This window comes from Thermomicrobiales bacterium (assembly GCA_023954495.1).
Lineage (GTDB): Bacteria > Chloroflexota > Chloroflexia > Thermomicrobiales > CFX8 > JAMLIA01.
This window is the reverse complement of the sequence record JAMLIA010000012.1, coordinates 1-57671: the sequence shown is the minus strand read 5'-3', so window position 1 is coordinate 57671 and position 57671 is coordinate 1. Positions and strand designations below refer to the sequence as shown.

The following is a 57671-nucleotide window of genomic DNA, read 5'->3' as shown; positions in this document are numbered from 1 at the left end:
GCCATTTCTCCACGCTGCCGGAATGTCTTGATCGCGCTGAAGATGTAGTCCCAGCGCCCCGCATTCAGCCCGGCCGCGTGATCGCGCAACTCATACAGGATCTCGTCCATCTCGTACGCAGCCAGCAGATGCTCAATCAGGACCGTCGCGCGGATCGTCCCCTGCGGGATGCCGAGCGCATCCTGCGCGGCGACAAACACGTCATTCCACAGCCGCGCTTCCTTGTGGCCCTGCAGCTTCGGCAGATAGAAGTACGGTCCCAGCCCGCGCTCGACCTGCACGGCAGCGTTGTGGAAGAACGCCAGTCCGAAATCGAACAGGCTGGCGGAGATAGGATCACCATCGAGCGTGACGTGTCGCTCAACCAGATGCCAGCCGCGCGGACGAACGACCAGGGTCGCGATCTCGTCATTGAGTCGATACTGCCGACCGTCCGGGTTGGCGAACTCGATTGTCCCGCGCGCCGCGTCCTGTAGATTCAACTGCCCCGAAACAACGTTCTCCCAGGTTGGCGACAGCGAATCCTCCAGATCGGCCATAAACACCTTTGCGCCGGAGTTCAGCGCATTGATCATCATCTTCCGATCGGTCGGGCCAGTGATCTCGACGCGTCGGTCGTTCAACCCCGGCGCTGCCGGCCCTACCTGCCAGTCTCCTGCCCGCACGTCGGCCGTCTCGGCCAGGAAGTCGGGCATCTCACCGGCGTCGAGGCGCTCTTGCCGCGCAGCTCGTTCGGCCAGCAGCGCAGCCCGCCGCGGCTCGAACGCGCGACACAACTGCTCTACGAACGCCAACGCCTCAGCCGTCAGCACGACCTCCGCGCCACCAACTGACGGACCGTGTACGACGAGTCGACTCTCCACTAGTTGCCTCCAGTATTCGTCAGTATCAGGTCGGATCAGAAAATTGGGCGCACGGTTATATCAACCGCCAATGCCTGCCAATTTCGCAGATTCCATCATCGCACGACACGCTCACCCGCAAGCGAGGAAATGTGTCGGCATGTGCGAGGCGGAGGCTATGGCAGCTCGTCAGCGGGAAAGCCGCGCTCCTGCCAGCGCTGATAGCGCCAGATGCTGATCGCCCGCCGAATCTCGCGAATTGCCCGCGCATCCATATTCGAGAGCAGCAGGAGTGACACATCGCTCGTCGCTTCAACGCTCGCAATCGATTCAAAGCCGTGACGACGCAGCAGGTTCGCGGCCCGCGGACTGAGGTCGAGCAGCGTTACCGGCGGATCTACGCGCCGCCGCACGGACTTCCAGACCTCTTCCGCAATGCTCCAGATCAGGATCGGCGTGACCATGACGATGCCGGTCACCGCCAGCCAGCCAAAGGCGATCAGCAGCAGCGCCCTCGTGTCGCCATCCAGCAGCCAGGCGGGACCCAGAATCAATGCCCAGGACACGCCCACCACCCAGGCAGAACGGCGCAGCGGATTCTCGGCGAACAGGTCGTTCACCCCACCGCCGCTATAGCGCATCGTCGCTTCGGCTCGAGTTCGTGGTTGGGACGACAATCGGAAACCCTCACAGATGAAGGCGAACATCGAACAGCCCCAAAATGGGGCGGCACCGTACTCTAGCAAACAGCGAGCCGCAGCGGCGATGCGGTATACTTCGCGGTCGCAACCAGGCGATGCCGGAGTGGCGGAATGGCAGACGCGGCGGTCTCAAAAACCGCTGACCGCAAGGTCGTGTGGGTTCGACTCCCACCTTCGGCACCGAACTTTTTCCCATTTATATCGGGGAAACCCCTGAGCCTGTCCAGGTGTTGACAGCAAAACTGACAGCAACCATGTGGCGACACAGTCGTCAAAGAGCCCATCGATGATCTTCATTGGGATCTTGCGTGGCACCAGTGCGCACCAGGCGCAGGCCGTGAGGGCGATGGTGATCGGCGTATGGCCAGGCGTTGCTGATACCGGCGACTTGATGCCACCTGACGCTAAGGGGAGTGTCAGGTCACACACGGAGCACGAGGTGTCAGCCCTTCGGCTGACACCGATCACGACAAGGTTCAGGCTGCAAAGCAGCACCGAGATTAGACTCTAATCAGGACGTCAGATAATCGAATGCGCTCAAGATATGAACATGTACCGTTCCCAGCAAGTCATCCAGCGTGACAAACTCGTCTGGCGCGCCCATGTTGTAGGGCGTTGGGCCGTAAACAAACGCCGGAATCCCTTTCTCACGCCACAGCCGACAATCAGTCGCGCCAATACTTATCCCGGGATTCGGACGAATACCGCGGATTGCCTCGGCATTATTGAGCAGAATTCCGACCATCTCGTGATCCGGATCACTCCATGAAGGCTCTGTTTGCTGGACTATCTCGTATTGCACGCCTTCATAATTACGGATGACATCTTCGAACGCCGCAAGCAACTCTGATGATGAAAGGCCAACTGGGCAGCGCAGGTCAACCTCAACCCGGCAGTCAGCCGCGATGACGTTCATCTTGACGCCACCGCTAATCATCCCAATGTTGAGTGTCACCTGTTTGACTGTGTCTGTCGCACCCTCACCGAGGTGCGCATCGAAGCCTGCGCGGGCAGCCTCGATCTTCGCATCTACGGCGGGCGGAATTGAGATGGGCAGTCCGGTGAGATGCTTCAGATCAGCAATGATGTCAGCAGCCTTAATGATCGCGTTGGAGCTCTGGTGGGTATAGGCACCGTGTCCCCCGTGGGAACTCACACTCATCGCCAACCAGAGCGGGCCCTTCTCGCCAAAACGCACCATTCCTGGCGTGCTTGGTTCGCCATTCAACAGGCAGTCCCCGAGCACATCCGGGCGATTGTCAACGAGGTATTGCGATCCCCACTTACCACCAGTTTCTTCATCCGATACGGCGGTGAGGGTGAGCGTGCCCTTGAGATGGTCGCGTACTTCTGCAAGGTAGATATAGGTCAGAATCGACGCAGCAGTGCCGACCTTCATATCGGACACACCGCGCCCGAACATCTTCCCGTCGCGGACGAGACCGGAGAACGGATCGTCCGACCAAGAAGCATGGTCGCCTGCCGGAAAAACATCAAGATGGCCATTGAGCACCAGATGCTTTCCGGGATTTGCACCGGTGTATGACGCTACGAGGTTCGGTAGGTGCGCCTGCGGCGCCACGGTTTCCACGCTCAGGCCGCGTTCTTCGAGATAGCCCGCTACGTATGCATAGAGTTCGGTTGTGTCTCCGGGCGGATTTTCGCTGGGGATCTGCACCATGTGCTGCACAAGCTCAATGATCTCATCACGACTGCTGCGCAATCTGTCCTGCAGATACGATCGTGGGTCTCGCACGTCACTCTTCCTGTTCTGACTAGTCCAGCGTCTGTTGTCAGGATTGTCCGATCTGCCCTGTGTGTGCCATCCAGCCGATCATGCTGAGCATCATGCGAGCAGCGAGCAAGCTGGTGCGGTTGCTGACATCCAGGTGTGGGCGCACGACGGGAAGGTCAAACCCGACTACCTTGCCCTTCTGAGCCACACTTCGGAGCACATGAAATGCCTCGTAGTAGCCCAGTCCACCAAACGCAGCCGTGCCAACTGCGGGAGCAATGGTCGGATCCATCCCGTCAATATCGAACGTCACGTAATAGCGATCGTGGTCAGGAAGCCGGTCAATGACATTGTCAATGCTGGCAGAATGGACTTCCTCAGCACCGATAATGAGACTCTTCCCATAGGCCAGCGCGGCGTCAGCTTCTTCCTGGCGCGCACTTCCCACACCCCGCAAGCCGATTTGAGCCATGCCGAGAACATGCGGCATCTCGGACGCGCGCCGCATAACACTCGACAACCCCTCGCGGACGCCGTTCACGTCGTCACGCCAATCGTAATGCGCGTCAATCTGCACAAGGTAGAACGGCTCCTGGTCAGCGAAAGCCTGAAAAATTGGAATCGAAATCTCATGGCTGCCGCCGATTGCAAACGGCACCGCACCACGTGCCAGGATCGATTCGGTAACATGCCTGGTGACCTCAGTATTGTTCTGAAAGTCACCCGGCTCCATTGCTACGTCGCCACAATCGACGATGCGCACATCCCGGTCAGCGAACATCGACCCGCCGAAGTCGAAGTCATAATGCGTCGTCAAGTTCGCATACATCTGTGATTGTGCGCGAACCGATTGCGTTGCACCACCGGCCGGGTACTTCGCGCCTTCCATATCGTATGGCGGACCACCGACAACACCGAACACCGCGATGTCGGCATCAAGCGATCCGAGGTCATCCAGTCGAGGCGCATTCAGGAACGATGGGTCTCCAACGGGAACTGGTTCTATCAAGCTCATCTCTCATTCACTCACATTCTGTAACAGCTCTTCCGCGAAGGTCACGCGTTCAAACACCAAGTCTGAACACGATCGCCATTGAGCAGCGCTGAACGGCGATGGCTGGTGTGGACCAGCCATCGCCGCAGGACTTAGCCATCCATCTTCCAGTTGGCGATGTCCCAGGTGAACTCAGTCCACGGGCTGGGGTTGTTGCCAACCAGCTTGATGGTTTGCCCAGCGGGAGTGGCACGGTGGACGAGTGGGATCGTTGCGACATCGTCCACAATCAGATCGTTCATCCCGATGAAGAGTTCGGCTTGCTTCGCCGGATCCAGCTCAGTTCGGACTTGATCGTAGAGTTCGTTGAATTCCTGGTTCTGCCACCGCGTCAAGTTCCGGCCGCTCCAGCCATTGCTCTTCTGTGGAAGATCGACGTCAGGATCGGCTGAGAGCCAGTACCGCATCAGCGGCTGAGGGAACGGGTTGGTAGTGATTGCCGCCATCTCCACGTCCGCGTAAAAGTGCGACCATGTGTCCGGATTGCCCGCGTCAGCCGAGAAGTAGACGGCTGCATCGATCGACTTCAGCTGTACGGTCAGTCCCATCCCTTCCCACGACTGCTTGATGATCTCCTGCGTCTTCTGGCGCAATTGATTGATCGACGTCTGGTACAGGATGTTGATTTCAACGCCGTCCTTCGCGCGAGGAGTACCTGTCCAGCCTGCCTCCTCCAGCAGTGCAGCGCCTGCATCCGGATCGAACGTGATCGATGTGTTTGGCGACACGAAGTTTGCCGGTGCAGCAATGACGTTGGCTGTGGCCTCGCCGGTTGCGCCGTAGAGTTGGGTTGTGACAGTCTCCCGATCACAACCAAGAACCAGAGCCTGCCGAACGGCGATGTCAGACAGGAACGGGTGCTGAGTTGATGGCTCAGACCGCGCGCCGTCTATCTCGGTGTTTGGATCGGCGAAGTTGATGAGAATCTGCTCGACGGTCCCAGCGAACGTGGAAACCAGCTTCCCGATGCCTTCGCCTTCCATCTGCTCCAGGAGCTGCGTTTCTACCTGCAGATTTGGGGCGTAATCGACCTCGCCCGTCGAGAGCACAGCTCGCGCGGCAGCCGGGGCATCGCCACCGCCCTTGAACTCAACCTGCTTGAAGAAGGGCTTGTCCGGCTCGCGGTAAAGATCGTTGATCTCGTAGAGAACGACGTCGCCCGGACGAAACTCCGTGATCTTGTATGGACCGGTACCGATCGGGTTGAGGTTAAAGGGATCGTTGACAGACTCCTCACCCATTGATTCGCTCAGGAGGTGCTTTGGCAGGATCTGGCCACCAAGACCTGGGCCACGCGAGAATGCGTTGTACCAGGCCGGATCGGGCTCCTCGTAATGCACGATGAAGGTCCGCTCATCAACGACTTCGACATCGGAGATGGTTTCGAATGTCTCAGTCGATGTTGCCTGCGACCCGGGTGCCAACACCCATTCCCAGGTGAAGCGGGCGTCGTCGGACGTAAATGGCGTGTTGTCCGACCAGACAAGCCCCTCAATCAGGGTAAACGTGATGGTCTTGCCATCGGCAGCGATGCCACCATTTTCGAGCGTAGGCACCTCCTCGATCAGAATCGGCACCATGTCGCCCGCCGCGTCGACAATCAGAAGAGGCTCGAGGACCATCTGCGCCGGTGCAGAGTTGTGATAGCCCTGCGAGAAGTGCGGATTGAGATTCGTCGGGGCTTGCCAGTTCAGAATGCGGAGCGTGTCGCCTTCACCCCGACCTGCTGTGCCTGTCGAGCCTTCTGTTGGGGACTCGCCGGCTTCCGTCGGCGATTCGCTTGCTTCAGTTGGAGACGGCTCGTCGCCAGACTCTGCGGTTGGGCTGGTGCTGTCTGATGATGCAGTAGTCGAAGTTGCGTCGCTGTCATCACCGCCGCAGGCGGCGAGCAAGCCAGCAATGACAGGGGCACCCAACCCCAGGGCCATCGCCCGCTTCAGGAGCGATCGTCGTCCGATCAGGCCATGCGCCGCGTCGCGTCGCAGTTGTTCCAAGATTGTCTGCTCGTTCATGTGACACCTCTCATTTTCAGGCCGTTCGTGCGTAGCAATCCGTCGTCAGTTCGATCAACGTGCAGCGGATCAATCAACGGATCATTTGCCAGTTGCCGACAGGTTCAAGTAGTCGACGGCAGTCGCGGAGTGAACTCGAAGGGTGTTCAGGAAGTCGTCAATGAAGATGTATTCGTCTGGTTCGGCCATGTGATAGCTGGTCGGCCCGTATATGACTGTCGACACTCCTCTCGCTCGCCAAAACCGTCCATCGGTAGCACCAGGGCACAGACCAGGTGCCGGCTCCGACCCAATCAATTCTTTGGCGTTGGACTTCAAGATCTTCAAGAGCAGGTCGTTTGGCGAGATCACTGTCGCGGGGCACGTCTGGTGCTCGACAGGCTCGACGCGAATGTCGGCCAGTCCCGCTGCCCGGAGCCTTTGAGTGACCTCGTCGCGGGCATCGCTCGGAAGGACACCAAGCGGGACGCGAATATCCACTTCGGCTTCGGCCCGACGTGGGACAACGTTCGTCTTAATCCCGCCCTGGATCATGCCGACGTTCACCGAGCAGCGGGTTAGCAGGTCTCCGTGCAGTTGTCCCCCACCAAAGATCGGCCGTTTCGCCTGTTCTTCCAGAACCGGGACGAGATCATGTGGTGCCTCGCCCTCCAGATCTGAGATTGTCCGTGCAACGAGAACCGCTTCTGACAGACGGGTGATCGCGTTTTCGCCACGTCCGGTCGAACCGTGACCAGCTTCACCTTCAGCGACGAGCTTCAGCCAGCTGATGCCCTTCTCGCCGATCCAAACGGTATCGAGCCCGGTAGGTTCGGCGTTGAGCAGTGCATCACCGACATATTCCGGATGGTTGTCCAGAAGCCATGCCGCGCCCCAGGCACCGCCACTCTCTTCGTCCGAGACGAGAGTCAGACTCACGCGATCGTTGAGCTGGTCTGCATGCTGATGGAGCAAGAGGAACGCAATCAACGAGGCGGTCGTTCCACCCTTCATATCAGCCGCACCACGTCCCATGATCTTGCCGTCCTCAACCAGCCCGGAGAACGGGGGTGTCGACCACAACGCAGGATCATCGGCCGGGAATACGTCGAGATGCCCGTTCAGGACAAGATGTCGACCAGCATCGCTGCCGGCTGATGCAAGGATCATTGGATTGCCTGGGCGTGGCTCCAGTACCGTATGTTCGATCCCCCATTGTGAGAGGATCCCGGAGATGAAGCTCGTTAGCTCGGTCGTGTCCCCAGGCGGGTTCTCGCTCGGGATTTGAACGATCTTGCTACACAGGTCAATGAACTCGGCTTGTCGTTGCTCGATGCTGTTCAGGATGAGCGACTTGTCGAGGGCCATCTCATCACTCTCCTATCAACGCAGCGCACTCCTCAGGTTCGACCAATCTGACCCGACCAGGCCATTTGCCCAATCAGGTTGAGGATCAATCGCGCAGCCACAAGGCTTGTCGTGTTGTTGACATCCAGATGAGGCACGATTTCGACGAAGTCCAAACCGACGATTGTGCCCCGCCGGGCCAGACCACGGAGGAGGTTCGACGCTTCGTAATAGTCGATGCCGCCGAACCCCGGCGTGAGCACTCCCGGAGCGATTGTGGGATCGAGCCCGTCAGCGTCGAAGGTGATGTAGTAGCGTTGCCCCGCAGGAATCCGCTCCAGCACTGCCTCGACGCCAACCCTGTGCAGCTCCTCAGCACCTACCAGAATGCTGCCGTAGGCAATTGCGTCGTCCACTTCTCCCTGGCGAGCACTACCAACAGCGCGCAGCCCAATCTGTGCCATTCCACTGACCCAGCTCATCTCGGAAGCGCGTCGCATCGGACTCGATAGCCCTTCACGGACGCCGTTCACTTCTTCCCGCCAATCGAGATGTTCGTCGAGCTGAACAACGAAGATCGGGCCATGGTCCTCATACGCACGCATGACGGGAATGGGGATTGCATGGTCGCCGCCGAGCACGATTGGCACCGCGCCGCGGTCCAGAATCGCCCGAATGACATCCGTCGTCGCCCGGCTATTCTCCTCGTACGCGCCAGGTGTCATCTCAACATCGCCGCAGTCAACGATCTTGACATCTCGACCATTGAAGATGTCGCCGCCGAAGTCGTAGTCGTAATGCGTCAGAAAGCGTGGAAAGCGCATCGACTGCTCACGCACGGTGCCTGGAGACGTGCTCGATACCTGAGTAGCTCCTGACATGTGATACGGCACACCGTACGGAACGCCAATGATGGCGATGTCAGCCTCGAGTGTGCTGAGATCTACACATCGTGGCACATCCATGAACGTCGGATGCCCTGACGGCACTGGAATAATTGACGACAAGTTCGTGTCTCCCCTCATAACGAACAAACTTTCAACAGGACACGCCTATTGTTGTGTATCCATCTTCCTTTCTTCTTGTGGAGTGATTGCTCTATGCTTCGCTCCAGAACTCACCAACACACAGGCGAATTGCGTTCAATAAATACTGTTTGGCATAAGAAGATGCAAACCTCGGGCCGATTGGATTGCTAGAGATGGATGGTTGGATGCCTCGGATACTGGACACAATGTTTCTGAGGTTCATTGACCAGCATGTTTGTGCTCAACCGAGAGGCATCATGGAAGTATTAGCTGGCAATATCTATTGGTGACACGTGTCAGGTCACACCGTAGCAGGAAAAACAGAATCGTGCAATCGATTTCGGATTCACTCTTCGGTAATGTACCCGCTTGCATTTCGGCGTGGCGCGCAGCGGCGACATCGGGCGGCACAGATTTTGGCTCTTTAACTTGGTATTTATGTATGTCTATCAATGAGATGCACAGAAATCCGCTCATCAGCCATGAGTCGAGCTGGCTTTCAAGAGCGCTGTTTCGAGGACTTCAGGTGTGATCAGAGCATTCGTCTGCCAACCGATGCTCGGGAGACGCGCAGTCCGTGGCTTCCGTCACTCAAGGTAGCCGAACGAGCTGCGAGCGCTGCGGATGCTCACCTGGACCAGTAACCTGGTTCGCTCGTCACACACGGTCCACGAAGCCCGCTGGGCAGCTACGTTGCTACATGGGCCCCCGGTCAAGCGCAGTCACATGTGCAGCGTGACATTGTCAAGGACAGGCTGAAACACCCCCTACAGCTCCGTCTATGAACTCATAAGTGAGGGGCGGTCCGCTCGGCACTCCGCTGCTGCAAGTCTGTACCGCACGGCATCGTGAATCATCGTGAACCGGTCTATGCCAGGTGTGTGCTACTCCCCATCCCCCATCACCGCCGGTGCCGGGTAGTGCGGAGCCCACGGTTGTCCAGTAGTCGCGGCGGCGAGTTGGTCGCAGCGGGCGAACCAGACGTCGTCGTGCTGCTGGATGTGAGTGATGAGGCGTTCCAGCTCACCGATGCGGGCCGGGCGACCGATGTAGCGCGGGTGGCACACGAGCATGAAACAGCCTGTGTGCAGATAGGCTGCATCGAACTCGGCGATCCACTGGTCAACGACACTGCGCGGGTCGCGGATTGCGCCGGGGTGCGCGAAGTAGACGGCATCGTCCAGAGTCCACGTCCACGGCAGCTCGACGATCTCGTCTTTGGATGAAGCATCGGCCTGCAAGAGGTACGGGATGTCGTCGTCCGCCATCGAGCTGTCGTACTGGAATCCGGCTTCGGCGATGAAGCGCAGCGTCGAGGCGGTCGCCAGTCCGGAGGGCGAGCGCCAGCCGAGCGGTTGGATGCCGGTGGCGTCGGTAATCGCGTCCACTGCGCGATGAATCAGATCGCGCTCGTTGTCGGGCTGGAGCTGACTCCAGGTCTCGTGCATCCAGCCGTGCGCCGCAATCTCCTGCCCGGCGTCAACCACGTCGCGCGCCAGGGCTGCGTATTTGCGTGCGTTCCAGCCTTCGACGAAGAATGTGCCGGGTACGCCGCGACGCGCAAGCAGGTCGAGCACGCGCTCGACACCACGACGGGCTGCGTAGATGCCATCGGCATTCGCACCGCCAGCGTGCCCGTAGCGCAGCAAGTCGAACGACTCGCCGAAGTTGTCGAACGTCAACGTCACTGCGCAGTTCGCGCCACCGGGCCACGTCGGTCTGGTCAACGGCATCAGGTCATGTTCCCTTCGATTCTGTGCAGCACGGTCACGCTCTGATCGTGCTCCTCGGGCATGATACGGGGTCTTGCCGCGCTTTCGTGCTTGATGGATGGGAGTCATTTGGGTGTAGCGCGCTTTGACACGAACTGCCTAGCGGTGCGCGCGGCCAGCATTTCTGACGACTCATCGACCGGCAGCCGCAGCGTGATCGACGAGCAGAATGCCTCGCCGTCCGCGTCAGAAATCCAGAAGTCAGGCGGTGCCGGCACCGTCTCGATGAACACCGTGTGAGCGGTGGTTCGAGCAACCTGTTCGATGGTGCGGATCGCGCAAACGCTCTCCAGATCGAATGGCACCGGCTTGCTGAGACCGTTCGAGATAACGACCCAGCGCGGGAGTCCGACCCGATCACGCAGGCGTTCGAGCGCGCAGAGCTTGACGAGCAGCGAGGCATTTGTCTGCCAGAGAGTCGCGGAGTCGATGCGACACTGCTCTGCGGCCAGGCTGAGTCCGCCGGTAGTAATCCGTGGCAGATGATCGTGATCAGAGAACGCATCGAGCGATCGGTGATGGCGACATACAGTTCGCGTGCTGTTCAGGCTGCTCGGCGATAATGCCCGGAATGCTGCCTGTGGAGAGGCGCAATCGAACATGTGGCGGGGAGGGGTAGTCATGGTTCTGCGGCAGGTACTGGATGCGTTCGATGTTCTGGATAGTGCGGCAGTCGATGGCCAGCGGGTCGCGGTGCTGCTGTCCGACAGCGGCGTCAACGACGTGCAGGTCGAGCGCGTGACAGGTCCGAACGGCTCCACCGATTTCATAAAGGTAATAATCCCGGGGAGCGACGGGCGCGCCTCGGGCGGAAGTGCGCCGACGCTCGGCATCATTGGCCGTCTCGGTGGACTTGGCGCGCGGCCGGAACGGATTGGCTTCGTGTCGGACGGCGACGGCGCGCTGGCCACAATCGCAGCAGCGATGAAGCTGGGCCATATGCAGCGAAACGGCGACACGCTCCCCGGCGATGTGATCGTCGCCACCCACATCTGTCCTGACGCGCCGGTGCGTCCCCACGACCCGGTGCCGTTCATGGCTTCCCCGGTCGCCACGTCACAGATGAACCAGTTTGAGGTCGATGAACGGATGGATGCGATCCTCTCGGTCGACACGACCAAGGGCAACCGCATCATCAACACACGTGGCTTTGCCATCTCCCCGACCGTGAAGCAGGGCTACATTCTGCGGGTCAGCGAGGATCTGCTCGACATCATGCAGTGGACGACGGGCCGCTTGCCGGCTGTGTTCGCGCTGACGACACAGGACATCACGCCGTATGGCAACGACATCTTCCATCTGAACAGCATCCTCCAACCGGCGACTGCTACTGCTGCGCCAGTTGTCGGCGTGGCGATCACGACTGAGGTTCCGGTACCCGGGTCGGGCACTGGGGCAACACACCTGACCGATGTAGAACAGGTGGCACGCTTCTGCATCGAGGTCGCCAAGTCATTCGGCGCAGGGCAATGCAGTTTCCATGATGCAGACGAGTTCCAGCTCATTGTCGATTTGTACGGCGAGATGACCCACCTTCAAAGGTAGTGCGAACAAACGACTCATAGACGAGAAGGCATGTGATGACGAGTTCCGTGAATACGACAACGATGACCGTCGACGATTTCCTGGATTTGCTGCAGGTGAGCGACGCCAACCTCCGGCCGCAAGGCGACGTCGTGGCCTACGTCGTTGCCGACAGTGTGACTCCGGCGCGCGTACGCAAGGCAGCCTCGCGCATCTGGCTCGTTGATTGCGATGGCGATTCAGCTCGCCCGATCACTGCCGAGGGCATGCGGGCGCACTCACCACGCTGGTCGCCGAATGGCGGACATCTGGCGTTCCTCGGTTCGCGCGACAGGTCGGTTCCCGATCAGGTCCATATCCTCGGCCAGCTGATCGGCGAGGCACGTGCCCTGACATCCGGCTCGGCCAGCGTGGCCGATCTCGCCTGGCTGCCAACCAGCGATGCGCTCATCGTCGCCATCGCCGACGCCGCGCCAGATGATGAAAAGTCCGAGCACGACGCCGGACGCGACTGGACAGTGTACGAAGATGCTCCTCGCCTGACGCGGCTCTGGCGGCTCGACATCGCATCCGGAAACTGCACACCTGTTCCGCACGGTGATCTGCATGTCTGGGAGCTTGCCATCGCGCCAGACGGCAAATCCGCCGTCGCAATGGTTTCAGATACGTCGTTCAACTGGGATTGGTATCGCGGGCGCCTGGTGCGGATCGATCTGGAGAGCGGCGAGGTCACGTCGCTCGCGGTCGATGCCGGGCAGACAACGCGACCAACCTGGTCGCCTGACAGCAGACAGGTTGCGTCGATTGTGTCGGCATTCAGCGATCAGGGTATGACCGGCGGCGACGTCCAGATCAGCGGAATCAACGGCGATCTGGAGGTCATCACTACCGGACATCCGCGCTCGTATCTGCAGGTACTCTGGCATCAGCCGGACCAGCTCCTCTGCGCGGCGATCGAAGACGGCGAGCTGACCGTTGGACGACTCTCGCTCTCCGGCGACTACGACGAGATCTGGCGCTGCCAGGTCGGGATCAATCGCTACGGCAGCACGGTCCTGTCGGCGGTGGATACTGCGCAGGGGTTGCGGGTCGCAGCGGTCCTCAGCACGCCGCAGCACCCGGCCGAGGTCCATGTCGCGGACGTCACGGCCGACGGCCTGCACAGGACGATGCTTACCACCACGAACCCGACGATCGCAGATCGGTCGCTCGTTGCGCCGGAGACGATCCGCTGGACGTCGTCAGATGGCACACCGATTCAGGGGTTGCTGCTCCGTCCGGAAGCCAGAGCGAGCGGGCCGTTGCCGACGATCGTGCTGGTTCACGGCGGACCAACGGCGCTGTGGGGTTACGACTTCATGGGATCGCGATCGATGGGCTGGGGTCAGATGCTGGCGGCACAGGGATACGCAATCCTGCTGCCGAATCCGCGCGGCAGCATGGGCTGGGGGCGTGCCTTCGCGGAAGCCAACGTCGGCGACATGGGCGGCAGCGATCTGCAGGATGTCCTCAGCGGCGTCGATGCGCTGGTCGAACGCGGCATCGCCGATCCAGACCGGCTCGGCATCGGTGGCTGGAGCTATGGCGGCTATATCACCGCCTGGGCAATCACCCAGACGAACCGCTTCAGGGCCGCAGTCGCCGGCGCGTCGATCACTAACTGGATCTCATTCCACGGCTGCAGCACGATCCAGGACTTTGACACGGTGTTCTATCAGGACGACCCGTTCGGCTGGGACGGTCGCTACGGGCAGTTCTCGCCGATGGCCCATGTGCGCCGGGTTTCAACACCGACGCTCTTCCTGCACGGTGAGAAGGATCCGGTCTGCCCGGTCGGCCAGGCGCACGAGATGTGGCGGGCGCTTCGCGAGTGCGATGTCGAGACTCAGCTCGTCGTCTACCCCCGCGAAGGGCACGGGCCGATCGAGCGTGAGCACGCGCGCGATGTCCTGGAACGAGCCGTGAGCTGGTTCCGCGAACGGGTCTGACATGGGCTGGCAGCCACATTGACAACGCATGAAGCGAGGATCAGAATACGCAATATGCGCAATACATCGTGAATCGATGTGGTGATTGCGTATAGATATGGAGGTGTAACGGCCTGAATCCCTGATGATTGCCGTGCCATATGTGGCGCATCCCCGCAACGACCACTCCCGACGCCGCAGCAGGTCATTCGCTCGGTGCCAAGTGTCCCACCACACAATGCGTTCTTGACGGAGGCACTTGAATGGCGGTTGAGTTCAGTCCGCCGATTGTCAGATTCTTTAGCGTCAACACCCGGGGCCCCTCGGGTCGTGAGGTGCCTGCGCGCCGCTTTTCTCCACGCGACAGCAAGACACCCGCACCGTCAGCGACAAGCTCGCCGTTGGCGAGCTGCTTCGGCGCGCGCACGCGGCGCGTTGCCTGCCCACACAATCAACAACCGCGAGGTTCAGAGAAACGAGAACATCATGGCTAACATCACCGGCATTCTCTGCCAGGTCATCACTGGGTCCGGCGACGGCGCTGGAACTGACGGGGACATCTATCTCGGAATCGGGGGACGCGAGTTTCATCTTGATTCGACTGCGGATGATTTCGAGCGCAACTCGTGGCGCGAGTACATTCTCGGGCGCGCTCCACTGGAGCCAAACCTGCCGCCGCCCCAGATCAGGGTCAAGGACCCCGATCTCAACCATCCGACAAAAGGCTACATCGTCCAGTCGCAATTTCTCGACGAGTTTCCGGTCTACGTTCGATTTGAATCAAACGGAGACAACGACCACTGGCAGATCGGATTCGTCGCGGTCATAGCCTATACCGGAGCGAGTGAGTTTTACGCCGGCTACATCCCGGTGGAGCCATTCGACAGTCTCTGGCTCGGCTACAAGACCGGCAAGATCCTGTACTTGCACACCGTTGAAGACCAGTTCGGTGATCGTGTTCTCGACCGCGGTCGCCTCGTCGCCAGGACAGCCGGGATCACGCTGGAGCAGCCTGCAGCGGAATGACTGACAGAGGCGGGCCGCTCCGGATCGAGAGCGCCCGCCGCTGCCACCTGAGCCCTACGGAATGCGACCGAAGCCGACAAGGTGCCTGCTCCAGTAGGAATCGCTGAGCGCTGTCAGCTGGACAGGCTCGCCCCAGTCAACGGAGTGAAGGAAGTAGCCGTTACCGGCGTAGATGCCGGCGTGCGAGATACCGGCACCCCAGGTCCCGCCGAAGAAGACGAGATCACCCGGCTGCAATTGCGACTGGTCGATACGTTGCGTCGCGTTCCACTGCGCGCCCGAGCCATGCGGTAGCTCGACACCGGCCATGTGAAACGACCAGTAGACCAGGCCCGAGCAGTCGAATCCGCCGTCGGCGATGTCGTCGCCACCGGCTAGATACGGCATACCAATCGCTTCCAGGCCGTAGGACAGCGCTGTCGCCTGCTTGAGCGGCGTGGCGTCGTCGAACATGACGCTGTGCAGCGATTGTTGATAGCGAGCGAGCGTCCCGAAGGCATCGGAATAGCGATTGTGGCGCTCGGCTGGATAGCGACCGGTGTCATCGATCATACCGAGGTATGAGGCGACCGCGAGGTCCCAGGTACCCCAGCGCGCGAACGCCGCATTCAGGTAACGTGACGCGGCGGTGAGGTTGGTGTCCGGTTGTTGGAGATCGCCGCCGACCTGCACGAGGCCGGCCATCTCGGGCGTGATCTGGGCTAACCCCTGTTGGCCATTGGAGCCGTTCGGAATGGCCACGTTGCCGTCCGATTCGACAGCGATCAACGCTCGCATCACGCCTGCCGGAACCCCGGCTTCCTGTGACACGCGCGCGATCAGCGCGATCCACGGCCTCGTTGACTGCGTCAGCGAGTGCGTGGGTTCCTTAGCCTGGACTTCCGCTGCGCCGCCCGGAATCAGATCCGGAGCGATTGGCGAGACAAACAGTGCCCCGCTCAGCAGCAGAATGCCAAGCGCTTTTCCCCGCTTGATACGGCATCCCCTCCACTGTACCGATGCCACAACCTGCTGATGACTCAATACATCGACAGTGCGGCATACGCGGCGGCACAGGCCCCCCAGCCCGTGCAGTGACCTCACGAAAAGATCCCGCCGGTCGGGCATTGTACGGACCCTCACCACAACCCGCAATGTGAATCGCATCACAAAGGAGTCACATCATGTCTCGATTCAGGCGTACGGACGCAATACGAACACTGTATTTGCGGAATCTGACCAGTCGTGCGGTCACGTTGTACGTACGCTCTGAGCGAGGGAATTCGCGGGTATGATTGCTGAGTAATCGTGCGACGCAATGCGGTACTCTGTTCGTTGCTCCGCTCGAGCATCACTATTCGGAGAGCGAGGGTCTGCGAAGATGGAATCAGCGCTGCTTCAGCAGCGAGTCGAGCGCCTACGCGCCGGCATGCGCGCGTCCGGTATGGACGCTGCGTTCCTGCCGTATGGCTCAGTCCTGCAATATGCGACCGGACTGGAGACCCCGATCACCTGGGAGATCGGGCGGCAGTTCGGCGACTGGATCACTGGTCTGGTGTTCCGGCTGGACACAGACCCGGTACTCATCCTCCGCCCAAGCTGGGTTGGCGAGTACGTCGATGGGCTGCCGTTCGATGTGCTGGTGATGCCGGACGGCGCCGATCCCGACCAGTTCCTCGCCGATTCAGTCCACTCACTCGGGCTTGATAGCCAGACGATCGGCATCCCGAAGATGCTCTGGAGCCAGACGCTGCTGAGCCTGCAACGCGCACTGCCGACGGCGAAGTACCTGCCGATGTCGGACGGCTGGTTCGATCAGGTGTGCGCCATCAAAGACGCCGAAGAGATCGCCGCCCTTGAGCGGGCTGCGCAGATCACCGACGCCGCGTTTGCTGATGTCATCGCCCAGATCAGGCCCGGTATGCTCGACCGCGAACTGGCGATTGAGGTCGACTACCAGCTGAAGCGCCACGGCGGAGACGGGTTCTCTTTCATGCCGGCCATCGTTGTCGACGGTCACGGCGCGCGCTACGCACGGACCTGGATCGACCGCGACGATCCGAAGCCGTTGCGTCGCGGCGCGTCGCTGGCGTTTGATCTCGGCGTGCGCTATCGCGGCTATTGCTCCGACTTCGGACGCTCGGCGTTCATTGGCGAGCCGGATCCAACCGCGCTGGCCGCCTGGCACTCAATCACCCGCGTCATTCAGGCGGCGATGAATGTCATGGGCGACGGTCAGATAACGCCAGCGGGAATCCATGACTTCGTCGTCGAAGAGGTCACCAAAGACGGCTTCCGGGATCAGTTCTCGTGGTACGCGCTGGGTCACTCAATCGGGCTTGATGTCCATCAGGACCCTTGGATGACGCCGCAGTTCACTGAGCCGATCAGGGCCGGTATGTGCTTCGCGCTGGAGCCGAAGATCGGCATCCCCGGCCAGTTCTACGTTCGCTGCGAGGACGTTGTCGTCGTCAAGGCCGATCACGCCAGACCACTTACGCGTTTCCCCTATGATCCAATTGTCATCGCATGACGGAGAAGCCGCGCCGAGATCGATACCGATTCCCACAGACACGTGATTCACGCATCGCCATGGTTGTGACGTTGGCGGCGTTCCTGATTGTGATGGCGATCTTCATCGTCCTGATCTTCCGGCAGGGCTACCTGGAAATCCCGACGCCAACGCCGGAAACGTTGCGCGACAGCGTGGTGCCGACTGCGATGCTCCGGGAAGCACCACCAACGATGCTGCACTACTGACCTGCGCGCTTACCCACAAACAGACAAACGCGCCCCCGCTTCCGGGGGCGCGTTTGTCTGTTTGGCGACTATTCGCCGCGGTCGATGCCGAGGTGGCGGTCGTACCAATCGACGACACGCTGGATCAGATCGAGCTGGTGCTTGCGCTCGCCGATCGTGTGCGGTTCACGCGGATAGGTAACGAGCTGAGTCTCGACGCCGAGCGCCTTGAGCCCTTCGTAGAGCTCGTAGCCCTGCGTCGGTGGAACGCGCGCGTCTGCAGCCCCGTAGAGGATCAGCGTCGGCGTCTTGGCATTGCCGATGACACGAATTGGTGACAGTCGCCAGTGCACCTCGACATCGTCGATGACGGAGCCGAGGTAGGCGTCGAAGACACCGCGCACGTCAGCTGTCCCCTGGAAGCTCACCCAGTTGGAGATACCCGCGCCGGACACGGCAGCCTTGAAGCGATTGCTATGCGTGATCGTCCAGTTAGTCAGGAAGCCGCCACCGCTCCAGCCACCAACGACGAGGCGCTCCGGGTCGGCAATGCCCTGCTCGATCATCGCATCGACGCCGGTGATGAGATCATCCCAGTCCGGCTCGCCGTAGCAACCGACGATGGCGCAGAGGAAGTCCGAGCCCTGGCCGGACGAGCCGCGCGGATTCGGCATCAACACGGCATAGCCGCGCTGCGCCAGGAACTGGCCCCAGTCGTGCCAGTTCGCGTAGAGTTGGCTGGTCCATGCGCCGCACGGCCCGCCGTGGATGTGCAGCAGCAGCGGATAACGCTGGCCCTCCTCATACCCAACCGGCAGAATGAGCAGCCCCTCGATCTCCATGCCATCGGTGGACGTCCACGAGACTTCGCGCATCTCGCCGAAGTCGTAGTCGCTCTGCCACGGATTGAGGTCGGTGACCTTCTGCGGCGTGCCACCCACGTCTGCGACGTAGAGGTCGGAGAGCGACTGCATGCCTGATCGCGCGAAGGCAACCCGCGAGCCATCGCTGGAGACGCTCAGCGGATTCGGGCAGCGCCCCACTGATCCGGCCGGCAGCGAGAACGCCGCCTCGGCCGACTTCGCTTCAACATCGACAAAGCGGATGGCGTGCTGCTGGCCTTCCTCAATCATCGCCAACATCCTGTCGCCCTCGGGCAGCCAGGCGACGCTGGTGAACGAGCCCTTGTAGTCGGGCAGGACGACGGTTGATTCGCCGCCAACAGCCGGGATCGTGCGCAGCGCGAACAGCGACGGCATCTCTCGCTCGCAGCCGATAAACCCCAGCGTCGACCCGTCCGGACTGTAGAGCGGGCGGTCGCCGAGACCGGGGAAGTTGCCGAGGTTGTTCATGTTGCCGTCGAGGTCGAACGTCGCCATGTCGGGAGAGAACAGGAAATCTGCTTTCGGCCCCGGCGCGACGATCGCCGCGAGCCCCTTCGAGTCCGGCGCCCAGGAGAACGAGCGGCCCGACAGCGCGCCGACGTGCAACCCCTCCGGCGAGATTCGGCGCGGCTCAGGGAAGGACGTCGACGCACGAGGGTCGTCGGGGACGTCGATCACCCAGAGCGTCGCGCGCTTGATGTCGGCATCAACGACCAGCCAGTCTTCGCGCTCCTCGGCGCGTCGCTTCGCGTCCGGTGACTCGCCGTCGAACGACGTGAACGCTATCTGCTTGCCGTCCGGCGACCAGTCGAGGTCAGTAACCGGGCCTTCCTGGTTGGTCAGCCGCACAGCCTCGCCGCCATCGACAGCGATGACATAGGCCTGCGGCGAGCCCTTCTTGAGGCGATCTGAGAGGAACGCGACGGACGAGCCGTCCGGCGACCAGCGCGGCGCACCATCGCCGGACTCGGAGGTCGTCAAGCGTCGCGGGGTGCCACCCTCAGAGGCGACGATCCAGATTACACTGGTCCTGAATTCGCCCTCGACCGACGCGGCGGCCGTGACGTACGCGATCTGGCTGCCATCCGGCGAGATCTGGATGTCGGCAAGCACGGTTGCGGATACGGCTACTTCAAATGGCAGCATACGAATATCGGCCACGGTTGCTCCTTTATTTTGCGTTCGCCACTGGCGGCTGAACACCAACCTGACGCTCCGGGAGCTTCGCCCAGGAGTGCATCGGTCGCTCTGGAATGCGCGGCAGCTTCACACCATCAACGAGCGTCGCTGTCGCGGTCAGCAGCTTGCCGCCCTCGCGGCGAGCCATGTCGGAATCGAAGAAGCTATAGTCCCCGTCGTCGAGACGGAACACCGCCACGTCGGCCGGAGTTCCTACGGCGAGCGTACCCATATCCGGACGGCGCATCGCACTGGCGGCGTTCGTCGTCGCGCGGGCGATCACGTCCGGCAGGCTCATGCCCAGATTGAGGAACTTCGAGAGCGTCGTCGGCAGGTCGAACATCGGTCCCTGCCGGGCAGTCTGGTGGATGTCGCTGGAGATCACATCCGGCAACACGCCCTGATCGAGCATCGCTTCGGTGACTTCGTAGGAGAACGAACCGGTGCCATGACCGATGTCCAGCACCAGCCCCTGCCGTTGCAGCTCGGCGATCTCCGGTAGCACCTTGCCGTTCTCGTCCATGATGCGCATATCGCCGCCGCTGAAGCAGTGGGTCAGGATATCGCCGGGACGCAGCAGTGCCGCGACCTCTTGAATCGTCGGCGGGCCGGAGCCGATGTGCACCATCAGTGGCAGGCTGACCTTGTCGGCCAGCTCACGGGCGCGCTCGACGGCCATGATGCCGACGCCACGTGTCGTCCGCCCATCGATCCGCGCCTTGATGCCGAGAATCAGATCGCGATTCTCTTCGACAATCGACGCAGCCAGATCGACGTTCAGGTAGTCCGGATTCGATAGCTCCCATGACGGCGCGACGAGGCCAATCGCCGACAGGTTCAAGAGCGCAAAGATACGAACCCGGCTCGGCTCGACGACGTAGCGTCGGAAACCGGGGAATGTGTATGAGCCGGCGCTGCCGACATCGAGCCAGGTGGTAACGCCGCTGACGGCGGCGACTGGGTCCGGCTCAATCCCCCAGTAGGTCACACCCCAATAGATGTGCGTGTGCAGATCGATCAGGCCAGGTGTGACGATCTGGTCGGTCGCGTCGATGACCTCGTTGGCCGTCGACGGATCAATCCCCGCCGCGACTTCGGCAATCTTGCCGTCACTGATCGCGACATCCAGCATCCCGTCCACGCCCGACGCGGGGTCGATGACTCGCCCACCACGGATCAGTGTGTCGAATCCAGTTGCTTCCATATCTTCAGCGCTCCCCTCCCAGTCGCTTATCGCCGAATGGCCTCGACAACCTACCGGGGTCGCCGCGCCGCGTCAATGCCCTGCCTCGGCTATCGCGCGAAACGCGCGCTTCATCTACTATTCCCAGCGGTTGAGCCATTGGGTGGGAACTGACGAGGAGCATGATGAACGTCTACATCTCGGTGGATATGGAAGGCATTACCGGAATCGTCCACGGCGACATGATGGGTGCCGAAGGTCGCGAATACGACCGTGGCCGCAGGCTCATGACCGGCGACGCCAGCGCCGCCGTCGAGGGTGCGGTGCGGGCGGGAGCCGACTACATCCTCGTCGCCGACGGACACGGTCCGATGCGGAACATCTTCTTCGAAGAGCTGCATCCCGCCGCACACCTGATGACCGGCAGCGCCAACGCACGCGACTACTGCCAGCTGCAGGGAGCCGACAGCCGCACGTTCGACGCGGCGCTGTTCGTCGGCTACCACGCGATGGCGCAGACCTACGATGCCGTCCATCCGCACACTATCGCCGGCGTAGCTGTCCACGAATTGCGGGTCAATGGCAAGGCGCACGGCGAGACGGGTCTCAACGCAGCGATCCTCGGCGCGCTCGGCATCCCGGTCGTCCTCGTCACCGGCGACCTGACAACAACCGGCGAAGCGCGTGCGTTCCTCGGCGATCAGATCGAGACGGTGGCAGTCAAGGAAGCCTGCGGGCGTAATGCTGCGATCTGTCGGCCGCTGAAGGCCGCGCAGGACGACATCACCGCCGCTGCGGAGCGGGCACTGGCGCGACTCGACGACGCGAAGGTGTACGCACCCGGCGAGCCGCTGCGGATCGAGGTCGATTTCCTGACGATGCAGCAGTGCGACCGCGCCGCACGAACGGCCGGGATCGAGCGTGTCAGTCCGATCACGGTCGCTGTGCAGGGAGATGGTGCCTGGGAGCAGTACCGGAACCTGTGGGCCGGGTTGCGCTCGTCGCTGTACGAGCCAGCTTCGTGGCTCGCGTAATTTCGCGGATTTGAAATAGAGGAGTCTATCAACATGGCGACATCACCAGAAGGAACAGTAGGCATTGTCGTCGGCAGCGCCAACGCGCGCGTCGGCATGCAGGCCGCAATTGACGTGCTGAAGGATGGCGGGAGCGCACTCGATGCTGCGATGGCCGCCGTGCGCTGTGTCGAGGACAACCTCGAGGACTACGGCGTCGGCACCGGCGGCATCCCCAACCTGCTCGGCGAGGTCGAGCTTGACGCGACGGTCATGGATGGCAAGACGCTGGCCGCCGGTGCAGTCGGCGCGATCAAGGGCTATCCACATCCGATCGACATCGCCCGCAAGGTCATGGAGGAAACACCGCACGTCATGCTCGCCGGTACCGGCGCAGAGCTGTTCGCCGAAGCGCATGGCTTCGAGAAAGCCGAGCTGCTTACACCGGAGGCCCACGAGCTTTGGCGGGCACGGATCATCGGCGACATCGAGACGACCAGCAACGCCTACGAAGATCAGTATTCGACCTACATGTCAACTGTCCGCAACTGGAAAGAGCTCCTGCACGACAAGATCTTCGGCACGACGAACGTCATCGCACGCGACCTTGAGGGCAACATCGCCTGCGCCGTGTCGACATCCGGCTGGGGCTTCAAGTGGCCGGGCCGCCTCGGCGACTCGCCGGTCATCGGGGCCGGCAACTACGCCGATAATCGCTACGGCTCGGCTGCCTGCACCGGACGCGGCGAAATGGCATTCGCTGCGCAACAGCGCACAGCGTCGTGACGTACCTGCGCTTCGGCATGTCACTGGAGGAAGCACTTACAACCGCGATGAAGGACCTCAGCCACCTGGTCGACAAATACTCCGAACGATCCAATGCCATGAACATCGTCGCCATGGACGCGCTCGGCAACGTCAACGCCGCATCGACCGGCGAAGGTGCCGGATACGTCGTGCAGACGATCGAGATGGATGAGTACGAGGAGCGAACGCGGATGGCTGCGCTGGATTAGATTGGTGCAGCTAGGGATGCTGGTGGCGGTTGGGCCGATCTTGCCACCAGCAATTTCACCATTGCACAACACACAAACGATCTGCCGACGCGTTGACCCGTGTGTTATCATTCAGTATAGAGGCTGGGAACTGCCATTGCGGGTCCTGGCCTTATCATTTATCCTGCGGAAGAATAACAGTCCTGCTCGGAATACGATCCATTGCGGTGTCGCAATTTCGACTCAATGATATTCCAATCCTCTTGCGGGCTTTTCCCAAGGACATATCGGCCAACTGGCGAAACGACGAGATCAGCGATTTGTAGCGCAGCAATATTGTCCTTTTTTGAGCGCGTATTCAGTGCAACGATTGTTCACTGATCGTTTTCTTCATATAGCGCGTACTTGGACTCGCAGGTTCAGCCATCCTATCTCAAGCTGGTGGTCAAGTGTGGGGTTGCGCTTTTCGGCAACGATCAGGCCACCACTCGGCGTTTCACCAATCTCAAAACAGAAACGCTCCACAAGGACATTCAGACTCAACATGTACGGGTCGATCGCATCAAGCCCATAGCGCTCGTAATGCTCATTTTTGCGAATGACGCACGCGATTACCTGAAAGTCGAGTGAACGAATCAATTCGTTGAGATTCGAATAGAACTGTTCGCGAAACACAGTATGGCGCATCTTCGAAAACGCCCCTTTGCTTCGCGTGATGTCGGCTGTGTGCAAGATGATGTCGTCACGCCCGAACAGATCAAGCTTGAATTGCCGTACGCGCTCCTCCATCTCACCCGTTGCATAGTCCTGATCAACAATGACCCCACCGAGCACAAAAAGCGGATACTGAGGATCGATGATGCTCAAGCTGTGATCACCGGACTCATCAAGGAACATGACTTTCCGCACACCAACCCCCTTCGGTTCGAACCTGACCTGCGATTGCAGTTGGCACCTGCTGGTTCATCGTTGATGAGGTCAACAGCGCCTGAATTGATCCGCTTGGCGTGATCGACAATCATGCGTTGTCAAGACTGGTTCGCGGCTGCCCGGTTATCGTTCCTGTTGATCTCGTCCTCAGGGCGACCACTACCCCACACCTGCACGTCGGTGCCATCAACCGCGCCACTCCAGATAAGCTCGGTGCACTCGCGGCGCAGCAGGTTCTTCCAGAGCTGGGCGTTGTCGAACGTCTCTTCGTCGGAGGAGAAGATGCCGAAAACTGTCCGGGCGGCGACGACGATGACCTTGCGGCGCGCGCGGCTCAGTGCGACCGTCAACCGCCGTGGGTCCATCAGGAACTTGCTGGCCGTGACAAGGTACTGCGGGTCGCTCTCGGTCGCGCTGTAGACGATCACCTTGCGCTCGTCGCCCTGGAAGCGCTCGACGGTGTCGACTGCTGAGCGCGTGATGATGCCGTCGTCGTCGCGCTCGGAAAGAACCGGCAACGCCTCCTGCAACCCCGCACGCTGGGCGCGGTGCGGCACGACGACGCCCAGCCCGGTCCGGCAGTCGAGGTTGTATCTGTCCGCCAGTGTCTCCAACAGCGGCGTGATTAGCGTCTGCTCAAACTCGTTGCGCAGCTGGCTGCGGTCCTCTCCGTGGACAACGACGATGATCGGGTAGTCGGGATGCAGCACCGCCGCGGCCAGACCCTCCAGCCCGTCCATCTCCGGCAGGGTCGCGGTCTCGTTCGAGTGGAAGTCAATGTTGTCGCGTGAGTAGATCTCACGACGCAGGAACTCGGCAACGTCACGAGGCAGTCGGAAACTGCGGCTGAAGCGGATGGTCGGGACATCGAGCTCCTGCAGCGTCTCGAACAGCGACGCGTAGGTCCGGTACTCCTGGAAGGTGCGGCGACGCTCGCGCGACCAGTCGTGCTTGACGATCGGCGGCATTTGCCGGTGATCGCCAACCGCGATCAGCTGTCCATCCGGGGCCAGCGCCAGCGCCGCGATCATCGCCAGCGGCAAGTTCATCTGCGACGCTTCGTCGATGATCAGGCATTGATACAGCGTCTGCCCACACAAATTTTTGGTCTGGAACTTCTCGACCACCAGCCGCCGGAATCCAACCGGAGTCGCGCCGACGACGCAGTAGCCGTTGTCCGCGACCTGATTCCAGTTCTTTGGGCCGCGATAGTTTCGATTGTCGGCGGGCGGAATCTGCCGGACCGACGCGGGAGGCTCGTCGTTTCCGGCAAAGCGCAAGAGCGGCACGCTGGTGATGTCGGGATGAAAATACTCCGACGCGATGCCGGGATGACCGGCGATGATCTCGTCGAGCTGCTGCTGAACTTCGGCCAGCTTGCCGAGCAGGACATCAACCGCTGCGTGGGTGTGGCATGAGACGGCAACCCTGTACGTCATGCCCGCTTCCATCGCGCCCTGCATGCGTGCCAGCACGGCAAACGCGGTCGAGTAGCTCTTGCCGGTGCCCGGCGGCCCCTGCACGATCAGCACCGGATCGCAGCCGTGATCGCGCATGTACTCCAACTTGCTCGGTTCGAAGTCGGCGAGCAACCCGGCGTCATGCAATGCGATGAGGCCATCCACGAAGCGCCGCTGGCCGGCCTGCGCTGTTGCGGGCCAGTTGGCAGCTTCCGGTAGGTCACCATCCAGCCATGTGTAGAGCGTGTTGTGCCCGCCGTCTTCGATCGCGCCGATCAAGCCCATTGAGTGCGAGCCGGACCAGTCGTTCGGGTCTCCGTCGAGCGTGTAGAGGCGACCGTCGTCGAAGCCGCGCTTCCGGGCAAGCATCGTCGTAAAGATGAACCCATCGGTACCGCGGCGATTACCTTCTTCCAGATCGACGAGCGCCCATGCGGCGACAGCGCGATCGTCTGCGTTGCGTTGGACGCTGATCCCGGCCAATCGTCCGCGCATCGCGTAGAGCATCGTTTTCGCGGTCGGAGTGTATTCGCGGTTGTTCGATTCCGGACGACTGTCGATCTCAGTCCGCGCATTGATCAGCACGGTCGCGCCGGTCCGCAAGCCGGCCAGCGTCAGCGCCTCGTCCAGCCCGCAGTCGGTGTCCTCGACCTCAACACGGAAGCGCACACGGACACCTTCGAGCGTCAGCTTGGTTGCCTTGTTCTGCTCGCTGGTCAGCTTGACCGCCTCACCCGGTTCGGCAAGCGCCTGCGCTTCGCTGTAGAGCTTGTCGCGCAACACTGCGCGACGGTTGTTCTCGGCGATCGTGATGCGCACTTCGGGCTCCTGATCGGCTGCAACGTAGCGCACGACCAGTGTCACGCCCGACAACACACGCTTCTCCGGAGCCGGCGCGCGCTCAGCACGCCAGTTCGCCAGCTCTACGAAACGCTCAATCGAAACGAATTCCTTCAACGCAGCGGCCAGCGTGTGCGCCTTGCCCTCGATGGTGTGCAGTTCCGGCAGCAGGAACGATGACTTGGTTGTATCGCGGTTGGCCGGCAGATCGTGAGCGATGTGCTCAAGTGCCTCCAGCCGCCGCTGCTCGAAGCCAATGACTTGCGCGGGTACAACCGCGCGATAGCGCTTCGCCTCCCAGCCAGCGCTGTCAGTCGGCAGATCATCCCAGGCGCCGTACGCATATTCCAGCGGGATCTGGCTGTTGAACCGAGCACGATTCATGTACCACGAGGTGTCGTCCTCCTGATTGAAACGACCCCAGTAATCGAACAGACGGTTCCGGAAGATCGATCGATATGGCTCCGGTTCGTTCCAGTTGAAGCCAAGCCAGGCGGCGACCGACTGCAGCGACTGGCAGACAAACGGGTAGTTGCGATGCTGGCGAATTTCGTCGGAGAGGAAGCTGCTGATCGCCGAGTCGTAACCGGCCATCTGCGTCATGAAATCGTAGAGCGCCGTTGCATCGATAACCGAGCGGAAGTGCCGCGCCAACCCGTCCAGCAATAGCGTCTGCGAGAGGCTATCCCAGAAGATCAGGTGGATTGGCGCACGCAGCTCGCCGTTGGCATCCGGCGCTGCCACCTCTACGACCGCGCGGAGAACGGCACTGATCCAGTCCACCAGCAGACGCTGCTCGGCAGCCTCGGTGTCCGGCGGGCCATCGGTGATGCGAACGATCACCCGTCGCCGCTCCTCCTGCTCCTCACCGTCCTCCGCGCCGACTACCAGCGCGCCCAGCATGTAGACGCGGTCATGCAGGTAGTCGCCCTGCGCGTCGACGTAGATGCGGACGAGATTCGCATGCTGCTCGGGACTGCTGGCTGGCAGCGATCCATAGCCCTTGTTGGGGATGAAAGACGGTGGCCGGTCGATGTCCTTGCTCCAGCGCGAACGGTAATTACGGGCTCGGAGAATCATCTCGTCGAGTCGCGGTCCGACTGGCCAGGTCGTCGATGCCAGCTCGGCGAGGCGTTCGCTGCCCGGTGCGGGTACCAGCGTCCGAGAATCGCCGTCTAGCGGCACCTTCAGCGCCGCCAGATCATCGACCGACCGAATCCCGATCTGCTGCAGCGCCTTCTTGTCGTTCATCGTGAGATGTGGGATGCCGGACAGATCGCTGTGCTCGTGCGACCACTTCATGCAGTACTCATTGAAGATGCAGCTATCGCATTGCCGACCAATGTGAAACGGAACATCCTCGAACGGGAGCGCCGCGACCCTGCGCGCCACCGAATGTTCGCTGGTGACGAGATCTTCGACCGCACCGATATAGTGCTGCGGATCAAGAACGATCTCCAGAAACCCGTCGCTGGTGCCAAACAGCTCGTTCGCTTCGTGTCGTTGCTGGTCAAGCGCATCAAGCTCGGCCTCAGTCAAGGCCGGGTCGGGGCTGGACGGGCCACGGTAGAGGATCGCCAACTCGATCCCGGCCAGATCGACACCAGCATCACGGAAGATCGCTGACAGCATCTCGTGATAGAAGGCGACCTGCAGCCGGTGGTCGATCTTCGTGGCGCGGGTCGACTTCATGTCGGCGATGATGACCGACAGCCTGCCGCGTTCGTCCCGCGTCATGCGCAGCAGATCAGCCGCGCCCCGCATACGCCAGCCTTTGACATCCGCCTGCAGCCGCGGCTGGAAGAGCAACAGTGTCTCACCTGCCGGCAGCGTCCGAGCCAGCTCGACGACCTCGGCGTTGTTGTCAGTCCAGGCCAGGCCGCGTGTTTGTGGTGGGCGGAAGTTATGAGTCGGCAGAACAGCGGCAGCTTCACGCTCGATCCGATCCTCGAACTCCTGCCCCGAGCGCGGGAACAGCAACGGAATCGTTTGCGCCCGCACACCGTAGTCATTGAGGAACCCTGAACCATGCTCGCGCTCATGGAGGCGAAAGCGCAGGTAGCGCTCGCATTGGTTCAGTCGTGCGAATCGCGCAATATCGGTCGGCGCAATGGTGCGCGGTGAGCCGTCATCGAGCGGTGGGAGGCAAGGTTCGGTCATGGGCAGACACATCCCTCGTGTGGAGTCACAGGTTCGCGGGCTAGAATACGCCATTGTCTCCAAACAAGACAGATCAGCGCTCGCTCGCTCGCAACGAGCCGGAGTGACAGGCTCATTGCTGTTCCCCAGGACAGGTAGAAAGCCATCCGGACTGACGGCGTGCGGATGCGAGCCGAACCCTATCCTCTGTATCAGACGGTGAGCGGCAACGTCGCCGCCCGATCCGCAAGGACGCGGAACGTCAACAGGCGTCTCGTTGATGAGGTGAAGGGAACACTCATGGATCCGTATACCGCAGATAAGCTGCTCGACTACAACCGCCAGGAGCTCGCAAGGCTGCGCGGCAACCGGAAGTGGACCACGCTCTTCCAGAGGTAGACCGATGCAAGCGACAGCAGGATGACGGGACGGGCGCAGACGCTCGTCCCGTTTTCGTGTGTCCCGATCTTGCGCGCCTGCCGGTCAGTGATTCAATCTCATCAGGATTGATGGATCGTGAGGAGTGCTGATTGAGCCGCAAGCAACGCCCGGGATCGCCGTATCCACTCGGTGCGACCTGGGATGGACGTGGGACGAACTTTGCCATCTATTCGGAAAACGCCCAGGGCATGGTTCTCTGTCTGTTCAACCTAGACGATCCCACTCACGAAACCGAGCGCGTTTCGCTGACCGAAGTGACCGCACACGTCTGGCATATCTGGCTCTCCGACATCGGCCCGGGACAGCTCTATGGGTTTCGCGCTGAGGGCGAATACGCTCCGAAGCGCGGGCTACGCTTCAACGCCAACAAGCTGCTGATTGATCCATACGCAAAGGCGATCACTGGACGCGTCGACTGGAACGCGCCGGTCTTCGGATATGAACCACAACATCCTGATAAGGATCTGTCGTTCGATGCCAATGACGACGCCTGGGGCATGCCCAAGGCCGTGGTGATTGATCCAGCGTTCAACTGGGGAGACGATGCGCCGCTGCGGATCCCGTGGCAGGACTCGATCATCTACGAAACGCACGTCAAAGGCTTCAGCGCGACGCACCCTGAAATCCCCGAAGATATACGGGGCACCTACCTTGCCCTCGCCCACCCAGCTGCGATCAAGTATCTGACGGATCTCGGAATCACCGCTGTCGAGCTGCTACCGGTACACGGCTTCCTCGACGACCATCGCCTTGTCGAGCGCGGCCTGTCGAACTACTGGGGCTACAACACCCTCACCTACTTCGCGCCGGAAGCACGCTACGCCTGCGGCGACCGAGGTAGACAGGTCTACGACTTCAAGCACATGGTTCGCGCGCTACACGCAGCAGGCATCGAAGTCATCCTCGATGTCGTCTACAACCACACTGCCGAAGGCAGCGAGCTCGGGCCGACGCTCAGCCTGCGCGGTCTGGACAACCCAACCTACTACCGCGTCGATGCCGACAATCCCCGCTATTATGTCGATTACACCGGCACCGGTAATTCGCTCGACGCCCGTAACCCGCAGGTCCTGCAGCTCATCATGGACTCGCTACGCTACTGGGTGAACGATATGCATGTCGATGGCTTTCGCTTCGATCTGGCAGCGACGCTGGCTCGCGAGCTGCACGACGTCGATCGGCTGAGCGCGTTCTTCGACATCATCCATCAGGACCCGGTCATCTCGCAGGTGAAGCTCATCGCCGAGCCGTGGGACGTCGGCGAGGGCGGCTACCAGGTCGGCAATTTCCCAGTGCTGTGGACCGAGTGGAACGGCAAGTATCGCGACACGGTGCGCCACTTCTGGCGCGGTGACATGGGCAAGATGGCCGACCTCGCCTACCGTCTGACCGGATCGAGCGATCTGTATCAGAGCGACGGTCGCAAGCCCTACGCGAGCATCAACTTCATCACCGCCCACGATGGCTTCACCCTGGCCGACCTCGTCTCCTACAACGACAAGCACAACCTGGCCAACGGCGAAGACAACCGCGACGGCACCAACGACAACATCTCCTGGAACGGCGGAGCTGAAGGGCCGACCGACGATCCGGCGATCGTCGCGCTACGCGCCCAGCAGCAGCGCAATCTGCTGGCGACGCTGCTGCTTTCGCAGGGCGTGCCGATGCTGACCGGCGGCGACGAAATCGGTCGTACCCAGCACGGCAACAACAACGCCTACTGCCAGGACAACGACATCTCCTGGTATGACTGGAACCTGACCGAGTCAGACACGATTCTGCTCGCCTACGTTCGCGATCTGATCGCCTTTCGGAAGAAGCACCCGGTCCTCCGCCGCCGCCGTTTCTTCCAGGGACGTCGGGTTCAGGGCTCAGACGTGCGCGACATCACCTGGATTCGCCCGGACGGTGGCGAAATGAGCGATACCGAATGGCAGGAAGGCTGGATCAAGTCGCTCGGTATGCGTCTCGGTGGCGATGCGCTGAACGAAGTGGACGAGAACGGCGACGCGATTGTCGATGACACGCTGCTGATTCTGCTCTCTGCATACGACCAGCCGATCGACTTTGTCATGCCGGGCTTCAAGCCCGACGTGGTCTGGGAACACATCTTCGATACGTCCGAGGTAGACGGAGTTGGCAAGCCGGAGGAATATCGAGTTGGCGAGAGTTATTCGCTGGCGGGTCGCTCGATCGCCGTCCTCAGGCGGAAGGACTAGCCGCGCCTTCCAGCCGATCAACAACGTGGACAGCATCTGCTGGAATGATGCACCGCAAGCGATCACCCCGTCCGATAGCCAGTCGGCGCATATCGCCGCGAGTTACACCTGCCTCGAGCCGGCCGTCCCCGATAGCGAGCGTCACCGTCGCCCGCGTTCCGTAGTCGACCAGATCGACGACCGTGCCGTCCAGCAGTGTGTCGTGCCCGTTCGCCTGAGCGTCTGTTGAGAGCCGCAGCAGGTCGGGCCGGATGATGACGTCGACCAATCCGGCGTCGTGCGGGGTTGCTGCGCGCAGACGACCAATGTCCGTAGCGACGAATGCAGTGCCCTCGTCGCGCTCCAGGTCACCCGGCAATACGTTCCGTGCTTGCACAAGATCAGCGACCAGCCGATCAACGGGCGCATCCAGGACACGAGCGACGGTGTCGATCTGGCGCACCCGACCTTCCGCCATCACCGCCATCGCCGTTCCGACTGACACAGCCTCCTCGAGATCGTGTTACGAAGATGACCGGCACTGCGAGCTCGCGCTGCAGTCGCCGCAGGAGTTCGCGGAGCTCGTGCCGCGTGGGTGCATCCAGTGCGGCAAGCGGCTCGTCGAGCAGCAGCACCTCGGAATCAGCGCCGACCGCGCGGGCGATCGCGACGCGCTGCTGCTGCCCGCCGGACAGTCGCGACGGCGGCGCGTCGGCGCGGTTGGCGACTCCCACCATATCGAGCAGCTCGCGAGCTCGCGCACGCGCCTCAGCTCGCCGCGCACCGCGACCGGCGACCATCGGATAGGCGACGTTATCGACCGCACTCAAATGAGGAAACAGCCCATATTGCTGCGGCACATAGCCGACCCGGCGCTGACGCGAATCGAGATTGATCCCACGGCTGGTGTCGAGCAGCACGCGGCCACCCAGCTCAATGATCCCGGCATCGGCGCGCTCGATACCAGCGATCGTGCGGAGCAGCATCGACTTGCCCGCGCCGGACGGACCAAAGAGCACAAGGATGCCGTTGTCGACGGTGAGCGAGACTTCCAACGCAAACAGCGCGAGCTGTCTCCGCATGTTGACCTTAAGCACGTGGCGTCACTTCCGGTGGGACATGTCCGGCGCTGCGCCGAACGAGGTACTTGAATACAAACAGAACCGTGAACGACACGACGACGAGGATGATCGAGAGCGCCAGCGCTGAGTCGAGCTTGCCCGACTCAAGCGTTTGGTAAATAGCCAGCGGCATCGTCTGCGTCCGACCGGCGAAGTTACCGGCGAACATGAGCGTCGCGCCAAACTCGCCGAGCGCGCGCGCCCACGCCATCACGGCTCCGCCCAGCAGCGCCGGAAGCGCCAACGGGATCGTCACGGTGCGGAAGATCGTCATCCGGCTCGCGCCGAGCGTCCCGGCAACTTCCTCCAGACCCGGATCGATCGACTCGAACCCGGCCCGCGCCGACCGCACGTAGAACGGGACCGCGACAAACGTCTGAGCGATCACGACCGCCAGCGTCGTGAACGGGATTTCAATGCCGATGTCCGAGAGAAACGGACCCAGAACGCCGCGCCGACCGAATGCCATCAGCAGCGCGACGCCAGCAACAGCCGGTGGCAGCACCATCGGCAGATCTACCAGCGTATCCAGCAGCTGATGACCGCGAAAACGGTAGCGCGCCAGAAGATAGGCAACTGGTGTACCGAGCACCAGCACCAGCGCCAGGGAAATGCAGGTGGTTACGACCGAGAGCGTCAGCGCCTGCCGGACAACCTCGTTGTCGAGCGCGGCGGTCAGGGCTCCGGCTGGAATCCCGCGAATAAAGATCGCGACCAGCGGCAGCGCCAGAAATACGATGAGCGCCACGCTGGCGAGCGCCAGCAGCACCCATGTTGGCGACGCAACCGTCAATCGACGCCAGCCGTTTGACTGTCCGGTCGTGCTTGATGCTGGTGCTACCTCACTCATTGGTGGCCCCGCGCATCACGCCACCACGTGCTGGGACGCTTGATCGAGCCATTGCAACAGAGCTGTGTTCTGCGCCAGCCGCATCTCGAGTACCAGACGCCGAAACTCGTCACGCTCCCCTTCAAGCTGCCCGCGCAGCGACGACACAAAGCCTTTGCACACCTCGCGCTGATCTTCGATGAGCTTTGCTGCGTCTCCCTGGCCAATCAAGCGGACGATGTAGAGCTTCATCAGGAACTCCAGCCGGAGGTCCCGCGTGCGCTCAACCGGCGCAGCGAGCCATTTGTCGAGCGCCTCCTCGCCTTGCGGAGAAAGCTCGAGCATGCGGCGCGGAGGTCGCGTCCCCTGGGGTTGGACGTTGGACTGGACAAGCCCTTCGCGCTCAAGCTTCTTGATGTTGGCATACAGCAGGCTTGGCTCGAGGTGGACGATGTCGCCGAGGACGGTGTCCGGAGAGAACTCACGCGTCAGGTCGTACCCATGCCGCGGCCCCTGGCGCAGCAATCCGAGCAAGACCATTTCGACGGCCATCGGGCACCATCCATTCGCTAGTCACATCGTGATTAGTCCTCACTATAGTACCGTAGATGGTCTGCGCTTCACCATTGACGTGTGGCGTGTATGCTGCGATCGTACGTATCCCGACGACACATTCGTACCTGCTGACGCGAAGGGATGAGTCCAGATGGATGCGTCAATCGGCATAGGTTCGATACGTGGCATACGTCTTGGCATCCATTACAGCTGGTTTATTGTGCTGGTCATCTTCTCGTATCTGCTGGCCGAGGGACAGTTCCCGGAACAGTTCGAGGGCTGGTCGCGCACGCAATACTGGGTCGTCGGTGTCGCAACAGTCATCCTGCTGTTCGCGTCGGTCATGGTTCACGAGCTGGCCCACTCGTTCGTTGCGCAGGCACGCGGCATCGAGGTCGTCAGCATCACCCTGTTCATCTTCGGCGGCGTTGCCCAGCTTTCGGAAGACTCCGATGAGCCGGGCGAAGAGTTCGCCATTGCCATCGCCGGGCCGCTCGCGTCGCTCGGCCTGGCCGGACTCTTTGGCGGGCTCTGGTACTTGCTGCGCGACGCGAATGAACAGCTCGGAGCGCTGCTGGGTTACCTCGCGGTCGTCAACGCGATCCTGGCGGTCTTCAACCTCATCCCGGGATTCCCACTCGACGGCGGTCGTGTTCTGCGGGCAATCCTCTGGAAGATCACCGGGAACGTTCGTCGCGCCACCCGCATCGTCGCCGTCATCGGCACGCTGGTCGGCACGCTCTTCTTTATGCTCGGCATCATCTCGGCCCTCAGCGGCAACCTGATCAACGGCCTCTGGTACATCGCTCTCGGCTGGTTCATGCAGAACGCCGCGCAGGGCGGCTATCGTGACGTCGAGCTTCGCGAGCTGCTGGCCGGGCACGTCGTGTCCGACGTCATGGATACCGCGCCGGTCGTCGTTCGCAGCGGTTTGAGTGTGAATGAGCTGGTTGACGACTGGTTTCTGGCGCGCAACGTCCGCGGTGCGCCGGTGGTGACCAACGATTGGTTCGAGGGCATCGTAACGATTTCCGATGTGCGCTCCATCCCGCGCGAGCAGTGGGACCAGACGGTCGTGCGGGCGATCATGACGCCGCGCGAACGCGTCCACTCGGTCGCGCCAACGGACAGCGTCGAGACGGCACTCCGTCTGCTGTCGGAGCACGACATCGACCAACTACCGGTGCTCGCCGACGGTGAGCTGGTCGGCCTGCTGCGACGCTCAACGCTGGTGCGCTTCGTCCATCTGCAGCAAGAGCTCGGCGCGCAGGACGCTCGGCGCGTTCCAGCTGCTACAGGAGATTGACGTGGAGACGCGCACTGCCGGTTTGAGTGAGCTACGCCTGACGCGGATTGGGCTGGGTCTGGCGGCGCTGGGCAGGCCGGGCTATGTCAACCTCGGCCACGCGAGCGACCTCGACCGCAACTACGATGTGGCAGCAATGCGCGATCACGCCGCTACCGTCCTCGACGCTGCCTGGAATGCCGGCATCCGCTACTTCGACGCCGCGCGCTCATACGGTCGCGCCGAAGAGTTCCTCGCTCACTGGCTCACGACCCGCGAGATTCGGCCCGACCAGATCACGATCGGCTCGAAATGGGGCTACACCTACACAGCGGACTGGCGCATCGATGCCGACATCCACGAGGTCAAGGACCACACGCTACCGACGCTGCAACGCCAGATTGGCGAGTCTGCCGCAACACTCGGCGACTGGATCGATCTGTATCAGATCCACTCAGCGACCATCGATTCCGGCGTCCTCGACCGTAGCGACGTTCTCGACGCGCTGGCCGCCCTGCGCGCCGAGCGTGGCTGGGCCATCGGCCTGTCGCTGAGCGGCGCGAGCTCGCGCGAAACGCTCGAACGCGCGCTGGACATTCAGCGCGACAGCACGCGGCTTTTCTCCGCTGTCCAAGCGACCTGGAATATCCTCGAACCGTCACTCTCCGACATCCTGGCGGACGCACATCGAGCGGGCCTGGCCGTGATCGCCAAGGAGACGTTGGGCAACGGACGTCTGACCAACCGCAACGACTACCCCGAATTCGCCGCTTCGCGAGAAGTTCTCAACGAGCAAGCCGAGCGCCTTGGCTGCACAATCGATCAATTGGCGCTGGCTGCCGTACTGGACAACGACTGGATCGACTGCGTCCTCTCTGGCGCAGCGACGACCGCACAGCTCGAATCGAACGTCGGCGCATGCATGATTCGGCTCGATGACGACGCACGAGTCGCGTTGGCAAGGTTGGCCGAAAGCCCGGCTACATACTGGAGCAATCGCAGCGGGCTGAAGTGGAACTGAGACGCCGTGAGCGACGATTCGCAAAAACACGGAATCGCCTGATACCGTTGCAACGATGTGGGCATGATGACTGGTCAAAGGGGGAATTCGATGACAGATCGGGTTTGGGGCGGAAACACGATGTCGGGCAAGCTGGAGCGGGTGCTCGTCTATCCACCGGTCCCGCCTGATCCATCGGTCTCCTGGGAGGAGTTCAGCTATCTTCACCCGATGAATCACGCCCTGGCCGTCGAGGAGCACGCCGCGTTCCGACGCATCCTCACCGACGCTGGAGTTGAAGTCATCACTGGCGAGATCGATGACGCCCGGTTGCAGGACGGCATCTTCGGCTTTGACCCCGTGTTCACGACAAACGCCGGCGCAGTGCTGTCGCGAATGGGCAAGCCGCTCCGTGAGGCGGAAGTCGACCTTGCCGAGCGCACGATGGCCGACATCGGCGTACCAATCGCCGGACGCATCGAAGCGCCGGGCACGCTGGAGGGCGGCGATTGCCTCTGGATCGATGCGCAGACGCTGGCGATCGGACGAGGCTACCGCACCAACGAGTCCGGCATCCAGCAGATGCGGGACATCCTCGCGCCATCCGGCGTCGAAGTCATCGCATTCGACCTGCCCTACTGGCATGGTCCAGCCGAATGCCTGCACCTGCTTTCAATGATCAGCATGCTCGACGACGACCTGGCGGTCGTGTATCGCCCGCTCATGGCAGTTGCGCTCGTTCAGCTTCTCGAAGAACGTGGCATCGAGATGGTCGAGATCCCTGACGAAGAGTTCGAGACGCAAGGCTGCAACGTTCTGGCGCTCGGTCCCCGCCACTGCGTCGTGTTGCGTGAGAACACAGTCAGCGCTGAACGGATGCGCGCGGCGGGCTGTACGGTCATCACCTACGCAGGTGACGAGATCTCGCACAATCGCACCGGCGGGCCGACCTGCCTGACGCGCCCGATCCTGCGACGCGAAGGCTAAGCGCAAAAACCTTGCGCGCGACCCATTGCGGTACACTTCGGCGGCGTTGCGGCAATACCTCGCCGCAGCCGCCGACTTTTGAGATCGCAGATTCGTTCCGCATCGCACCAACATTGGATGCCCATCTCCTATGTCAACTGCTCCATCCCCGTTCCGCAAGCTCCTGAATACCGCCGAACGGGTTCGCCCCGGCGGAAACCAGCGCGAGGGCCACGATCCAAATCTCCTCCGCCTTGAGCGTATCGCCTGGCTCGCCGCGATCGGCATCCTCCTGCTGTTCATCGCCGGTATCGTCGGCGTGCAACTGGCGGGGCAGGGCAAAGTGCGCACTGGCGTGGAGGCGCTCGGCGTAGATCTGAGTGGTATGACTCGCGATGAGGCGTTCGCCGCCGTTTCGACTGCCGCAAATGCTCAGATGTCGGAGCCGCTCACCCTGACTGATGGCGACAATTCGTGGACCGTATCCGCCGCCGATCTCGGACTGACCGTCGACGCGAACACCATCGTTGACGACGCGCTCGAGGTCGGGCATGAGGGCGTCGGCCCATCGCGACTCGGCATCCTCTGGCGCTTCCGCGACGACCCGTATGTCGTGGGACAGAACCGCATCGGCGTTGATCGAGCACTTCTCGATCAGCAATTGCAGTCGCTCGCAGGAGCAATCCAGCAATCGCGCGTTGACGGGCAGCTCGAAGTCGCTCCATCCGGCGTGACCTGGGTCGCTCCGGTCGTCGGCCGGTCGCTCGACATTGCAGCGTCCGACGCTGCGATCATGAACGCCCTGGCGAGCGGGGCGGACACAGCGGCCCTCGTCATTACAGAAGACGCTCCGCCGGCCATCCTTGCCCAGTACGTCGACGCACGCGACCAGTTGACCCGCATCTGGGACGCACCAATTGAGATCGTCGCAGCCGATCAAACCTGGACACTCACGCCCGACCTGATCGCCATCCATCTGTCGCTGACGCAGCCCGCTGACGGCAACCCGGCAGTCCTCAATCTCGACGAACAGTGGCTCAACGACGTCGTCCGCGAAATCTCGATTGGCACCGATTCGACGCCCAAGAGCGCCCGCGCCTGGTGGGGTGACGGCGGGACGTTGGTCAAAACCCGCGACGCTCAGGCTGGCAAAGACCTCGACGAGGATGCCGCCTACACGCTGATCAAGGACGCGTTCACCGGCAACTCCGATGCGAATCGGGTCGATCTGCCAGTTGCGCTGATCGATCCACCCGAGCAACCAGCCGACTTCGCATCAATCGACGTATCGACACTGCTGGCCAGCTCCAGCACGACCTACGGCGGCGGCCTTGCCGAACGCGCCCACAACATCGAGCTGGCCGCAAGTCTGCTCAATGGTGCGCTCGTCTTCCCGGGCGAGACGTTCTCGTTCAACTCGGAGGTCGGCCCGACGACGCTCGAAGCAGGTTGGCAGATCGCCTATGGCATCGCCGAGACGGACGGCCAGGTCACTACGGTTCCGGCCGAGGCGGGCGGCATCTGTCAGGTCGCGACGACCGTCTTCCAGCCCGTCTTCTACAGTGGCTTCCGCATCGACCAGCGCGCAAGTCACTCGTACTGGATCCCGCGCTATGCCTATCAGGGCAATGTCGGTATCGACGCGGCAGTCGAGTCGACGGTCGGGCTGGACATGCGCTGGACGAACGACGGACCGACACCGGTACTGCTGGAGGTGTACGCCGACGGGCAGGACCTGACGGTCAATATCTATGGCGCACCGCTACCGTGGAGCGTTGAGGTCGATCCACCAGTAGTGACGAACGTCGTTGAAGCTGACCCGACCATTCATTATCAGGAGACCGACACCCTGCCGGTCGGCAACCAGCGCGCGGTCGAATCAGCGCAGGACGGCTTTGATGTGACCGTCACGCGCCGCGTCATTCAGGGCGACAACGTCATATCGGAGGACTTCTCGACGACCTACACGCCGGCCCAGAACCTCGTGCTTGTCGGAGCCTGATCTGCGAAGCATCGAAATTCGGCGTGACACTCCGACACATCTCGGCCATCAGCGGTTATACTAGCCACACGGCAGCGCGTCGTCAGGCTCGGACATGTAGGGGATGGCACATTGTGCCCGTCCGATGCCGCTGAGGTTTGACGCGCGACATTCGTTTGAAATGCAACGACGGTTGGGGAGGCAGCGGCGGATGAGCGGACTGACGCTCCTGACGGTGATACTTGTTGTGGCTGTCCTCATCTGGCTTGCCCAACTTGTCTGGCTCTTCCGGTTCGCCGAGCAGCACCGAGCAGATCCATTCAGAATCGTTTCTGGCGCGGCGATCTTCTTCGTCGCAGCTGCACCAGTGGCCATGAACAGCCCCCACATCGTCGAACGCGTAGCGGACTTCTGGGACCGCCTCTTCGGCAGCCGCCCGCAGTCAGTCGAATCCCCGCGCGTTCCGGCGCGCCTGCTCATCAACGGCGAGCAAATCCCGCTCGATCAGCAACGCATGCGGATCGGGCGCTACCCGAACAACGAGATTGTGCTCGATCATCCGACTGTCTCCGCCTACCACGCCGACATCGTTGAGCGGCCCGACGGTCGCCACGAAATCCACGACAATGGCAGCCGCAACGGCACGCGCGTGAATGGCGACATCGTGACGAACCGCCCTCTGCGCGACGGCGATCTGATCACGCTCGGCGCTGCGTCGATGCACTATCTGGGATCGTCGAGCCGTGAGACAGAGGCCGCAATGGCGGCAGATTATCGCCGCCGCGAGTCTGAGTACGAGGACGATCCATACGATCGTGGTCGGTAGCTCTCCTACATCACATGACATACTCCATCGCGATGCGATGAACCATTTGCGTATGATAGATGCAGGTGTCCTGTCACCTGTCCATTCGCATTACTCACGTTAGGCCAATGAGTTCGTGGAGCTTGACTTCATTACGAAGGTCCTGTCGATCATCGCGATCGACCTCGTCCTGAGCGGCGACAATGCGGTCGTTATCGCAATGGCGTCGCGTCGACTTCCGGCTGAGCAACGCAAGAAGGCGATCATCCTCGGTGGTGGCGGGGCGGTTGTGCTCCGCATTCTCTTCACCATCGGCGCGGCGCTGCTGCTCGGCGTTCCGCTGCTCCAGGCAATCGGGGGGCTGCTGCTCGTCTACATCGCCATCAAGCTCGTCAAGCCGAGCGGTGCGGAACACAGCGATATTCGCGCGTCCGACTCGCTCGGTGCAGCCGTCCGCACCATCATCCTGGCTGATGTCGTGATGAGCCTCGACAACATGCTCGCCGTCGGTGGTGCGGCGCACGGGCACATCGGCCTGTTGATCTTCGGCCTGATGCTGTCGATTCCGATCCTGCTGTTTGGCAGCAGCTTCATCGCCCGCATGATCGATCGATATCCGTGGCTGAACCTGGTCGGCGCAGCGATCCTCGTCCACACCGCGATGGAGATGTTCTTCAAGGACAAGTACGTCCGCGACATCATCCACATGGAGCGGCCACTGGAACTTGGCGTCATCTTGCTCATCGTGCTGGCGGTCGTCGCCCTCGGCTGGCATTGGAACAAGCGCGCCGAAGAGGCGTCACACTCGACGCATTCGACCCCGCATCATCACTCAGCTGACGCAACGGAATCAGGCAGCTAACCGATGGCAAACGACTCGCTCACAGCCCTGCGCGCGTGGTTCGACACCTGGGGCAGCTATGTCGCCGCACGTGACTTTGCGTCGGCGCGCCCCATGTTCTCGCCTGACGTCGTCGGATTCGGCACACATATGCGGCTCGTCCACGGGCTCGACGCGCTGGAGCGTGACCAGTGGCGCAACGTCTGGCCGAAGATCTCCGACTTTACCTTCCTGACCGAAACGCTGGAAGGCGGTGTTTCGCCAGATGGATTACAGGCATGGGCGATCGTGCCGTGGACATCTACCGGCTACGCCGAGGACGGCACTCCGTTCGACCGGCCCGGACGTGCAACCGTCATTTTCACACGCAACCAACCGAACGCCGAATGGCGCGCCATTCACACGCACTTCTCACTCGTGCCCGGCACCCCCCAGCGCTCATGGGGCAATCCGGATGATGCTAGGCCGTAATCCCGCAGCTCTGGCCCGAAGACTGGCTCCAGCGCAGCAGCTCCTCGTGCTCATCCTCATCCAGGGTGAACTTCGTCCCGCAGTCCGGGCACGTCACGACCCAGGTGCAATCACCCCGCATCTCGCAGAGCTCAGCAGCATCGCCGTAGATCCCCTTCGAGCAGAGATGATCTCGTACACGATCGACACTTGACGCAATCGACATCTGCTACCCCCTCTACTGTCGCGCAAATGCGTCGTTCGAGTGTAAATACGTTGCCGTATTATGGCAACATCGTGAATCACATCACGCAAGTCATGATGATGTAGCGAGTTGGGTAGCGCAGACTGGCGGCGAGAAGTTTGTTGGATCGGCAATCATCGCTGTTGCAGAGTTGCCATGTCGCTAAACGGGCGTACCTCCCGCCCGTTTGACACAGTCCAACGCAGGCGTGATTTCTCGCGTGAACTTGAAATGACAGAAGAAATGGGAGGCTGCCGATCTGAAAACTCAACATTGACAACGCATTGAGCGGTTGGGCTCACCGAACTTGTCAGGCGAAAGAGCCGCCGCTAAACCCTGAAGCAGGGACAGCGCTGGCGCTGTAATCGCTGTGAGGCGACACTCCACCGTTGCGGAGCACTGGTTGGAACACTGCTCTCACCTCTGCAGCGCAGCGGCGCGGGCGACGACGCCGTCGTGGGCGCGTCGTTCCAGGGTACTGTCGAGGGAGGCGAGCGTGACGTCGCCATAGCGCCGCTCTAACGCGCGCTCGATCAGCCAGTCTGCAAGGTGCGGGTTTTTCGGCAGCAGCGCACCATGCAGGTAGCAGCCGACAACATTGCGATAGCGCGCGCCTTCGGTGCCGTCGGTGCCGTTGTTTCCGCGACCGACGCGCACGCGCCCGAGCGGTGTGACGCCGGATCCGAGGTGCGTCTTCCCGGAGTGATTCTCGAAGCCAACCAGGGTATCGAACTCGTCTGTATCAACAACCACGTTGCCGATGAAGCGCTCGTGCCCGGCTTCGCTGGTGACGTCGATCGCGCTGATGCCGGGCAGGTCGTCGCCCTCGTGTGGGTGATACGAATGCCCCAACAACTGATAACCGCCGCAGACAGCCAGGACGGGCGCGCCATCCTCAACGGCGACGCGCAGTGCTGCGCCCTTTTCGCCCTGCAGATCTCGGGAAACGGCGATTTGCTCACGATCCTGCCCGCCGCCCCAGAAGTAGAGGTCGATTTCATCAACGTCAATCGGATCGCCGAGGCCGATCGTGACGACGGTCGTTTCCAGGCCGCGCCACTCGCCACGACGCGCTAGCGCCATGACGTTGCCACGATCACCATAGATGTTCATCTCGTGCCCGTAGAGCCAGCCGATTCGTAACTGCATTGATGTTGCTCCACTTCCGAGGCTACTGCGCCCAGAATTCCTCGACGACGCCGCGATCTGCCAGCGCCTGCCTCAGTTGCAGCAGGGCGGTATAAGTCAGCAGCATGAAGACGTCGCTACCTTTGGGGGTAGCGTCGATGACCTCGTCAAGCACCTCGCCGAGCGGGCGACCGCAGGACGCGTCGTTGATGCGTTCACTGGCGATACCGCCGTACTTCAGCCGCACTGCCAGATCGTGTCCACGCAGACCGGCTGCGATGAACCACGCTGCCTCATGCTGTGGCTCGGCCAGCACTTCGAAGTCAACATCCCATAGCCAGGAGACATCGCGGCCATCGGCGTCAAGGTCGTTGATTGCAATGACCAGCGGCATCTGCAATGGCTCGCCAGTAATCATGCGCAGGATCTCATTGAAGCCAACCGGGTTTTTCGACAGTGCCAGGGTCAACGTCCTGCCGCGATAGGTCACCCGCTCCAGCCGACCGAATGCGGCTTCGAACGAGGACAGCGCGCGGCTGATCGGCTCGAACTCAAGCCCGAGCACACGCGCTGCCGCCGTCGCGGCCAGCGCGTTGTACGCGTTGTACAGACCCGGCAACGCGACCTCCAGATCGCCTGCAACCGTTGCCTCCGGACCGCGTCGATCCTCGATATCCATCGTCAGACCACGCATGCCATTCAGCCGGATCGATGACGCGGCGAGCAGCAACTCCGGGCGCTCGGCGCCGCATGAGGGGCAGTGCCAATGGCCGAGATGCGATAGAAAGAGTGCATGATACTGCAACGGCGACTCGCAGATGCGGCAGGCAGCGGCGTCGGAGGCATGCGGCAGTGCTGCGAGCGTTGCTGTCGCCTCGGTCAGGCCGAACGCCACGACCGTTGCCGGCGAATCAGCAGCCAGCGCGGCGAGTGTCGGATCGTCGGCGTTGACAACGAGCGTCGTCGACGAATCGAGCGTACGCAGCGCCTCACGCCAGCGCGACGCGATGGTCTCCAGCTCTCCGTAGCGGTCGAGCTGATCGCGGAACAGATTCAGCAGCACGACGACGCGCGGACTGGTTCGACGCAGGATCTCCGGCAGGGCGTTCTCATCGCTCTCGATCACGCCGATTTCGGGTCCGCCGCTGCCAAACGCGCGCATCTGCTCGGCGAGTGCGGCGGAAATGCCTCGCACCAGGTTCGAGCCGGAGCGATTGTGGGCCACGCGATGGCCGGATTCAGCGAGCATGCCCGCGAGCATCCTGCTGGTCGTCGTCTTGCCGTTGGTGCCCGCAACGACCACCGTGCCAAGTGGCAGACGCTGCGCCAGCTTGTCGAGCATTCGTGGGTCGAGATACCCGGCGACGAGTCCCGGCAGCGCCGTGCCGCCACCACGACCAAGCCGCCGGATACCGACGGTGAGCGCCTTGCTCGTCGTTGTCGCCAGCAGCAAACGTGGATCGATCGTGCGTGTCATGTGCCGGGTGTCGCCTGTTCTTGTGGTTGAGCAGGAGTCGTGCCGGTAATGACCGTCACCGATTCCAGATTCTCGAAGTTGACCAGCGGCAGGATCTCGACGACCGTCTCGTTCTGTGCCTGATTTTTCTTGATTTCCATCACCTTGCCGACAACGAGACCTTCGGGGATACCGGCCGACTTGCCGGAGGTGACGACAACCTCGCGATCGTCGATGTTGACATCATACGGAATGTGACGCATCTCGACGCGCCCGCCCTCCTGCCAGAGCCCGTAGACGATGCCTTCGGCACGCGCCATCTGCAGCCGCCCGCCCGTCTGGAAGCCGGAGTCGATAATCAACAGTACCTTGGCGCGGTTCGCTTCAACCTCAGTGATCTGGCCGACCAGGAAGTTGGGGCTGACGACGGCCATGCCGATCTGCAACCCATCGTTCGATCCGCGGTTGATGATGACGAACTTCTCGCGGCTCTCCGGGTCGCGGCTGATGACCTCGGCGGTGACGTAGGTGAGGTCGGGCCGGGATTCCTGGAAGTTGAGCTGCTGACGAAGGTTCTCGACTTCGCTGGAAAGCTCCTTCAGCTTTGCGTTCTCCGCCAGCAACGCGTCGCGCTCGGCGGTTACCTCATCGAGCTGCTGGCGCAGCGTCGGGTCGCCGCCCGGATTGTCCTTGCCGATCCCCATGCCAAGCGAAGTCAGCGCGCTGCTCACCGGCGAAACGACGTTGTCGGCCAGGCGCTTCGGAGCATCAAGCAAGCCGCGCGTGTCGGCGAACATCAACAACAGCGCTGCGACGACAACCGCTGCGATGACCGCAAGGTTGCGTCGTGCCGTAGCTGACAGGGAAAACACCCGGACTCAAACCCCTCGCCGGAGTTCCTGGCCGCTGGCCAGCGCCCTGGAATACAGATGCAACGCCTCGGCGACCCGCCCGGTTCCGCGCGCCACGCACGTCAGCGGATCCTCAGCTCGACGCACCGGCATGCGCAGCTCGGACTGCAAGCGGCGATCCAGCCCCAACAGCAGTGCGCCACCGCCGCCGAGGATGATGCCCTGCTCCATGATGTCGGCGACGAGCTCGGGCGGCGTCTCTTCGACACAGGTCTTCACGGTATCGACGATCATGTTCACTGGCCCACTGATCGCGTCGCGGATCTCGACGCTAGAGACTTCGACTGACTTGGGCAGACCGGTCAACAGGTCGCGGCCGCGCAATGTCACGCGGCGCTCTTCTTCCAGCGGATAGGCTGATCCGGCGGCGATCTTGGCGTTCTCCGCTGTCCGCTCCCCGATTACGAGATTGTGGTCGCGGCGAGCGTACTGGATGATCGCTTCGTCGATCTCGTCACCGGCGACGCGCAGCGAATGATTGACGACGATGCCACCCAGTGAAACGACCGCCACCTCAGTTGTGCCGCCGCCGATGTCGACGATCATGCTGCCGACCGGCTCATTGATCGGCAACCCTGCGCCGATCGCCGCCGCCATCGGCTCCTCGATCGTGTACGCCTCGCGAGCGCCGGCAGAGAGCGCCGCGTCCTTGGCTGCGCGCTTCTCAACTTCGGTTACGCCAGACGGAATGCCGATGACGACACGCGGGTGCGGGGCCATGATGCGCTGAACGTGAACCTTCTCGATGAAGTAGTGCAGCATTAGCTCGACCGTGTCGAAGTCGGCGATGACGCCATCCTTCAACGGTCGCACCGCGACGATCGCTTCGGGCGTCTTCCCGACCATCGCCTTCGCCTCAACACCAACGGCCAACGCGCGCTTGGACTTGGTATCGATCGCGACGACGGAAGGCTCAGAGATCACGATCCCTTTGCCTCGGACGTAGACAAGCGTATTTGCGGTCCCGAGGTCGATCCCCAGATCCCGACTGAAGAGGCCAAAGAAGTAGTTCAGGGGCCGGATCATCGTGCGGAAACCTCAGAATGATCGCCTCATGAAGGCGAGGTCAGCATCAAAAAATCCGCGTCAGATCGCGGAAAACAGGTACCGTCCACGTGGAGGGCACCGCAGAAGTCTATCACGGCGTATTCGGGCAGCACGCAGAAATCGGCACAAGCGAGACGGCTGCTGCCGGTCTCGCTCGTGCCCACCTCCCTGGTACCCCAGCGTTATGGCAGGTATTGAAGTGGGTTCTCGTAGATGCTGTTGTGCAGCACCACGAAGTGAAGGTGCGGGCCGGTCGACTTGCCCGTCGAGCCCATGCTTCCGAGCCACTGTCCCTGGCTGACGCGATCGCCTGCCTTCACTGCCGGAGGCTCGACCATGTGGCCGTACCACGTGACGTAGCCGTTCTCGTGGTCAATCGCTACGGCGTAGCCCAGGCCGAACTCGTTCCAGCCGGAGAAGGTCACGACGCCACCATCTGCAGCAACGATCGGCGTCCAGGCGACGTTGGCGATATCGAGGCCGTTGTGGCCACCGCCGAACTCAGTCGTAACGGTTCCGGTGACCGGCCACATGAATGTTCCCGTTGCTTCAGCCGCACCCGTCGCCTGAGCCGTCTCCGCGAATGGGTCCTGGGCCGGTCCAACATCGACACCGCCCTTGCCACCGGCAGCGTTGGAGAGGTCGACCGTCGGAATCAGGATCTGCTGTCCGACCTGCAGCGTCTGTCCGGCGGACAGATTGTTGAACGGGAAGTTGATGATGACGTCTGCTGCGACGTTGTAGGCTGCGGCGATCGTCTCGACGCTTTCGCCCGCCTGTACGGTGTAGAGAATACCGTCTGCCGGCGGGATGACCAGCACCTGATCCGGGTAGATGAGGTAGTCGTCCGGCAAGTCGTTCGCCACGGCGATTGTGACCGGATTCAGGCCGTAGAAGCTGGCGATCTTCCACAGATCATCACCCTTGGCCACGGTATAGTGCGCAACTGTCGGACGACTCACTGGCCGGGCATTGTAGATCGTGATAGTCGAGCCGGGTTGCAGATCGGCACTCGACGCCACGCCGTTCTGAATGACACCCGTGATTGCCGATGTGTCGACATCAAACTGCGCCGCGATAGATTCCAGCGTGTCGCCGTCCTGGACGGTGTAGGTCACACCATCGACGACTGGGACCGAAATGGACGTACCACCTTCGAGCGGGGCCGTCGGATCGTCGATGTCCGGATTCGCCCAAACGAGGGTCGAGACGTTCAGTCCCCACGTCCGTGCGACATCCGCCAGCGACTCACCGTCGTCAACGGTCTGCGCGACGATCGGTGCCTGCGTCCCATCGGTGCCGGGTGCAGATGATCCGGTCCCGGTCTCGCCCTCACCGACTTCGCCTTCGCCATTGGTGGCCGTTGAGTCTGCCGTTGCCTGGCTGGTCGAGCCCGCCACCGCAGATCCGCCAGTCGGGCTGGCCTCAGCGCCGCCTGCACCTGGGCGCTGTGTGGCTGAGCCGTTGGTCTCGGTTGTCGACAGGGCGGATGTGCCAACGGTGCTGGTCGCTGGCGGGCTGTTGTCATCAGTGCCAAGGAGCTGCCAGGCGGCGAACGCTGTCACCGCGAAGAGCAGCAGAGCCACCGGGGCTAGCTTCATCCAGCTCGGCGTTGTTGAAAAGACTTCCTCCAACGAAGCGCCAGGTCGCACATCACCAGCCGCGTGTGCAGCAACTGCCGCGCGTTCAGCGCCGCCCGGGAATGGCAGCGGGAAATCCGGCGACTCCGGCGACCACTCGAACTGCGGGATGAACGGCGTCAATGTCGTCGCTCCGGCCAAGCCGCCCGAACGCGATCGGCCGGTCCCGCTATCCGGATCTCGCGATCCCCAGTCTCGTAGGTCCACTCGACCACTCCATCCCCAGAGCATCAACCCCACACGATGTCGTTCGGGGCGACGTCTCCGCACGGAATATGCATCAGAATCGGCGTCGTCTTCACGCTCCATAGGGTGTACGGACACCCACCACGAGGATAACACCACGCATGCGCATGGTCAATTTTTCCACGATGTCACAGATCGGGATGCGTAGCACTGATGAAAAGCCGATGCAGACGGGTCTCGCGTCGTTGACACGCCGTTCATCACCGACTACGTGTCACAGGCGTCCCGACGGATACCGTGTTCCGCTGATAATACGGTGGCTGTCAACGCTTTCGGCGTCATTGCTGTGGAAATGGCAAGCGGCGTGCCGGTCAGCACGCCGCTTGCGGGATTCCGATAGGTGAACCTTGCCTGCCTCGTGAGAGTCAGACGAGGTTTGCGTCGGCATCGCGGATGATGCCGGCGAGTTCCCTCATGGTCGGTGCCAACTGCACGTAGCTATACGGTGCACCGGCGTACCACGGTCCGATCTGCCCCGCCGCCACAGCCGGCAACGAGGTCCACGTCCCGATCGAATCCAGCTCACCAAGCTGATCGATGGAACGCGCATCAACGAGGATCAGATCTGCGGGATACTTGTTCGCCTGCTCCCAGCTGAGGATCTCCCAGTAATCGTCAGTCTCTGGCTCGACCAGGTCGAGACCAAGATCACGCCAATACCACATGTCGATCATGAAGTCGGGTGAGGCTACGTAGATCTCTTCCGGAGTCGGCGATATGACAATGGCCTTCAGGCCCGGGTTCGATGCGATGGCGTCCTTCAGTTCTGCCTCGGCGTCGTCGAAGTCTGACTTTATGGCGGCTTGCTCCGGGGAACTCAGATCAACGCCGAGCGCTTCAACAAAACTCTCGAAGCGCTGGATCTGAGTCAGAACGGAGACACCCTGCATGGTGAATCCGAGCGTCGGCATGATCGCCTCAACCCGCTTCTGCTCGTCAGCGGAGAGATACCAGAGGGCGGTGCCATCTGGCGTCAGGTCAACGTAAATGTCGGCCTTCAGGGCGATCAGCTTCTCCATGTCAAGCGCGCCGTAGTCGCCAACGTACTCGACCTCGTCGAAGTTGATGTCACCGGCCTGGAAATCCGTCGGGCCGTAGACGCCGACCGGCTTGAGACCGAAATCCCATAGCACGGCGGCCGATGTCGTCTGAGCGACGATCCGCTTCGGTGCTTCGGCCAGTGACACGGTGACGCCGCGATCGTCGGTGAACGTCCAGCCGCCGGATGGCGAATCAGTCGCTCCAGAGCCAACCTCAAGGCCGACGAGCGTCGCCTCAATGTCATCCATGATCAGCTCGGCGGCACGATAGCCGATGCCGGCCATCCAGACATCGTCGCTGACAACCATGAAGTTGCCGGCCTTGACCGCTTCGAGCCCGGTCCAGAGCGGACTCGACAGCATCTGCTGGGCGAAATCGTCCTGCTCGCCAGCATACGGGCTGACATAAATGAAGTCAGCCGGTGCCGATGCACCGATCGTCTCGAGGCTCTGGTTCAACAGAGCGAAGTCATCGACGTTCTGCGATTCGGGACGTGGCAAACCCAGGTCGGTCAGCAGTGTGCCGCTATAGTTCGCCCGCTGGTAGTAGCGCAGGTTGTCTGTGAGCACCCGAACGATGGAGACAGTCGGACGCGGGTTTGGCAGCTTGGCGTTGAGGTCGCGGACGCGCTCCTCGTACGCTTCGATCACCGTTGCGCCCTTTTCTTCGAGGCCGAGCGCAGCGGCATGCAACGCGAAGTTCTGCTTCCAGACGACACCGGTACTAATGCCGAACACGGTCGGCGCAATCGCGGCCAGCGTCTCATAGATCGCTTCGTGGCGCACATTGGTGGAGAGGATCAGGTCCGGCTTGAGTGCGGCAATCGCCTCAATGTCGGGCTCGCTCAGCTGGCCCAGATGCGTTGCATTGTTAAAGGGTGCCTTGAGATGCTCGGGCAGGAACTCCACGTCGTAGGTGAGCGTCCCAACCGGATTAATCCCCAGATTCACAACGGAATCGAACTCACCGCTGTCCAGCACGACAACCCGCTCTGGCTTGGTCGAGATCTCCGTTTCGCCATTGGCGTGGCGCACGATGCGCGGGAAGACACCTGGAGCAGCATCAGTGCCGAAGTCGTCGTACGCGGCAACCGCAGCAGCGTGAGGCACGGCACCTTCGGCAGTCGAGACCGCCGCCTCCGGCACCGGCGGAGCGCCAAGCTCTTCAGGCGGAAGCGGGATGAGCCGGAACGTTGTCGCCACTGCCTCGCTCGTTGGCGATGTAGCAGTCGTTGGTGACGCTGTGTCGGCAGCGGTTGTTGGCTCGGCAGGGGCTGTGGTCGCTGTCGCCGATGAGCCGGACTCGTCGTCATCGCCACCGCATGCCGCCAGACCGGCAGCCAGCAGCAAGCCACCCGGGATCGCAGCCAGCAGCTTCCGCCGACTGAATCTCCGTCCTCCTACGAACACGGATCTTTCCCTCTCACTCATCAGGTTCTCTGAATCCCTCTCACTGGCACGCATGATGGCCACGGTCATGGCCGCCTACGTTAAATACCCGAGTAATATAGTCTGATTTGTCGGGATTTACAAAGGAAACCCAGCCACGCCCGTCGCCAAGATGGCAATACACGTTGCGCCGGGTCATCGGTTCGGCATATCATAGCCGAGTAGCGTGCTCGGGATTGGTCGTCGAACTGGGGAGACGATCGCAGAGTAGCTTACGGGGGACCGGGAAGCGAATGCAGGGAGTACAACCAGCTCAGCCGCTGGCGCGCGTCAATGGCGCTGGCATTGCCTGGCGTAGTCTCGGCCTGGTGATCGGCCTTGCAGCAGTTATTATTGTTGGCCTGCTGAGCCTGCGCATTGGCTCAATCGACATCAGCACCCGCGATGCGTGGAACGCGCTCTTCAATTACAACAGCGACGTCTATAACGAGACCGTCGTTCGGACGCTCCGGCTGCCGCGAACAGTCATCGCCATCGCTGTCGGTGCCGCGCTGGCCATTGCCGGCACGACGATGCAAGGTGTCACGCGCAACCCCCTCGCCGATCCGTCTATCCTCGGTGTCAGCAGCGGCGCGACCTTTGCAGTCGTCACCGTGACCTACTACCTGCACCTCAGCACACCATCGCAGTACGTCTGGTTCGCGTTTATCGGCGCACTTGCGGCGTCGCTGCTCGTGTTCGCAATCGGGTCGACGGGCCAGGATGGCGCATCACCGATCAAGCTGGCGCTGGCCGGCGTCGTCCTGTCGGCATTCCTCGGCTCGTGGACGAGTGCATTGCTCCTGCTTGATGAGAACACGCTGGACACTGTCAGATTCTGGCTGGCCGGCTCCGTCGTCGGGCGCGATCTCGCCACGTTCTGGTCGCTCGCACCGTTCCTGATCGGCGGCAGTCTGGTTCTGCTGTTCCTCGGTCACCAGCTGAATGTGCTGGACCTCGGCGATGACTCGGCCCGGGCGCTCGGCATGCAGACCGGTCGCATCCGCCTGATCTGCTCGGTGCTGGTCGTGATCGTGGTCGGCGCAGCCGTCTCGATCGCAGGCCCGATTGCGTTCGTTGGGCTGGCAACACCGCACATCGTGCGCTCGATTGTCGGACCGGACTACCGCTGGGTTCTGCCGTACTCAGCGCTCGCCGGTGCCCTGCTGCTGACCGTCGCGGACATCAGCGGACGCATCCTGCTCCGGCCGTCAGAGATCCAGGTCGGCATCATGACGGCACTAGTTGGCGCACCATTCCTGATCTATCTGGCGCGTCGTACGGTTATGGAGCGCGGCTGATGGACGGCATGAATCTCAGCCAGCCCGTCGGCCCGTCGCAGCGCGCGCGACACCGGGTCGTCCGCACCCGCTACTTCTCAGCGCGCTTCAATGGCCGTGTGCTGCTGATGGCCGGACTCACGCTCATGCTGCTCGCGGCAGTCGGGACATGGGCGATGACACTCGGCAGCTATCACATCGCGTTCCTCGATGTTGTGAAGGCAGCAATCGGCGACGGTACTCCTGATCAGGAGCTGATCGTCCGCAACCTGCGCCTCCCACGAGTGATGTCAGCCATGTTTATCGGTGCCAGTCTGGCCATGTCCGGCGCGATCTTCCAGGGGCTGGTTCGCAACGCGCTCGTTTCTCCCGACATCATCGGCATCGAGACCGGCGCAGCATTGGCTGCCGTTTTCTGGATCGTCACCAGCCAGGTACAGGCACTCCTGCCGGTGGCGGCATTCATCGGCGCAATAGCCACCGCGACGCTCATCTACGTGCTCTCGTGGAAGGGCGGCATTTCGCCATCTCGCCTGATCCTGGTCGGCATCGGCATCGGTGCCACGCTCAACGCAGCGATCACAATGATGATCGTCCGCTTCCCAATTGAGATCGTGCGTCCAGCCGTCGTCTGGCAAATGGGCTCGCTCTACGGCAGTACCTGGGGCGATGTCCGCATGCTGGCGATCGGCTTCGCGATCCTGACGCCAGTGGCGATTGTGCTGACCTGGCCACTGCGCACGATGCAGCTCGGCGACGATGTGACACGCGGACTCGGCATGCCGCTGGAGCGCACGCGCCTCGGCCTCATCGCCGTCGGCTGCGGCCTGTGTGCCATCGCGACGGCACTCGCTGGCCCGATCGGTTTCGTCGCCCTGATGGTCCCGCACATGGCCCGCATGATTGCCGGCCCACTGTCGGGTAGTGTCATGGTGTTCTCGGCTGTGCTTGGCGCCTGCTTCCTGCTGGTCGCCGACGTAATCGCGCAGCACTTCCTGCCAGTTTCTCTGCCGACCGGGGTTGTCACTGCCGCCGTCGGCGCGCCGTATTTCCTGCTGTTGCTGTACCGCTACAACACACGGATTTAGGTGGACATGGATACTCTGCAATCGACAAATCTGACGCTGTCATACGGAGCCGATCCGATCGTGATCGATCTCTCGACCAGCATTCGCAAGGGCGAGATTACAACGATTCTCGGGCCGAACGGGTGCGGCAAGTCGACATTGCTCCGCGCACTCGCCCGCCTGATGCGACCGGACGGCGGCTCGATCCTGCTCGATGGGCAGGAGATCCATCGCCTGCCAACCCGCGAAGTCGCCAAGCGCATGGGTCTGATGCAGCAGCAACCGATTCCGCCAGATGGCATCACGGTTGAGAACCTCGTTCGCCGCGGTCGGTACCCGCACCAGGGGTTCCTGCAGCCACCTTCACAGCAGGACAATGACGCGGTAGCCAACGCGCTGAGCCTGACCGGCATTGAGGACATCAAAGACCGACCGATCGACCAACTCTCCGGCGGCCAGCGCCAGCGCGCCTGGATGGCGATGGCGATCGCGCAGGACACGCCGCTGCTGCTGCTCGACGAGCCGACCACCTACCTCGACATTCGCCACCAGATGGAGATCCTCGAGCTGGTCCAGCGGCTGAATCGCGAGGCCGACCGGACCATCGTCATGGTGCTGCACGACGTGAATGAAGCAGCCCGGATCAGCGACCGCATCATCGCGCTGCGGGACGGCCGCATTCTATGCGACGGTGCTCCCGCCGACGTTCTCGACGCGCAGATGCTGTCCGATCTGTACGGCGTCAACTGCGATGTTTTCATGCACCCGCTGACGGACGCACCCTTCTGCATCCCGCAGAGCGCCGTTGTGGATAACTCCGCGCCTGCCGCTCTGCACACCGATGCGACCGGCTTCGATATCCGCTCGATCTGCACAGGCTACGGCAAGCGCATTGTTCTGGATCAGATCTCGCTCACGCTCCCGCCGGGTAAGTTCACCGCGATCATCGGGCCGAACGCCTGCGGCAAGTCAACACTGCTACGCACCTGCAGCCGCCTGCTCAAGGCGAGCAAGGGCGAGGTGCATCTCGATGGCTGCGACATCTGTCGCGGCTCACACCGCAAGTTCGCCCGCAAGTGCGCCCTGCTCACCCAGGGACCAACGCCTCCGGCCGGATTCCTCGTCGAGGACCTCGTCTCAGCCGGTCGCGCGCCGTATCAGTCGATCTTCCATCAGTGGCGCTCGGATGACGAGGTCGCCGTGGAGGCTGCGCTGGAGCGCTGTGCGATCGGTGCGTTGCGGGATCGCGACATCGACACACTGTCCGGCGGCCAGCGGCAACGCGCCTGGATGGCGCTGGCCCTGGCGCAGGACACGCCGGTGATGCTACTCGACGAGCCAACAACCTTCCTCGACATCGCCGCGCAGATCGAGCTGCTGGACCTCGCCTGGGCGCTGAATCGCCAGGAAGGCCGCACGATCGTCGTCATCCTCCACGATCTCAATATGGCCGCGCGCTACGCCGACCTCGTCGTCGCGCTGAAGGACGGTCGAGTCGTCTCCAGCGGCGCGCCGGAGGATGTCATGACAACTGACACTGTCCGCGAAGTGTTTGGCATCGAGTCGACGATCATGACCGACCCACTGACCGGTCGACCGCTAGTCATGCCCTACTCAGTCGCCGGATCGGACACGCAGGTCGCCGACGAATTGCTCGTCGGATAGTCGGAACCCGGACCCATGAGGAAAGGCTCAGTCGTGCAGACTACCAGCAACGAGGCAACCCGTTCGCCGATCGAGGAGACAATGGCCAGGGCAGCAGAGAAGGTGCCCTACTTCTCGGCGAGCTTCGGTAAGCCCGACGAAGGCATGATCTGCGCGCGCGACGTGATCCACGACCCTGCGATGGTCACGTCCTATCTCGATTATGTCGAGGACGTCTACGAGATGAGCGCAGGATTTCGCCAGATCGCGGCGAGCTTCCTTGTGCTCGGCTATTTCTGGCCGCCGATGCTCGGCGCGGCTGCCTGCATGTTGCTCGAACGACGCGTGCCTGACCTCAGTACCGCCCACACCTGGCTCAACATCAAAGGCTACGGCGTGCGCTTCTCATCCCGCCGCTTCTATGCGCTCCCGGATGACCCCGACGCAGCCCACCCCGACGCGACGATCCTGCCCGATGTTGACGCCCTGCGCGATTACATCGCATCTTCATTCACGGACGAGCACGCCGAGCCGATGTTCGCGACGTTGCGCACGGTCGCACCATATGGCGTCAACGGCATGCGTGCGAATTACGTCGATCGCATGGTATCGGCACTGATCTGGATGGGCGACGTTATCGGCGATCCCGCAGTTGTCGAAACTGAGGTCCCGGCGTTCGTCAACCGCATGACCGACAAGCGCCGCGCCGCCGTCGTGCCGATCGCACACGACGGCAAGCTCAAGATGCTGCAGGTGCGCTCAGGCTGCTGCCTGAACTACCGGCTGCCGGGCCGCGAGAAGTGCGAGACGTGCAGCCTGCTCCCTATGGACGAGCGCATCGACCGCTTCCGCGCATCGCTCGTGCAGGAAGCCTCCGCCGCCGACTAGGCACCAGCCAACCTTTCCCACGCGATCCGCCCTCCGGCAGACTGACCGTGGGTCGCAGAATGAGCCGCTGCACGTCCGCGGGGGAGTGTCGCCTCACGGCGATGACAGCGCCAGCGCTGCCCTATGAAGGTATCGGCGGCGGCTCGCTCGCCTGACAAGACCACTGCGCCCAACGACCCAACGCGTTGTCAATGCCAAGTCGCCCGATCCGACAGCCATCACCATCACCTGTCATCTTGAGGTCGCAACCGAAAGATCTCCCACCCGTTCGACGCAGTCCAACGCAGGAGAGATTTCTCGGCTGCGGCCTCGAAATGACAGGCTAATGAGGATGCTGCCGTGGGCAGCTATTCGACACCTTGACGCTGACAGCTCACTCAGTAGGTTGTCAACGCCAAACTGACTAGTCGGCAGCAACCCATCGTCCCTGTCATTTCGAACCGCAGTGAGAAATCTCTCCTGCGTTTGAGGCAATCGAATGGGGGAACGGATTCTTCACTGAGTTCAGAATGACAGAGGAGATAGTGGCTGTCGCACACGAGGACATGACCAGCCAGCGCCTGCCTGTCCGACCGGCAGCCTGCCACAATGTAGAAGCGTATCGCATACGCCCGGCCGAATCCCCGGCCACGTCGGTGCGTGCCTCCTGGTCAGGTTGGCTATTGTCCCTGCCGGACAGAGTGCGCTGGTCAATGCGACTCAGTGCCGTGGCTGCGCCTGCGTGATGGACCTGCCGGGGATATTCTCGGCGCGGGCATTGGGTTTGGCTGCGGGTTTGGGCTTCTTCGCCTTGCGCGTTTCGCGGCCCTGGCGGTTGCGGCCCTTCATCTGCTGCTCCCTCCGTCGTCATTGCGGTACGAGCGTGGGTGCCATAGCCCGATCATAGCACTGCGTTGAGCGCGTGCAAGCTGCAATATGCGGCAGTCGTGGGATACTCGCGCTTTGGGATACGGCTGATCGGACGGGAGCGAGATATGGACTCAGATCGCCGGATTGTGTCGTCGGGGACGATCTGGGAAGAGATTGTCGGGTTCTCGCGGGCAGTGCGCGTTGGGCAGGTTGTTCACGTCTCCGGCACAACCGCAACTGATGAGGCCGGCGAGGTCGTTGGCGCTGGCGATCCGGCTGCGCAGACGGACTACATCATCCGCAAGATCGAGCGCGCACTCGTCGACGCCGGTGCCGCGCTGGCTGACGTCGTGCGTACGCGCATCTACGTCGTTAACGCCGACGACTGGGAGACGATTGGCCGTGTCCACGGGCGCTTCTTCAGTGCGATTCGTCCCGCGAATACGCTCGTTGAGGTCAGCCGACTCGTCGGCGATGAGTACCTGGTCGAGATCGAGGCGGAAGCCATTATCCCTGCGGATGCTGAACGCTGATGCGCTTCTCGCTGCGGCTGAACAACGATCTGCCGATCGCCGACTACGTCACCCTGGCGCGCGCTGCTGAAGCGGCGGGCTTTGACCAGTTCTGGGTGAGCCACGATCTGTTTCTGCGCTCGGCACCGGTGATCCTGGCGGCGGTTGCGCAGGCGACGAGCCGGATCGAAATCGGCTCCTGCATCCTGAACCCCTACTCGATGCACCCATCTGAAATCGCGATGGCTGCCGCGACGCTTGATGAGCTAAGCGGCGGTCGCTTCAATCTCGGGCTGGGTGCCGGGGCTGCCGAGTTTCTCAAGTGGGTCCACATCGAGCGCGATCGCCCGCTGGCCGCCACGCGTGCCGCGATACTGCAGATCCGCTCGGTGCTGGACGGCGAGGCCGCGCCGAGCTGGGAGCCGGAGGCGTATTTGCGCTTCGGCAAGCGGCCCGGCAATCGCCGTATCCCGATCTATCTGGCGGCGATGAGCCCTCGGATGCTGCGCCTGTCTGGCGAGCTGGCCGATGGCGCGCTGCCGTTGCTGTTCCCTCCGCAGCATTACGCTACCGTCGCGCCGTATATCGCGGAGGGCGCTGCGTCAGTCGGACGAGGCATGGACGAGATCGATCTGGCGGCCTGCATCTGGTGCTCGATTGCTGAGAGTCACGCCGACGCAGAACGCGTTTTGCGCGACAAGATCGCTTACTACGGCCACGCCTTGAGTCCGCTCATCTGGGATCGACTCGGTGTCCTGCAGGAAGACTTTCGTCCGCTTGAGCACGCGCTGATGACCGAGCGCGATCCTGAGCGTGCTCGTGCGCTGGTTGATGAACGGATGCTACGGATCGGCATTGTTGGCACAGCGGGCGAACTGCTGCCGCAACTGGAGTCGCTCGTAGACATGGGTGCGCGCCATATCAGCTTCGGTCCGCCATTGGGCCCGAGTCCCCTTGCCGCAGTGGAGGCAATTGGGCGTATCATCATTCCGGCAATGCGTGATGCATTTCGGTGAGTGATGTTGAGCATGCGGCGTTTGTCGGCTATGCTAGTGACCGGAGGAGTTCTCAGTCTGTCCTGAGCGGCAGGTCCGTCAACCTCAGCCGAGTACTGGGTTGGGTCTCGGCTGGATGAACGTGTCGCGTGTGCTAGACTGGGCCATCTGATTCACCGTTCTGCTTCACATTTCCTTGGTGGTTAGTCGTCGCGGGGAAAGGTTAGTGGGGAATGGTTCGTCGCCTTTCAGGCCGACGGTCCGGTAGTGGCCAGCGTAACAATCTGTCCCGGGTGCTGTTCTTCGTCACAATGACGATGATGACGCTGCTTCTTACGGCTTGTGGGGATGCACCACAGTCGACGCTTATCCGCAAGGGTGATGCGGCAGCCAGGATCTGGGATGTCTATGGCTTTCTCTGGATCGGCGCAGCAGTTGTTTTCTTTTTGGTTGAGGGATTGTTGGTTTACACCATCATCCGCTATCGCAGGGTGCC

At 61.9% G+C, this 57671-nt stretch carries 48 protein-coding genes and 1 tRNA gene (1 of these 49 running past the window's edge); 24 read left to right on the top strand and 25 right to left on the bottom strand.

What is annotated here, in order from left to right; genetic code table 11:
• Both aceB and M9890_04080 read right to left on the bottom strand, forming a co-directional pair.
• Nucleotides 1-863: part of a malate synthase A coding region (gene aceB / locus M9890_04085; GenBank protein ID MCO5176140.1), annotated on the bottom strand (this coding region is incomplete at its 3' end). The annotated region extends 564 nt beyond the left edge of the window; the window shows 863 of its 1427 annotated nt.
• Nucleotides 864-1018: 155 nt separating this feature from the next.
• Nucleotides 1019-1519, bottom strand: coding sequence for a hypothetical protein (locus M9890_04080; GenBank protein MCO5176139.1), 501 nt, complete (start codon nt 1517-1519; stop codon nt 1019-1021).
• A gap of 121 nt (nt 1520-1640) precedes the next feature.
• Between M9890_04080 and M9890_04075 the strand changes: the two genes are divergently transcribed.
• Nucleotides 1641-1723, top strand: a tRNA-Leu gene (locus tag M9890_04075).
• Nucleotides 1724-2054: 331 nt separating this feature from the next.
• Here the strand turns inward: M9890_04075 and M9890_04070 are convergent.
• From M9890_04070 to M9890_04040, 7 genes are all read right to left on the bottom strand, one after another.
• Complete coding sequence (locus tag M9890_04070) at nt 2055-3299, bottom strand: ArgE/DapE family deacylase (GenBank protein ID MCO5176138.1); 1245 nt, start codon at nt 3297-3299, stop codon at nt 2055-2057.
• A 37-nt stretch (nt 3300-3336) separates the two neighbouring features.
• Nucleotides 3337-4293, bottom strand: a complete 957-nt coding sequence (locus tag M9890_04065) for an arginase family protein (GenBank protein ID MCO5176137.1) — start codon at nt 4291-4293, stop codon at nt 3337-3339.
• A gap of 131 nt (nt 4294-4424) precedes the next feature.
• The gene (locus tag M9890_04060) at nt 4425-6326 is read right to left on the bottom strand and encodes a peptide ABC transporter substrate-binding protein (protein ID MCO5176136.1); all 1902 of its coding nucleotides are present in this window, start codon (nt 6324-6326) and stop codon (nt 4425-4427) included.
• A gap of 99 nt (nt 6327-6425) precedes the next feature.
• On the bottom strand, nt 6426-7691 hold the full coding sequence (locus M9890_04055) for an ArgE/DapE family deacylase (protein ID MCO5176135.1): 1266 nt from the start codon (nt 7689-7691) through the stop codon (nt 6426-6428).
• A gap of 32 nt (nt 7692-7723) precedes the next feature.
• Entirely contained in the window at nt 7724-8677 is a 954-nt protein-coding gene (locus tag M9890_04050) for an agmatinase (protein ID MCO5176134.1), read from the bottom strand.
• A gap of 905 nt (nt 8678-9582) precedes the next feature.
• Nucleotides 9583-10431 (bottom strand): polysaccharide deacetylase, encoded by an 849-nt coding sequence (locus M9890_04045; protein ID MCO5176133.1) that lies wholly within the window; start codon nt 10429-10431, stop codon nt 9583-9585.
• 104 nt (nt 10432-10535) lie between these two features.
• The gene (locus M9890_04040) at nt 10536-11093 is read right to left on the bottom strand and encodes a lantibiotic dehydratase family protein (protein MCO5176132.1); all 558 of its coding nucleotides are present in this window, start codon (nt 11091-11093) and stop codon (nt 10536-10538) included.
• On the opposite strand from M9890_04040, the gene M9890_04035 reads away from it, so the two are divergent.
• The 3 genes from M9890_04035 (at nt 11092) to M9890_04025 (ending at nt 14987) form a co-directional block, all read left to right on the top strand.
• Nucleotides 11092-12015 carry a DUF1177 domain-containing protein gene (locus M9890_04035; protein ID MCO5176131.1) on the top strand — a complete coding sequence of 308 codons (924 nt, stop codon included), beginning with the start codon at nt 11092-11094 and terminating at the stop codon, nt 12013-12015. The two genes, M9890_04040 and M9890_04035, sit on opposite strands and share 2 nt — an antisense overlap.
• Before the next feature lie 47 nt (nt 12016-12062).
• The gene (locus tag M9890_04030) at nt 12063-13982 is read left to right on the top strand and encodes a S9 family peptidase (GenBank protein ID MCO5176130.1); all 1920 of its coding nucleotides are present in this window, start codon (nt 12063-12065) and stop codon (nt 13980-13982) included.
• A gap of 465 nt (nt 13983-14447) precedes the next feature.
• The gene (locus M9890_04025) at nt 14448-14987 is read left to right on the top strand and encodes a hypothetical protein (protein ID MCO5176129.1); all 540 of its coding nucleotides are present in this window, start codon (nt 14448-14450) and stop codon (nt 14985-14987) included.
• 54 nt (nt 14988-15041) lie between these two features.
• Here the strand turns inward: M9890_04025 and M9890_04020 are convergent, their stop codons facing one another.
• Nucleotides 15042-15992: an NlpC/P60 family protein gene (locus M9890_04020; GenBank protein MCO5176128.1), complete on the bottom strand. Its 951-nt coding sequence runs from the start codon at nt 15990-15992 to the stop codon at nt 15042-15044.
• Nucleotides 15993-16347: 355 nt separating this feature from the next.
• Between M9890_04020 and M9890_04015 the strand changes: the two genes are divergently transcribed.
• Nucleotides 16348-17499, top strand: coding sequence for a Xaa-Pro peptidase family protein (locus tag M9890_04015; GenBank protein ID MCO5176127.1), 1152 nt, complete (start codon nt 16348-16350; stop codon nt 17497-17499).
• A gap of 59 nt (nt 17500-17558) precedes the next feature.
• On the top strand, nt 17559-17726 hold the full coding sequence (locus M9890_04010) for a hypothetical protein (protein MCO5176126.1): 168 nt from the start codon (nt 17559-17561) through the stop codon (nt 17724-17726).
• 68 nt (nt 17727-17794) lie between these two features.
• Here the strand turns inward: M9890_04010 and M9890_04005 are convergent, their stop codons facing one another.
• Both M9890_04005 and M9890_04000 read right to left on the bottom strand, forming a co-directional pair.
• Complete coding sequence (locus M9890_04005) at nt 17795-19750, bottom strand: S9 family peptidase (GenBank protein ID MCO5176125.1); 1956 nt, start codon at nt 19748-19750, stop codon at nt 17795-17797.
• 10 nt (nt 19751-19760) lie between these two features.
• A complete protein-coding gene (locus tag M9890_04000; GenBank protein MCO5176124.1) occupies nt 19761-20972 on the bottom strand; it encodes an amidohydrolase/deacetylase family metallohydrolase in 1212 nt (403 codons plus the stop codon).
• Nucleotides 20973-21136: 164 nt separating this feature from the next.
• Here M9890_04000 and M9890_03995 point away from each other — a divergent pair, with 164 nt between their 5' ends.
• Genes M9890_03995 through M9890_03985 form a run of 3 tightly spaced genes read left to right on the top strand, consistent with a single transcriptional unit; the run spans nt 21137 to nt 22980 of the window.
• Nucleotides 21137-21985 carry a M55 family metallopeptidase gene (locus M9890_03995; GenBank protein MCO5176123.1) on the top strand — a complete coding sequence of 283 codons (849 nt, stop codon included), beginning with the start codon at nt 21137-21139 and terminating at the stop codon, nt 21983-21985.
• A gap of 33 nt (nt 21986-22018) precedes the next feature.
• The gene (locus tag M9890_03990; GenBank protein ID MCO5176122.1) at nt 22019-22750 is read left to right on the top strand and encodes an isoaspartyl peptidase/L-asparaginase; all 732 of its coding nucleotides are present in this window, start codon (nt 22019-22021) and stop codon (nt 22748-22750) included.
• The gene (locus M9890_03985; protein ID MCO5176121.1) at nt 22747-22980 is read left to right on the top strand and encodes a hypothetical protein; all 234 of its coding nucleotides are present in this window, start codon (nt 22747-22749) and stop codon (nt 22978-22980) included. Before M9890_03990 ends, M9890_03985 begins: the two co-directional genes overlap by 4 nt.
• Before the next feature lie 369 nt (nt 22981-23349).
• Here M9890_03985 and M9890_03980 read toward each other — a convergent pair whose 3' ends face one another.
• The gene (locus M9890_03980; GenBank protein ID MCO5176120.1) at nt 23350-23868 is read right to left on the bottom strand and encodes a DUF3800 domain-containing protein; all 519 of its coding nucleotides are present in this window, start codon (nt 23866-23868) and stop codon (nt 23350-23352) included.
• 119 nt (nt 23869-23987) lie between these two features.
• The gene (locus M9890_03975; protein ID MCO5176119.1) at nt 23988-28349 is read right to left on the bottom strand and encodes an AAA domain-containing protein; all 4362 of its coding nucleotides are present in this window, start codon (nt 28347-28349) and stop codon (nt 23988-23990) included.
• A 509-nt stretch (nt 28350-28858) separates the two neighbouring features.
• Between M9890_03975 and glgX the strand changes: the two genes are divergently transcribed.
• Nucleotides 28859-30988, top strand: a complete 2130-nt coding sequence (glgX, locus tag M9890_03970) for a glycogen debranching protein GlgX (GenBank protein ID MCO5176118.1) — start codon at nt 28859-28861, stop codon at nt 30986-30988.
• On the opposite strand, the gene M9890_03965 is transcribed toward glgX, so the two are convergent.
• The 4 genes from M9890_03965 to M9890_03950 are packed head-to-tail and all read right to left on the bottom strand — an operon-like array spanning nt 30972 to nt 33469.
• Nucleotides 30972-31430, bottom strand: a complete 459-nt coding sequence (locus tag M9890_03965) for a TOBE domain-containing protein (protein ID MCO5176117.1) — start codon at nt 31428-31430, stop codon at nt 30972-30974. The genes glgX and M9890_03965 overlap by 17 nt on opposite strands.
• Nucleotides 31384-32049, bottom strand: a complete 666-nt coding sequence (locus M9890_03960; GenBank protein MCO5176116.1) for an ATP-binding cassette domain-containing protein — start codon at nt 32047-32049, stop codon at nt 31384-31386. Before M9890_03960 ends, M9890_03965 begins: the two co-directional genes overlap by 47 nt.
• Before the next feature lie 7 nt (nt 32050-32056).
• Entirely contained in the window at nt 32057-32938 is an 882-nt protein-coding gene (locus M9890_03955; GenBank protein MCO5176115.1) for an ABC transporter permease, read from the bottom strand.
• Nucleotides 32939-32953: 15 nt separating this feature from the next.
• Complete coding sequence (locus tag M9890_03950) at nt 32954-33469, bottom strand: PadR family transcriptional regulator (GenBank protein MCO5176114.1); 516 nt, start codon at nt 33467-33469, stop codon at nt 32954-32956.
• Nucleotides 33470-33623: 154 nt separating this feature from the next.
• Between M9890_03950 and M9890_03945 the strand changes: the two genes are divergently transcribed.
• The 7 genes from M9890_03945 to M9890_03915 all read left to right on the top strand — a co-directional run bounded on the left by M9890_03945 (nt 33624) and on the right by M9890_03915 (nt 40821).
• Nucleotides 33624-34778: a site-2 protease family protein gene (locus M9890_03945; protein ID MCO5176113.1), complete on the top strand. Its 1155-nt coding sequence runs from the start codon at nt 33624-33626 to the stop codon at nt 34776-34778.
• A 1-nt stretch (nt 34779) separates the two neighbouring features.
• Nucleotides 34780-35778: an aldo/keto reductase gene (locus tag M9890_03940; GenBank protein MCO5176112.1), complete on the top strand. Its 999-nt coding sequence runs from the start codon at nt 34780-34782 to the stop codon at nt 35776-35778.
• Nucleotides 35779-35868: 90 nt separating this feature from the next.
• Nucleotides 35869-36744, top strand: a complete 876-nt coding sequence (locus tag M9890_03935) for an arginine deiminase family protein (protein ID MCO5176111.1) — start codon at nt 35869-35871, stop codon at nt 36742-36744.
• A gap of 130 nt (nt 36745-36874) precedes the next feature.
• Nucleotides 36875-38725 (top strand): VanW family protein, encoded by a 1851-nt coding sequence (locus M9890_03930; protein ID MCO5176110.1) that lies wholly within the window; start codon nt 36875-36877, stop codon nt 38723-38725.
• Nucleotides 38726-38915: 190 nt separating this feature from the next.
• A complete protein-coding gene (locus M9890_03925) occupies nt 38916-39530 on the top strand; it encodes an FHA domain-containing protein (GenBank protein MCO5176109.1) in 615 nt (204 codons plus the stop codon).
• 115 nt (nt 39531-39645) lie between these two features.
• The gene (locus M9890_03920) at nt 39646-40371 is read left to right on the top strand and encodes a TerC family protein (protein MCO5176108.1); all 726 of its coding nucleotides are present in this window, start codon (nt 39646-39648) and stop codon (nt 40369-40371) included.
• Between the two features lie 3 nt (nt 40372-40374).
• Nucleotides 40375-40821, top strand: a complete 447-nt coding sequence (locus tag M9890_03915) for a nuclear transport factor 2 family protein (protein ID MCO5176107.1) — start codon at nt 40375-40377, stop codon at nt 40819-40821.
• Here M9890_03915 and M9890_03910 read toward each other — a convergent pair.
• From M9890_03910 to M9890_03880, 7 genes are all read right to left on the bottom strand, one after another.
• Nucleotides 40811-41026 (bottom strand): hypothetical protein, encoded by a 216-nt coding sequence (locus M9890_03910; GenBank protein ID MCO5176106.1) that lies wholly within the window; start codon nt 41024-41026, stop codon nt 40811-40813. The two genes, M9890_03915 and M9890_03910, sit on opposite strands and share 11 nt — an antisense overlap.
• A 435-nt stretch (nt 41027-41461) precedes the next feature.
• Nucleotides 41462-42193: a glutamine amidotransferase gene (locus M9890_03905; protein ID MCO5176105.1), complete on the bottom strand. Its 732-nt coding sequence runs from the start codon at nt 42191-42193 to the stop codon at nt 41462-41464.
• A gap of 22 nt (nt 42194-42215) precedes the next feature.
• Entirely contained in the window at nt 42216-43649 is a 1434-nt protein-coding gene (locus M9890_03900; protein MCO5176104.1) for a MurT ligase domain-containing protein, read from the bottom strand.
• Complete coding sequence (gene mreC / locus M9890_03895) at nt 43646-44500, bottom strand: rod shape-determining protein MreC (protein ID MCO5176103.1); 855 nt, start codon at nt 44498-44500, stop codon at nt 43646-43648. Before mreC ends, M9890_03900 begins: the two co-directional genes overlap by 4 nt.
• Nucleotides 44501-44506: 6 nt before the next feature.
• A complete protein-coding gene (locus M9890_03890; protein MCO5176102.1) occupies nt 44507-45565 on the bottom strand; it encodes a rod shape-determining protein in 1059 nt (352 codons plus the stop codon).
• A 203-nt stretch (nt 45566-45768) separates the two neighbouring features.
• Nucleotides 45769-47433, bottom strand: coding sequence for a LysM peptidoglycan-binding domain-containing protein (locus M9890_03885; GenBank protein MCO5176101.1), 1665 nt, complete (start codon nt 47431-47433; stop codon nt 45769-45771).
• Nucleotides 47434-47837: 404 nt separating this feature from the next.
• Nucleotides 47838-49922, bottom strand: coding sequence for an ABC transporter substrate-binding protein (locus tag M9890_03880; protein MCO5176100.1), 2085 nt, complete (start codon nt 49920-49922; stop codon nt 47838-47840).
• Nucleotides 49923-50194: 272 nt separating this feature from the next.
• On the opposite strand from M9890_03880, the gene M9890_03875 reads away from it, so the two are divergent.
• The 7 genes from M9890_03875 to M9890_03845 form a co-directional block, all read left to right on the top strand.
• Nucleotides 50195-51241 (top strand): iron ABC transporter permease, encoded by a 1047-nt coding sequence (locus tag M9890_03875; protein MCO5176099.1) that lies wholly within the window; start codon nt 50195-50197, stop codon nt 51239-51241.
• On the top strand, nt 51241-52308 hold the full coding sequence (locus M9890_03870) for an iron ABC transporter permease (protein MCO5176098.1): 1068 nt from the start codon (nt 51241-51243) through the stop codon (nt 52306-52308). The genes M9890_03875 and M9890_03870 overlap by 1 nt, the downstream gene beginning before the upstream one ends.
• A gap of 6 nt (nt 52309-52314) precedes the next feature.
• Complete coding sequence (locus M9890_03865; GenBank protein ID MCO5176097.1) at nt 52315-53952, top strand: ABC transporter ATP-binding protein; 1638 nt, start codon at nt 52315-52317, stop codon at nt 53950-53952.
• A 33-nt stretch (nt 53953-53985) separates the two neighbouring features.
• Nucleotides 53986-54819 (top strand): (2Fe-2S)-binding protein, encoded by an 834-nt coding sequence (locus M9890_03860; protein MCO5176096.1) that lies wholly within the window; start codon nt 53986-53988, stop codon nt 54817-54819.
• A gap of 974 nt (nt 54820-55793) precedes the next feature.
• Nucleotides 55794-56201 carry a RidA family protein gene (locus M9890_03855; GenBank protein MCO5176095.1) on the top strand — a complete coding sequence of 136 codons (408 nt, stop codon included), beginning with the start codon at nt 55794-55796 and terminating at the stop codon, nt 56199-56201.
• Nucleotides 56201-57196 carry an LLM class flavin-dependent oxidoreductase gene (locus M9890_03850; protein ID MCO5176094.1) on the top strand — a complete coding sequence of 332 codons (996 nt, stop codon included), beginning with the start codon at nt 56201-56203 and terminating at the stop codon, nt 57194-57196. The genes M9890_03855 and M9890_03850 overlap by 1 nt, the downstream gene beginning before the upstream one ends.
• 212 nt (nt 57197-57408) lie before the next feature.
• On the top strand, nt 57409-57671 hold a 263-nt coding region (locus M9890_03845), incomplete at its 3' end, for a hypothetical protein (GenBank protein MCO5176093.1).

Coding starts and splice junctions, on each gene's coding strand:
- M9890_03875 (MCO5176099.1), top strand. CDS start 50,195: ATGCAGGGAGTACAACCAGCTCAGCCGCTGGCGCGCGTCAATGGCGCT.
- M9890_03925 (MCO5176109.1), top strand. CDS start 38,916: ATGAGCGGACTGACGCTCCTGACGGTGATACTTGTTGTGGCTGTCCTC.
- M9890_03995 (MCO5176123.1), top strand. CDS start 21,137: ATGAACGTCTACATCTCGGTGGATATGGAAGGCATTACCGGAATCGTC.
- M9890_04015 (MCO5176127.1), top strand. CDS start 16,348: ATGGAATCAGCGCTGCTTCAGCAGCGAGTCGAGCGCCTACGCGCCGGC.
- M9890_03960 (MCO5176116.1), bottom strand. CDS start 32,049: ATGCGGAGACAGCTCGCGCTGTTTGCGTTGGAAGTCTCGCTCACCGTC.
- M9890_03945 (MCO5176113.1), top strand. CDS start 33,624: ATGGATGCGTCAATCGGCATAGGTTCGATACGTGGCATACGTCTTGGC.
- M9890_03950 (MCO5176114.1), bottom strand. CDS start 33,469: ATGGCCGTCGAAATGGTCTTGCTCGGATTGCTGCGCCAGGGGCCGCGG.
- M9890_03910 (MCO5176106.1), bottom strand. CDS start 41,026: ATGTCGATTGCGTCAAGTGTCGATCGTGTACGAGATCATCTCTGCTCG.
- M9890_03915 (MCO5176107.1), top strand. CDS start 40,375: ATGGCAAACGACTCGCTCACAGCCCTGCGCGCGTGGTTCGACACCTGG.
- M9890_03870 (MCO5176098.1), top strand. CDS start 51,241: ATGGACGGCATGAATCTCAGCCAGCCCGTCGGCCCGTCGCAGCGCGCG.
- M9890_03955 (MCO5176115.1), bottom strand. CDS start 32,938: ATGAGTGAGGTAGCACCAGCATCAAGCACGACCGGACAGTCAAACGGC.
- M9890_04025 (MCO5176129.1), top strand. CDS start 14,448: ATGGCTAACATCACCGGCATTCTCTGCCAGGTCATCACTGGGTCCGGC.
- M9890_04045 (MCO5176133.1), bottom strand. CDS start 10,431: ATGCCGTTGACCAGACCGACGTGGCCCGGTGGCGCGAACTGCGCAGTG.
- M9890_03900 (MCO5176104.1), bottom strand. CDS start 43,649: ATGACACGCACGATCGATCCACGTTTGCTGCTGGCGACAACGACGAGC.
- M9890_03905 (MCO5176105.1), bottom strand. CDS start 42,193: ATGCAGTTACGAATCGGCTGGCTCTACGGGCACGAGATGAACATCTAT.
- M9890_03990 (MCO5176122.1), top strand. CDS start 22,019: ATGGCGACATCACCAGAAGGAACAGTAGGCATTGTCGTCGGCAGCGCC.
- M9890_03930 (MCO5176110.1), top strand. CDS start 36,875: ATGTCAACTGCTCCATCCCCGTTCCGCAAGCTCCTGAATACCGCCGAA.
- M9890_04055 (MCO5176135.1), bottom strand. CDS start 7,691: ATGGCCCTCGACAAGTCGCTCATCCTGAACAGCATCGAGCAACGACAA.
- M9890_03890 (MCO5176102.1), bottom strand. CDS start 45,565: ATGATCCGGCCCCTGAACTACTTCTTTGGCCTCTTCAGTCGGGATCTG.
- M9890_03855 (MCO5176095.1), top strand. CDS start 55,794: ATGGACTCAGATCGCCGGATTGTGTCGTCGGGGACGATCTGGGAAGAG.
- M9890_03935 (MCO5176111.1), top strand. CDS start 35,869: ATGACAGATCGGGTTTGGGGCGGAAACACGATGTCGGGCAAGCTGGAG.
- M9890_04065 (MCO5176137.1), bottom strand. CDS start 4,293: ATGAGCTTGATAGAACCAGTTCCCGTTGGAGACCCATCGTTCCTGAAT.
- M9890_03865 (MCO5176097.1), top strand. CDS start 52,315: ATGGATACTCTGCAATCGACAAATCTGACGCTGTCATACGGAGCCGAT.
- M9890_04010 (MCO5176126.1), top strand. CDS start 17,559: ATGGTTGTGACGTTGGCGGCGTTCCTGATTGTGATGGCGATCTTCATC.
- M9890_03850 (MCO5176094.1), top strand. CDS start 56,201: ATGCGCTTCTCGCTGCGGCTGAACAACGATCTGCCGATCGCCGACTAC.
- M9890_04040 (MCO5176132.1), bottom strand. CDS start 11,093: ATGACTACCCCTCCCCGCCACATGTTCGATTGCGCCTCTCCACAGGCA.
- M9890_04000 (MCO5176124.1), bottom strand. CDS start 20,972: ATGGAAGCAACTGGATTCGACACACTGATCCGTGGTGGGCGAGTCATC.
- M9890_03975 (MCO5176119.1), bottom strand. CDS start 28,349: ATGACCGAACCTTGCCTCCCACCGCTCGATGACGGCTCACCGCGCACC.
- M9890_04035 (MCO5176131.1), top strand. CDS start 11,092: ATGGTTCTGCGGCAGGTACTGGATGCGTTCGATGTTCTGGATAGTGCG.